The following is a 55,430-nucleotide window of genomic DNA, read 5'->3' as shown; positions in this document are numbered from 1 at the left end:
GCCGGCAGCTCCTTCGAGGATGTGATCGATGTCACGGTGTTTATCGTCAATCCCGAAACCCGCTTCGAAACCATCTGGAAGGTGGTGCCGGAGTTCTGGGGCCAGGCGCCGCACCCGACGCTGACAGCCGTGGGCGTGACCTGGCTCTATGGCTTCGACTTCGAGATCAAGGTCATCGCCAGACTGCCGGAAAGCACCGCCGGCTGACTCACACCCCTCGACCGGGTCACGCCCGTGGCCCGGGATTCCACGGCCGGACCGGCCTCGCGGCTCCCATTCCCACGCCCATTCCCACGCCTGACCCAGCATCACCCATCTGCTGAGCAATGATCTTTTGTCAGCCCCGCGCGGCCGAGCGTTAACTCTCGTCCCGCGAAGTCCTTTGACGGACCCCGTCACAAAATCAATAAGAGGGTTGGCCGATGCAAAGCAATGGCGCGTTGCTGTGGGTGTTGTTAGCCGCGATCGTGATGATCGTGGTGTTGATTGTCAGGTTCAGGGTGCATGCCTTTCTGGCGCTGATCGCCGCCTGCGGCCTGGTCGGGTTGGGCTCGGGAATGCCCTTGAATGCCATGCTCGAATCGTTCCAGAAGGGCCTGGGCGATACCCTGGGGTTTCTCGCCGCGATCATCGGGCTGGGCAGTATCCTCGGCAAGATGCTCGAAGAGTCCGGAGGTGCCGAACGCATCGCCCGGACCTTGCTCGACACCCTGGGCGAGCGGCGCGCCTCCTGGGTGATGATGCTGGTGGGGTTCATCGCCGGCATCCCGGTGTTCTTCGAGGTCGGCTACATCCTGCTGATTCCGCTGGTGTACGTGGTGGCCAAGGCCACCCGCCTCAACCTGCTGCACCTCGGCGTGCCGCTGGCGGTGTCGCTGATGTGCGTGCACTGCATGCTGCCGCCGCACCCGGCGGCCATGGCCATTACCCACTTGCTGGGGGCCGACGTCGGCAAGGTGATCCTCTACGGCCTGATCGTCGGCCTGCCCACCGCCATCGTCGCCGGGCCGCTGTGGATCCGCCTGGTGGCGCGCAGCCAGGCCGAACCCTGGCAGGCGGCCTTCCTCGAGGAGCGCTGCGAGGCCCGTGGCGAACGAGTGCTGCCGGGCTTCTGGCTGACGTTGCTGACCATCCTGCTGCCGCTGCTGCTGATGATCGGCAAGACCTTCGCCAGCGCCCTGCCCGCCGGCTCGACGCTGTCCGGGCTGCTGTCGTTCTTCGGCAACCCGCTGGTGGCGCTGCTGATCGCCGTGGTCTTCGCCTACTGGTCCCTGGGGCTGCGCCGTGGCCTGGGCATGCAAGACCTGCTGGGGCACACCCAGAAAAGCCTGCCGCCGCTGGCCAGCATCCTGCTGATCATCGGTGCCGGTGGTGCCTTCAACGGCATCCTGATCGACAGCGGCGTGGGCAAGGTGCTGGCCGATTCCCTGACCCGGCTGGACATCAACCCCGTAGTCCTGGCTTGGCTGGTGGCGGGCCTGATGCACTTCGCGGTGGGCTCGGCGACCGTGGCCATGATGAGCGCCGCCGCCATCGTGCTGCCGACCCTGGGCGTCGACTCCGGCTACAGCAAGGAGATCATCGTGGTCGCCATCGGCGCCGGGGCCATCGGCTGGACCCACGTCACCGACTCAGCCTTCTGGGTGGTCAAGGAATACCTCGGGGTGTCGCTGGCCGATGCCCTCAAGACCTTCACCAGCGCCACGGTCCTGGCCTCGGTGGTCGCCCTGCTGCTGACCCTGGCCCTCTCTCATTTCGTTTAAACCTTTGCTACAGGAGACTTCCCCATGATCGCAGGCCAGCCACTCGCTACCTGGACCCGCCGCTACCCGCTGCTCGAAGAGCTGATGGCGTTGCGCGAAACCACCTGGTTCACCCCCACCCGCGCGCCCCTGGCCGATGGCCTGGGCGATCTTGCGCTGAGTGCCGCCGACGTGGCCGACGCCAGCGCCCGCCTTGAGCGTTTCGCCGCGTATTTTCGCGTGGCTTTTCCCGAGACCTTGGCCAACAACGGCATTCTCGAATCGCCGATCCAGCCGCTGCCGGCCTTGCAGGCGGCGCTGGCCAGCCGCTATGGGCAAGCCCTGCCCGGAGCGCTGTGGATCAAGCAGGACAGCCACCTGCCGATCTCCGGGTCGATCAAGGCCCGCGGCGGTATCTACGAGGTGCTCAAGCACGCCGAATGCCTGGCCCTGGAGGCCGGCCTGCTGCACCCGGACCAGGACTACAGCGTGCTCGACTCGCCCCAGGCCCGGGCGTTCTTCAGCCACTACCGGATCGCCGTCGGCTCCACCGGCAACCTGGGCCTGTCCATCGGCCTGATGGGCGCCCGGCTGGGCTTCCAGGTCACGGTGCACATGTCCGCCGACGCCCGCCAATGGAAGAAGGACAAGCTGCGCGCCCATGGCGTGAACGTCATGGAATACCAGAGCGACTACAGCATCGCCGTGGCCCAGGGGCGCCAGCAGGCCAGCGCCGATCCGGCCTGCCACTTCGTCGATGACGAAAACTCCACCGACCTGTTCCTCGGCTACGCCGTGGCCGCCGAACGCCTGAGCCGGCAACTGGCGCAGGCCGGGGTCCGGGTCGATGCCGAGCACCCGCTGTTCGTCTACCTGCCCTGCGGCGTCGGCGGTGGCCCCGGCGGCGTGGCGTTCGGCCTGAAGCTGGCGTTCGGCGACGCCGTTCACTGTATATTTGCCGAGCCCACCCATTCGCCGTGCATGCTGCTTGGGGTGCACACCGGGCTGCATGACGAGGTGTCGGTGCAGGACTTCGGCATCGACAACCGCACCGCCGCCGACGGCCTGGCCGTCGGCCGCGCCTCGGGTTTCGTCGGCCGCGCCATGCAGCGGTTGATCGAGGGTTACTACACCGTCAGCGACGACGAGCTGCATGCCCTGGTCTGGCTGATGGCCAAGCACCAACAGCTGCACCTGGAGCCCTCGGCGGTGGCCGGCGTCCCAGGCATCGCCCGGGTGCAGGCCCAACGTGAGCAGTACCTGCAGCGCAGCGGCCTGAGCGCCGCGGCTTACGCCCGGGCCACCCACCTGGTCTGGGCCACGGGCGGCAGCATGGTCCCGGACACCGAGATGCAGGCCTACCTGGCGCAAGGCGCCCGGGTGCTGCAAAGCTCATAACCGACCGACAGGAGAAGCGCCGGCTTGTACAACCTACCGCCCCGACTGGATGCCAAGCTCAACAGCAGCCAGTTCTCGAACCTGTTCACCTTCCAGGCCGCGGCCCGCCACCTGAGTTTCAGCAAGGCCGCCGATGAGTTGTGCCTGACCGCCAGCGCGGTCAGCCATCGCATCGCCCGGCTGGAGGCGGAGCTGTCGATCCAGCTGTTCCGCCGGCTGACCCGGCGGGTCGAGCTGACCGAGGCCGGCGAACGGATTTTCGCGATCCTCCAGCAGACCCTGGGCGAGCTGTCCGAAGTCCTGGCCCAGCCGGTCGACGCCGACCTGGCCGGGCCGCTGACCCTGTACGCCCACCCGTCCATCGCCCATTCCTGGCTGGTGCCGCGCCTGGCCGAGTTCGGCCAGCGTTTTCCCGGGGTCAGGCTCGACCTGCGGGTGGGCAACGACCGCATCGACTTCCGCACCCGGCAGATCGACCTGGCGCTGTACTACGGCAATGGCGAGTTCCATGGGCTGGCGGCGCACAAGCTGATGCAGGAGCGGGTCGCACCGGTGTGCAGCCCGCAATACGCCGAACGCCAAGGATTGACCGGCGCGGTCGAGCAACTGCAACAGTGCACCCTGCTGCATGACTCGCTGGCCTGGGACCACGCCACCTTCGATTCCGAATGGGCGCTGTGGATTCGCCAGCACGGCGCCGGCGTGGCCATGCCAAAACGCGGGGTGACTTTCGATCGCTCGGACCTCTGCGTTACCGCTGCCATCCACCATGCCGGCGTGGCGATCGGGCGCGAGCATCTGGTCAGCGAGGCGATCGGGCAAGGCCGGCTGGTGCTGCCGTTCAGCGGGTTTACCCGCAGCGGCGAATACGACTACTACATCGTCCACCCGGCCCTGGAGGCCCTGCCGCGACGGGTCTCGGCCTGTATCGCCTGGTTGCGCGAGTGTGCGGCGCAAACGCCGGGAACCTGAAGGCCGGCGCTGGAGGCCGGCTGGGGGGAGATCAGCGGCTGGCGCCGCCGCCCTTCTTGCGCAGCGCCTTCAAGCGCTGGCTCGCCCGCTGCACCGCCGCCATCTTTTCCGGGCGCTTCATGCGCTTCCATTGGCGGATGTCGTCCTTGCTGCGCCCGCAACTCAGGCACAGGTCGCCGCTCAACTGGCAAACGGCGATGCAGGGGTTGTCGATTTCCTTGGCCATGCTTCAGCCTGGCTGCCGGTCGTCGCAGGTGCCGCCAACCATCAATGCTGCATCTTGCTGTGGTCGGGCATGTTCAGCGCGCGGGCCTGGGCCTCGACCTTGATCGACTCTTTTTCGCCCTTGGCATTTTCCACCACCAGGGTCAGCGGCACCTTGTCGCCTTCCTTCACCTGGGCGACCAGGTCGATCAGCATCACGTGATAACCGTGGGGGTCCAGGGCCACGGCCTTGCCGGCCGGCAACGCGACGAAGTCCGCCGGGCGCATGCTCATCACATCGTTGTGCATGCTCGACTGGTGAATCTGCACGATCTTGGCCACTGGCGACTCGACGCTGAGCAGCTTGCTGTCGTCGCTGGCGGTCAGGGTCATGAAGGCCCCGGTCGCCTGTTGCCCGGCGACGGTGGCGCGTACCCAGGCGTCGTCGACCTGGGTCTGGGCCGCGGCCTGGCCCGCCAGGCCCAGCAGGGACAGGCCGATCAGGATGCGTTTGGCGCGTTGGGCGATAGCGGTTTTATTCAGGGCCGGGTACATCAGCAGACCTCCATGACGGTCAGTAGATCTTCCGCGCACTCTTGCGCGGTAAGCGATTGGGACAAGCCAAGGCGCAACGTGCCCCGGGAGTCGTAGACAAAACTGGTGGCGGTGTGGGACAGGGTGTAGGTCGAACCGCTGGGGATCTTCTCGTAGAACACGTCGAATTCCTTGGCCGTGGCCGCGGTCTGCTCCAGCGTGCCGTACAGCGCGACGAACGACGGGTCGAAGGCCTTGACGTAGGCGTCGAGGACCTCCGGGGTATCCCGCTCGGGGTCCAGGGTGATGAAGATCACCTGCAGGCGGTCGCCGTCGCGGCCCATCAGTTTCTTGGCCTGGGCCGCGCGCGCCAGCGTCGTGGGGCAGATGGCCGGGCACTGGGTGAAACCGAAGAACACCATCGGCATCAGGCCGCTATAGCTTGAGAGCGTCCTGACGTTGCCCTCGGTGTCCTTCAGCTTGAAGGTACGGCCCATGATCTTGTCGCTCAGGTCCTTGCCATATTTGTACGACAGCTGGCCCCGGGTATCGCAGCCGGCCAGAAGACCGAGACCCAACACCCCCATACCTGCAATCACCTCGCGGCGACTCAACAAAACACTCATTCGTTACCGCCCTTTGAGGAGCCGAAAGTCCAGACGACCCGCCAGGCGGCCCATCCGTAAAAGCCACGCATGGTAGCAAAACGAGGCGCCCCGCTTCCTGCCAAATGGATGACAGGTTGTGTGCGACCTTGGTCGGGTGCGGCGTTTAGCCGCGCTTGCCAGCGGCGCTCAGCCCAGCCGCGCCAGGCGTTGTTGCCAGTTGCCGCCGTTGATGCGCTGGCACTGTTCTTCGCTGTCGTAGCGCACATGGGCCGCCAGCGCCTGCAACTCCACGCCGGCGTCATGCAGCGCCATGGCTGTCAGTTCGAGCATGCGCTCGCCCTGCCCGCAGGCCAGGGCCAGGGACTTGCTGGCCTGGGTGTCGAACACCCATACCACCCTCAGGCTGGCGGGAAACGCCGCGTAATCGACCACATGGGTCAGCCAGGAGAACCCGACGATTTCCGCCTTGGCGGTTTCGCAGGCGTCGGTGAGGCTGGCAGCCAGGCGGCGTTCGAGACGCGCCTGCTCGCGTTTGCTTGATGGCATGGAGGCTCCTTGGCTGCCCGGTATTAAGCGCCGAAGCCGTGCAGTCTTGCCGCGAGCGCCCATCAATACAAGCCCCATGGCTGGCTGGCGCGGCTGTAATTCCGTAACATTCGCCGCCTTTCGACAATCCCCCGCAACCCCGGCCGCCCCTGGCCACCCTCTCAGGTAAACCATGAAACCCGCTCACCTTCGCGCCGACGTCCTGGCCGGGCTCACCACCTCTTTCGCCCTGGTGCCCGAGTGCATCGCCTTCGCCCTGGTCGCCCACCTCAACCCGCTGATGGGCCTGTACGGGGCCTTTATCATCTGCACCCTGACCGCGCTGTTCGGCGGCCGCCCGGGGATGATTTCCGGCGCCGCCGGGTCGATGGCGGTGGTGATCGTCGCGCTGGTGGTGCAGCACGGCGTGCAGTACCTGCTGGCCACGGTGCTGCTCGGTGGCCTGGTCATGATCGCCTTCGGCCTGCTGCGCCTGGGCAAGCTGGTGCGGATCGTGCCGTACCCGGTGATGCTCGGCTTCGTCAATGGCCTGGCGATCATCATTGCCCTGGCCCAGCTGGAGCACTTCAAGGCCGATGAACGCTGGCTCGGCGGCACGCCCCTGTGGCTGATGCTCGGGCTGGTGGCGCTGACCATGGCCATCGTCCATCTGCTGCCACGCTTGAGCCGCGCGGTGCCGCCGGCGCTGGTGGCGATCCTCGGGGTCGGCCTGCTGGTCTACCTGCTGGGCCTGCCGACCCGCACCCTGGGCGACATGGCCCATATCGCCGGCGGCCTGCCGCGCCTGGTGCTGCCGGACATCGCGTGGAACCTGGAGACCCTGGGCATCATCGCCCCCTACGCGTTCCTGATGGCCATGGTCGGGCTGCTGGAAACCCTGCTGACCCTCAACCTCACCGACGAAATCACCGAGAGCCGCAGCTTCCCCGACCGCGAATGCGTGGCCCTGGGCGCGGCCAATATCGCCTCCGGCCTGTTCGGCGGCATGGGCGGTTGCGCAATGATCGGCCAGACCGTGATCAACCTCAGCTCCGGCGGCCGTGGCCGGCTGTCCGGGGTGGTCGCCGGGACGATGATCCTGCTGTTCGTGCTGTTTCTCTCGCCCCTGATCGAGCGCATTCCACTGGCGGCGCTGGTGGGGGTGATGTTCGTGGTGGCCCAGCAGACCTTCGCCTGGGGCTCGCTGCGGGTGCTGCACAAAGTGCCGCTGAACGACATGCTGGTGATAGTCGCGGTGACCATCATCACCGTGTTCACCGACCTCGCCATCGCGGTGCTGTGCGGCATCGTCATCGCCGCCCTCAACTTCGCCTGGCAGCATTCGCGCGAGCTGTACGCCGACAGCCACGAGGAAGCCGACGGCAGCAAGCTGTACCGGGTCCACGGCACCCTGTTCTTTGCCTCGACCACCTCCTTCCTCAACCACTTCGACCCGGCGGGCGACCCGGCCCAGGTGACCCTCGACTGCCGCCACCTGAGCTTCGTCGACTACTCGGCCATCGCCGCCCTGAAAACCCTGCGCGAACGCTACGGCAAGGCCGGCAAGCACCTGCGGGTGACCCACCTGTCCGAGCGCTGCAAGCAGTTGCTGAAACGCGCAGGCATCCAGCACGGCTGAGCCCTCAAGGTGGAGCCCTGCGCTCCACCTCGCCGACGCCACCGATATCACTGTGATATCATCACCACCTTTCCGGCCAGGGCCCGTGCAGCCCCATCCACCCCGGAAGACCTCATAAAAGAAGGCGCCACGATGCGCCTCCCGCCTGTCTTGCCTGCAAGAACCGACGACGCCCCGGAGCCTTTCCGAGCGCGCGCCGCTTTGCTGCGAACCTGCCGGATGCCGCGCAGGTTGTGCCTTTTGCCGCCACAAGGAACACAGTCATGCTTTTACGATCGATGAACATTTCCCGCCGTGCAGGCCTCAGTTTTGCCCTGATCGCGTTGCTCGCGGTTGCGCTCGGGGCGTTCTCCCTGCTGGAAATGCGGCGCATGAACGAGCAGTCGCTCGAGGTCGACAGGAACTGGCTGCCCTCGATCGTCGCGGCCAACGCCGTGGCCCTGACCAGTACCCAGATCCGTACCCTGACCCTGCGCCTGCTGGTCGTACGCGACAGAACCGAAGTCGAGGCCCTGCTGGACCGGGTCAAGCAACTCGACGAGCAACTGTCGGCCCAGCAACTGGCCTACGAAAAGCTCAGTATCGCCCCCGAGGAAAAGGCTGCGTACGCGCGCTACCTGGGGGTCAGGGCGCTGTACCTCAAGGACCAGCAGCGCGTCCTCGACCTGGCGCGCCAGGGGCGCAAGGACGAGGCGATCGCCATCGTCGACGGCGGGCCGTTCCTGACCAATGCCGACGCCATGCTCAAGGAACTGCTGAGCGTGGTCGAGGTGAATACCCACGGCGGCGAAGTGGCCGCCACGCGCAGCAACGAAGTGTTCCAGAGCGCGGTCGGGCTGGTGCTGGCGATCCTGGCCATCGTGCTGGTGCTGACCGTCGGCCTGGCCATCGTGCTCACCCGCAGCATCGTGCGGCCGCTGAGCCAGGCCGTGGCAGTCGCCGAAACCATCGCCAGCGGCGACCTGTGCCATGCCATCAGCGTGACCGGCAACGACGAACCAGCGCGCCTGCTGCACGCCCTGCAACGCATGCAGAACAGCCTGCGCAGCACCCTGCAGAAGATCGCCGATTCCTCCAGCCAGCTGGCGTCGGCCGCCGAGGAACTGCATGCGGTGACCGAGGACTCCAGCAAGACCCTGCACCAGCAGAGCAACGAGCTGGAACAGGCCGCCACCGCGGTCAACGAAATGACCGCGGCGGTGGAAGAAGTGGCACGCAACGCCGTCAGCACCTCCGAAGCATCCCGGGAAACCGACGCCACCGCCCACCACGGCCGGCAGCAGGTGCAACACACCGTCGATTCCATCGGCGACCTGGCCGACGAAGTGACCCGCACCTGCGAGCAGGTCGAGCACCTGGCGGTGGATGTACGCAATATCGGCCAGGTCCTGGAGGTGATCCGCTCGATCGCCGAGCAGACCAACCTGCTGGCCCTCAACGCGGCCATTGAGGCCGCCCGGGCCGGCGATGCCGGACGCGGTTTCGCCGTGGTCGCCGATGAGGTGCGGGCCCTCGCCCATCGCACCCAGCAGTCGACCCAGGAAATCGAAAGCATGATCAACACCATCGAAGAAGGCACCGAAGGCGCGGTCAGCGCCATGCGCCACAGCAACGAACGCGCCCACCTGACCCTGGAAGCCGCCCGCGCTTCGGGCCTGGCCCTGGACCAGATCACCCAGGCCATCACCTCGATCAACGAACGCAACATGGTGATCGCCAGCGCCAGCGAAGAGCAGGCCCAGGTCGCCCGCGAGGTGGACCGCAACCTGGTGAACATCCGCGACCTGGCGACGCAGACCTCGGCCGGGGCCAACCAGAGCAACGCCGCCAGCCAGGACCTGTCGCGTCTGGCGGTGGAACTCAACGGCCTGGTAACCCAGTTCAAGGTCTGACGGCCAACGGGCTCCCGCGCCTTGCCGCGCGGGGCCTTCAGTAGGCGTATTGAGCAATCACCTTGCGCACCCTTTCCAGTGCCACCCGCAGCTGATCCATATCGACCGAGCCCAGGGCCAGGCGAATCGCGTGGGGCACCGGCGCGGCGCTGACAAAGGGCTCGGCGGTGGACACCGAGACATTCTCCCGCAGCAAGGCCATGGCCACCTGATCGGCACGCACCTCCTCGGGCAGCGGCAGCCAGAGAAAATAGGACGCCGGATGCCCGATGTACGCCAGGCCGGCCAACACCTCCCTGGCCAGCGCCTGCCGGGCTTGCGCGTCCTGGCGCTTCTCGGTTTCCAGGCGCGCCACGGTGCCGTCGTCGATCCAGTTGCAGACCAGCGCCGTCATCACCCCGGGGGTGTTCCAGGTGGTCGCGCGGATCACCCGTTCGATCAGCGGCACCCAGGCCGGCGGCGCGACGACAAAACCGACCCGCAACCCGGTGGCGACATTCTTGGAAAAGCCCGACACATACACCGTCAGTTCCGGCGCCAGGGCCGCCAGCGGCGCGGGCGGATCCTCGGCGAGAAAGGCATAGGCGGCGTCCTCGATAATCAGCAGGCGATGCTGCCGGGCTATGTGCACCAGACGCTCGCGCCACGCCAGATCCAGCACCCAACCCATGGGGTTGTGCAGGGTCGGCATGGCGTACACCGCCCGCACCCGTCGGCTGCGACACAGCTGCTCGAAGGCCGCCAGGTCGGGGCCGTGCTCGGTCAGGGCAATCGACACCAGCTCCACGCCGTGGGCGTCGGCCACCACCTTGAACCCCGGGTAGGTCAAGGCATCGGTGGCGACCACATCGCCGGGCTTGAGCAGCGCCATCACCGTGGTCGCCAGGCCATGCTGGGCGCCGTTGACGATCGACACCTGCTCGGCCTCTACCCGCAACCCGCAAGAGACCAGATACCGCGCCACCGCGGCCCGCTCGTGGCTGCGACCACTGTGGGGCTGGTAGCGCAGCAGCGCCTCCAGGTCACCGGCGGCCGCCAGTTGGCGCAGGCCGCCGCGCAACACTTCGGCCTGCCCGGGCAACGCCGGATAGTTGAAATTCAGGTCCAGAGTACCCGCCGCCGTGGCCTGCTGGTCGACGCCCTGGCCCGGCGGCAATGCGGTCTCGCGGACAAAGGTGCCGCGCCCGGTTTCGCCACTGATCAGGCCCATGGCCTCCAGCTCGGCATACACCCGCGAAGCGGTCACCAGGGCCAGCCCTTCCCTGGCGGCCAGCTCGCGGTGAGTCGGCAGGCGGGCGCCGGGCGGCAGGGCGCCGCCACGGATATCGGCGGCAAAAGCATCGACCAGTTGTTTGTAGCGGGCACGGGCCATAGCGGAATGTATCCATGACAATATTTTGATTGTATTGCTTAGCGCTCCTAGGATGGGGCCTGAGCAGCCCAGGCGCAATCTCGCCCTGCAGCGCGGCGCTTACCCTTGAACAGAGCTGAGCCCCTGAATGGAACGGACATCCCCCCTGCCACACCCCACCACGCAAAAGGCCGCGAGCGGCTGGCTCAACGGTTTTATCGGCGTGCTGATTTTCAGCGGCTCGCTGCCGGCCACCCGGGTCGCCGTGCTGGAATTCGACCCGCTGTTCCTGACCGTGGCCCGCGCCAGCATCGCCGGGGTCCTGGCCTTGTGCCTGTTGCTGCTGTTCAAGGAAAAACGCCCGAACAGAAACCAGCTGTGGCCCTTGGCGATAGTCGCCCTAGGCGTGGTGGTGGGCTTTCCCCTGCTGACCGCGTTAGCGCTGCAGTACGTGACCTCGGCCCACTCCATCGTCTTCCTGGGCTTGCTGCCACTGGCCACCGCGGTGTTCGGCGTGCTGCGCGGCGGCGAGCGGCCGCGGCCAGTGTTCTGGCTGTTCTCGGTGCTGGGCAGCCTGCTGGTGGTGGGGTTTGCCCTGTCCCAGGGGCTGAGCGCCGCGCCGGCCGGAGACATCCTCATGCTGCTGGCGATCCTGGTCTGCGGCCTGGGTTACGCCGAAGGCGCCAAGCTCTCCCGCACCCTGGGCGGCTGGCAGGTGATCTCCTGGGCTTTGGTGCTGGCGCTGCCGGTCATGGCCGTGCTGAGCCTGTTGCGTGCCCCGCCTTCATTTAGCGGCATTACCCTGCCCGCCTGGCTGAGCCTGGGGTACGTCGCGTTGTTCAGCATGCTGATCGGCTTTGTCTTCTGGTATCGCGGGCTGGCCCAGGGTGGGATCGCCGCCGTCGGCCAGTTGCAGTTGCTGCAACCGTTCTTTGGCCTGGCCCTGGCGGCCACCCTGCTGCATGAACAGGTCAGCCTGGGCATGCTGGGAGTGACCGTGGCGGTGATTTTGTGCGTGGCCGGGGCGAGGAAGTTTTCCAAATAGCGGTTCGGCCCGCCCCAGAGAGACTGGGCTGAGGTTTCCCCTCAGACCGGAGAGATGGTCGCCAGCAGACCGATCGCGATGGTCAGCGCCAAGAATCCAAACAAGAAAATCGCCATCTTCGCCATAAAGGCCTCCTGAACAATAGGCTTTCGCCAACGCGAAAAGCAGAACGCAGCCTCAGGCTCCAGCCGGCGGACCGGTGCGCCTGAGGGGTGCGTTATTGTCAGGCCAGATCTGATCCCGATACAGACGCAGGTGACGAAGAAAAATACGGATCAGATGGCGGCGGACTCTGTCGGCCCATGGACCAAAGGTCCGGGTACATGAGGCAAAGCCGACATGCCTCGACCCAGGATCGCCGGCGCCCACGCCAGCATGGCAGCCCGGGCAACCGGCAATTGCGCGTGCCTTCCCCGGTTATTTGCGCGCCAGCTTGTAGCGCACGCAATCGTCGTAAAAACTCTGCCGCACCGTCGCCGGCTTGGCCCGCGAGGGGCTGTCGTAGGTCTGTTCGGTAATGCCCAGGGCCAGCATGCGCATCCAGCCCTTGCTGAACTTGTAGGTCTGCAGCTTCTGCCGCGCGGCATACAACGAAACGCCCGACAGTTTCAGTTCCTGCGCCCGCGCCGCCGTCCCCGCGCCCCAACTGCACACATACCGGTCATTGGCCGGCAACTCCTTGCCCTCGGCCGCGACAGCCACGCTGACCAAGGCGAACGAGGTCAGCGTCATCCACACATTGCGCATTTTTCGATCTACCTAACCACCTGAAATTAAAGTGATTTTGGCGGTGATTGAGCGACCGCGGGGCCAGCATCGGACCTTATTGGAGAAGGCAATGTGCCTCTCTTTTACTGGCCACTTGTTCATTACGGGCGCCAGGCTTGGCAACAGCCGCCAGTCCAGGTTCCTGGCGCAGGGCTTCTCGCCCCCTCCGGGCAGAAAATTACCCCTGCAAGCGTCTGGCTGGTATCGTGCGGCCCTGTAAAAACACGCCGTATGACTTGAGGAAATGGACGTTGAGCACTGAAGAAAAACTGACCGGGGATCTGTTCGAAGTCGACAAGCGCCTGGGGCTCAAGCCCGTGGTGGACTTCAACACCTATCTGCGCACGGCCTTCGGCGACGGCAAATGCACCTGCGGTCGTTGTGTCGCCAGCGCGGGCGTCGAGAGCGGTTATGCCTACCAGCACAGCTTCGACTTCGGCGGTAAAGTCACCCACCGCCGCTTCGCCACCACTGCCGGCAGCGACGTGCTGCTGGTGCTGAAGAAGGCCTGGCTGTCCTACACCAAGGCCGAGCTGGAAACCAGCGGCAACCTGGCGCTGGACACCGTCAAGGAATTCGTCGAGCCGCAACTGCACCAGCGCCTGCTGCCCCTGCTGCTGGCCAGCGGGCTGGTCAAGGACATCGACGGCGACCTGCAGATACAGGCACAGGCGGCCTGAGGTTTTCCTTCTCCAACAATAAGAAAGGTAAGACACATGCACCCACTCTCCCTGCAAGACAGCACCGCGCCGGACGGCGTTTGTTTTGGCTGCGGCAGCCGCAACCCCCATGGCCTGCACATCAAGAGCCACTGGCATGAGGATGGGGTGCATGTGATGGCCGAGCACCTGCCGGACAGCCAATACTGCGGCTGGCCCGAGCTTGTATACGGCGGCCTGATCGCCATGCTGGTGGACTGCCACTCGAACTGGACCGCCATGGCCTACCACTACCGCGCTGAAAAACGCGCCCTGGACAGCCAGCCACGAATCAACTGCGTGACCGGCAACCTCGGCATCAAATTCATCAAGCCCACACCGATGGGCGTGCCCCTGACCTTGCGCGCCAGGGTCGAAGGTGAAGTCGGGCGCAAGAGCCGGGTGATCTGCGAGGTCTACGCCGGCGATGTGCTGACGGCGATCGGCGACTCGATTTTCGTGCGGGTCGATACCGAACAACTGGCCGCGGCGGCCCACGGCCGGGAAGCCTGAGCCGGATCAGGCTCGCTCACGATCTTGAAACCTTTGGGAACCACGATCCGAAGCAGGTAAAACCAGCTTACAAGGGGGACGCCTAGTTCTTGCTCGCGACGGCGGTTAACGATAACGCGTGTCGAGTGGATGAACGCGGCGCTCTCAAGTCCATCGCGAGCAAGCTCGCTCCTACACCAGCCCCACTCTCGTCCTTAACGGATCGGCATTAGCCAGAATCGTCCTGCTTGTCAGCCCGTAAAAAATAAAGACTCGCCCTTCAAACCTTTCAGATTCCTCCCAGAGTAATGCCTCGTCCTACCCAATAGGGTTGATGCCATCCCGCCTCCGGCTGGAAAACCGCAACGGATGGACAGGCAGAACCCTCGATGGCGCGCAACAGACTTCCCCCGATCAAGAATCCCCCTTCCGGCGACGGGCACCATGTCAGCTACCGAGACATGACCCCCAGCGAACGGGCGGAACAAGAGGCCAGGCAGAACGCCTATGAACGGATGCTGGTTCGCCAACAAGCCTACGCAGACAGCCTCGCCAGCCCACCCCGCAAGCAACAGGCGATGGCCGGCTGCACATTCACCAAATCCTGCAAGCTGCCCGACGGGGTCATGGACTACCTCAGCCCATCCGGGGCGATTCCCACCGACGCCATCAAGGACTATGGCGAGCTTGTCTTGCTGGGGGGCCGTGGCGCGAACGCGACGGGGAATATCCCGCTCAAGAAAATCAGCGGCACCCTTCCCCCCGTGCTGGGTAGCCTTGCGCTGGGTGGCGAGGCCGTGGCGTCCGCCGGGGCTAGCGTGGCCACCGGCGGGGTCGTCGCCGGTGCCCTGGCTGGCGTGGTGGCCATGCTCTGGCCGTCGAGCCTGGGCGACAGCGCCTTGTACACGCCAGAGCAACTCGACGCGCTGAAAGAAGGCCGCACCCGCGTGCGCCTGCATCTCGAACAACGGTCCGACGGCACGCTCAAGGGCTATGGCTACAACACGCAAAAGCAGCGTGGCTGGGAAATGGTCCCGGTGGTGCGCTTCGCTGCCAAAGGCCAGCAGCAAGTAGCCGACTTCGGCGACGGTGTCACCCTGATCTGGACACCCGCGGTGGACCCGTCCAGCACCTCCGGCATCCCCCCGCTGGAGGCCGCGCCCCAAGCCCCCCACATCTGGATCTTTCCGCCCACCGAACAGGCGGACACCCTCATCGTCAACCCGATCTACCCGCCGGAGTACAAGGACTTCATCCTGGTGTTCCCGCCGGGGTCCGGGGTTCGGCCGCTCTATATCGTGCTGAGCGTGCGCAAGACGCCCGGTACGGTTACGGGTCGGGGGCAGGACGTAGAAGGTCTCTGGCTCGCGGGGGCCGACTCCGGGTTAGGTTCTCCGATACCCACGGAGATTGCTGATCAGTTGCGCGGGAGGGAGTTCAGAAGCTTTGATGCTTTTCGGGAGGAGTTGTGGAGGGCTGTAAGTGATGATCCAGAATTAGCTGCGCAGTTTAACAACAGCAACAAGGCACGAGTGCGAGACGGCATGGCTCCACGCGCAAGAGCCTCTGATACCGTTGGCGGGCGACGCTCCTTTGAACTGCACCACAAGATACCTATTTCAGAAAGCGGTGAGGTTTACGATTTAGATAACCTTGGTGTCGTCACGCCAAGACACCACATCGACTTGCACAGGAACAACAAACGATGATCAAGCTTGCAAGCTCTTTGTCCGAATACACCGAAAGCGATTTTCTTAAACTGCTCGACGAAATATGCAATGCGGTGGGCACCGAGAAATATCAGGATCAGTTGCTAGAGCACTTTATTGAAATGACCGGCAACCCCGCCGCATCTGACTGGATTTACTATCCCGAGAATGGCGAAGACGATTCGCCAAAGGGAATCTTGAAAACCGTCAAAGAGTGGCGCTCGGCCAACGGTTTTCCGGGTTTCAAAGAACCATAAAGCAATGACCTTGAAGCGCCATTCCACTAAACCCATCAAAGCTGAATCAAGGACGATATGAATTTTTTCAGCCGTATCGCCGGTCTTTTTGACCGAACCCCCAAGGAGCAAATTGCGGGCTATTCCCTGTCAGAACTCCGAGCGGTTTTCGACGACCCCCTTAAACACACCACTCCCGCCCTGCCCCTTCCACTACGCGCGGTTTCTTTGGAAGACACAGGCGTGCCGGCTTATTACTGGACCTTGCTGATCGACGGGAGCGACAGGGATTCTTTCCAGGCACTTATCGAATCCAGCTTCACCTTGAGCCACGAGCGAAGCTTCAACGACCTTCCCGTCAGGCAGTATGAAAACCTCCAACACCACCAGCACCTGATCTGTTTTACATCCACCCGGGAATTCAATGCCGTCACGGTGCGCCTGGTAACCAACAGCACTGACTTTCTCGAAGCCATTCAGCGCCAGCGTTTCGCCGTTCCGCCGCCCTGGGTAGCCTTCGAGGGTTACGACCCTGCCTGGTGGGGAACGCAGTTGCAAGGTGCCCAGGGTTACTACAACGACCAGTACTTCCTGCCGTTTTTTACCGGCTTGAGTAAGGCAGAGAAGCTGGCTTATTACGCCCGCTACACTGCCAGCCAAGCGTGGGCTGCCAGCCTGATGTCAATCGGTGATGAGTGAGAGGAGCTGATGCCGCAGGCCGCGACCTCCTCCCCCCAACCACCTGGCCCGCTTGCCGAAAAGCGCAAGACTTCGCGCTGAAAAACCGGATAATGGCCGCCATTTCGTTTTGCTCGTTATTCGGTGTGCCCCATGGAAATCAAGGTCAACTTTCTCGACAACCTCCGACTTGAAGCCAAGTTCGATGACTTCACGGTGGTGGCCGATCAACCCATCCGCTACAAGGGCGATGGCTCGGCACCGGGTCCGTTCGACTATTTCCTGGCGTCATCGGCGTTGTGCGCGGCGTACTTCGTGAAGTTGTACTGCGACACCCGCAATATCCCCACCGATAACATTCGCCTGTCGCAGAACAACATTGTCGATCCGGAAAACCGCTACAACCAGGTCTTCAAGATCCAGGTCGAGTTGCCGGCGGATATCTCCGACAAGGACCGCCAGGGCATCCTGCGCTCCATCGACCGTTGCACCGTCAAGAAAGTGGTACAGGCCGGGCCCGAGTTTGTGATCGAGGAGGTGGAAAACCTCGACGCCGATGCCCAGGCCCTGTTGATGCCGAGCGCCGAGGCGCACACCACCTACATCGCCGGCAAGGACCTGCCGCTGGAACAGACCATCGCCAACATGTCCGGCATCCTGGCGGGCCTGGGCATGAAGATCGAGATCGCTTCGTGGCGCAATATCGTGCCCAACGTGTGGTCGCTGCATATCCGCGACGCGCAGTCGCCGATGTGCTTCACCAACGGCAAGGGCGCGACCAAGGAAGGCGCCCTGGCCTCGGCCCTGGGCGAGTTCATCGAGCGCCTGAACTGCAACTTCTTCTACAACGATCAGTTCTGGGGCGAAGAGATCGCCAACGCACCGTTCGTGCATTACCCGGACGAGCGCTGGTTCCAGCCAGGCCCCAACGACGAGCTGCCGAGCGAAATCCTCGATGCGTACTGCCTGAAAATCTACAACCGCGAAGGCGAACTGCGCGGCTCGCACCTGTTCGACACCAACTCCGGCAATGAAGAGCGCGGCATTGTTTCGCTGCCGTTCGTGCGCCAGTCGGATGGCGAAGTGGTGTATTTCCCGTCGAACCTGATCGAAAACCTCTACCTGAGCAACGGCATGAGCGCCGGCAACACCCTGGCTGAAGCCCAGGTGCAGTGCCTGTCGGAGATCTTCGAGCGCGCCGTCAAACGCGAAATCATCGAAGGCGAATTCGCCCTGCCGGATGTACCGGCAGAAGTCTTGGCCAAATACCCGGGGATTCTCGCCGGCATCCAGGGCCTGGAAGCCCAGGGCTTTCCGGTGCTGGTCAAGGATGCGTCGCTGGGCGGTGAGTTCCCGGTAATGTGCGTGACCTTGATGAACCCGCGTACCGGTGGCGTATTTGCCTCGTTCGGCGCGCACCCAAGCCTGGAAGTGGCGCTGGAGCGCAGCCTCACCGAGCTGCTGCAAGGCCGCAGTTTCGAGGGCTTGAACGATCTGCCGCCGCCGACGTTCGAAGGTCAGGCGGTCACCGAGCCGAACAACTTCGTCGAGCACTTCATCGACTCCAGCGGCGTGGTGTCGTGGCGTTTCTTCAGCGCCCAGTCGGATTACCAATTCGTCGAGTGGGACTTCTCCGGCCAGGGTGAAGACTCCAATGCCCAGGAAGCCGCGACCTTGTTCGGCATTCTCGAAGGCATGGGCAAGGAGTCCTACATGGCCGTGTACGAGCACCTCGGCGCCACCGCCTGCCGCATCCTGGTGCCGGACTACTCGGAAATCTACCCGGTGGAAGACCTGATCTGGGACAACACCAACAAGGCACTGTTCTTCCGCTCCGACATCCTCAACCTGCACAGCCTCGACGAGGAAGAATTGCAGGCGTTGCTCGAGCGCCTGATAGAAAGCGAACTGGACGACTACACCGATATCACCACCCTGATCGGCATCGAGTTCGACGACAACACCGCCTGGGGTCAACTGACCATCCTGGAGTTGAAGCTGCTGATCTTCCTGGCCTTGCAGCAATATGAAGAAGCCAAGGAATGCGTGGAGATGTTCCTGCAGTACAACGACAACACCGCCGAGCGTGGCCTGTTTTACCAGGCGATGAATGCGGTGCTGGAGATGGAACTCGACGACGATCTGGACCTGGCGGATTACGAAACCAACTTCCGTCGCATGTTCGGCAACGAGCGGATGGATGCGGTGATTGGCTCGGTGAATGGCGATGTGCGCTTCTATGGCCTGACGCCGACCAGCATGAAGCTGGAAGGGATCGACCGCCACCTGCGCCTGATCGACAGCTACAAGAAGCTGCACGCGGCGCGGGCCAGGGTGACGGCGCTGTCCAGCTGATGGCCAGGCCGGGGAACAGCGCCCGCCGTTGAATCGACAGGCGCTGGCCCCACAGGCATAGGAAATGGCCCGGGCGATCAGCGGGCCAACCCGCCGGCACCACCCCGCTGCCGGCTCGAACCAGCTACTTCTCAGCGACCCTCCAACCCCTTCCCTGCTAGCCCCCGGCGACACCTTCCTCCCCCGGCGCCGTATTGCCGGCAATGGCAGCCCCCAGGAAATACAGCATCCCGCCCGCGATGATGAACAGCATCAGCATGTAGAAGATGTATTGGGGCGGCTGCACCGCCAAGACCGCCCCGCACAGCACAGGCCCCAATGCCGCGCCCAGGTTGTTCAGGTTCTGCGCCCCGTAATACATGCCCCGCAAATGGCTGGGGGCGATGTTGTCGATGAACATGTATTCGGCGGGAAACACGATAATCTCGCCGAGCGTGAAAATGACCATGGCGCCGACCCAGAACACCAGGGTGGTCGACAGGGCGAAGCCCGCCAGCCCCAGGACAAACATAACCAGCCCGCCGGCGAGCCACAGGCTCAAGTGTTCCTGGGAGATTTTCCTGCCGATGAAGTATTGCAGGCTGATCACCGTCAGCGCATTGGTGGCCACGATGCTGCTGATAATCCGGTAGGCAGTTTCGGCTGTGGTGGTCACCACCAGGTACTGCGAGAGGTAGGCACTGAACTGGCCGAAGACCACGGCGCTGAGCAGCCCGCCCAGGGTAAAGCACACCAGCCGGCGATCGCTCAGCAACAGCTTGCCCACGGCCAGGAATGGCGCGCGGGGCTGGCTTGGTTCAACGCCCGCCAAGCCCCTGTCGCCCCACACGAAGTAGACAAAAAAGAACCCTGCGCCCAGCCCCGCGGACAACAGAAAAGGCAGGCTGATATCCAGCCCGGCCAGCCCCGCGCCGAGAAAGGGGCCGACGGCATAACCGATATTGGTCAGCGTGTATTTGATCGAAAACACCTCGCCCCGGCCAGCGACGGGGAGCAGGTTGCCAAAGCCCGACTTCACGGCGATATCAATGACCGCGTAGGCCAGGTTGATCGACACCAGGCACAGGTAGAACAGCCAGAGATCGCGCGCGACAAAGGTGCCGAGGAAACCCGCGGTGAACACGCCACTGCAGACCAGGATCAGCCTGTAGCTGGACATCCGGTCCACCAGGAACCCGCCATACAGGCTCAACAGCGAGCCAATGATCAGCGTGCTGCCGATGACCAGGCCGACATCGGCGATGCTCAAGTGGAAGTGGCCCGATAAGTAAATGACCAGATAAGGCAGGGTGATCGCGCGAGCGAGGGTCAGGATCAGGGACGCTGAAAGCAGCAGGTTTACCGTGGTCGGATAGTTTCTTAGCGTGGCCAGCATCCTTGCCTCATCGTTATTGCCATTATTTTTGTCGGGTTCGCGCTGTGGCAATCGCAGGAAAGCCGGCGCGGATCAAGCATACTGCTGAACCCAGTTCTCATTGCTGATGGTTTTTACCGGGTGCGTGGAGCCAGATTCACGAATAAGGAATGTCTATGTTTTCCTCCGAACGCTTGAAGGGCATCGATGTATTTGTCTGCGTGGCCGAGTCTGGCAGCTTCACGGCCGCCGCCGAGAAAATGCACCTGACAGGCTCCGCCGTCAGTAAAAGCATCGCGCGCCTGGAGGGCCGGCTGGGCACTCGCCTGCTGCATCGGACCACGCGACGCGTGACGCTGACCGACGCGGGGATGACCTTCTATCGCACCTGTACCGGCGTGCTGGCCGACCTGGAAGACGCCGAGTTTGCACTGAAGGCCGAAGCCAACGAGGCCCGCGGCAGTGTTCGCATCGACCTGCCAGGGGCTTTTGGCCGCGCCCAGGTGCTGCCGATCCTGCTGCGCCTTGCCCAGGATCATCCAGCGCTGACGCCGCATATTTCCTTCTCCGACGGTTTCGTCGACCCGTTCAAGGAAGGCGTGGACATCGTTGTGCGTATTGGCGGCGCGGATGCCTGGCCCGATACGCTGGGGCAGCGTTGCCTGGCCCGCGAACGACACCTCTTCTGTGCCTCCCCCGTCTATCTGGCCAGGCAGGGCATCCCATTGACCGAAAGCGATCTGCAACAGCATCAGTGCATCGCCTATGGCTGGGTGGACGGAAGAATCAACCCCTGGAATTTCGCCGACGACCAGGGCGCCACGACGCGCCGGCAGGTCGCCGCCCAGCTTGTGGTGGGCAATGGCGAAGGCATCGTGATGGCGGCCATGGCCGGTTGCGGTATCGCGCAGTTGCCGTCCTGGCTCGTCCAGCGGCAGCTGGACGAAGGGACCTTGGTGGAGGTGCTTGCCCATCGGGCAAGCGAGGGGATGCCGATCAACCTGGCCTGGGTCAAAAGTCGTGAAACGCTGCCCAAAGTCAGGGTCCTGCTGGAGGCCCTGGTCACAGGGCTGACGCCGATAGACGACGGCGACCTGACCGCCAGCCCTGCCCGGTGACAGGCAACGATCGACCAGCACCTGCCGCCGGCCGATAGCCCCGCCCTGCCCTCAGAACTTCGTCAGCACCCCCACCCGCAACGTCCGCCCCGGCGCCGGCATGAAGCTCTGCGCCAGCGGGTCCAGGTAGTAGCGATCGGTCAGGTTCTGCAGCGAAACATTGAGGTGGGTGTGCTCCTTCAACTTGTAGTTGAGGAACAGATCGAACAGCGCCACCTCGCGGTAGACCAGCTGCGGTGTGGTGGCGCCGGTCTGCCAGTTCTCGTCGGCCTTGACCGTCGGGCCGGAGCTGTAGGTGGCGCGCCCGCCGACGGTCAGGGACTGGTCAAAAAAGCGCAGGCCCGAGGTCAGGTTCGCCGAGAACCGTGGCGGGTTCTGGGTGTTGGAGTACGAGCCCATGAAGCTGCCCGGCGTGCAGTCCGGCGTGTTGCTCAAGTACCGATAGCGATTGCTGCTGGCCCGCAGCCGCGCGGCGAAGGCCGAGTCGCAGGTTTCGGTCTTCAGGTAGTAGGTGGACGAAAAGTCCGCGAACACCCGACCCGCGTCGTAGTGCGATTGCAGCTCCAGGCCGCTGGTCTTGTAGCTGTCGGTATTGCTGAAGCGCATCTGCCCCATCAGGCCCGGGCTCGGGTCGTAGTAGCGGGTGATGTAGTGCTTGATGCTGTTGTTGAAGTAGGCCAGCTTGATCGCCGCCGAGTCGTTGTCCAGCAGCAGGCCCTTGTGCAGCGTGCTGGCGCCGATTTCCCAGCTGCTGGAACGTTCGGGTTTCAGGCCTTTGCCCGGTGTGGTCTGCAACACGCCCTGGCTGGTTTCGAACAGCGAGGGCATGCGCAGGCCCTGGGTGTAGGACGCATAGACGAAGGTGTCTGGCAGCACCTCGACATTGATGCCGAAGGCCGGTGCAAAGGCGCCGCCGCTGTTGCTCTGCTTGCCGGAATAGTCATAACCGCTGACCACCTCGCCCACCTGCGACGGATAGACCGTCGAGTCGGTCGCGCCGAAGTCGTTGTAGCGGATGCCCTCGAACGGAAAGTTGGTGTTGTTGAAGACAATCCCATTGTTCCGCCGCGGGTCCGTGGCGTCGGTGTACTGCCCGTTCGAATCCGGGAACCACAGCATGTTGCCGGAGGTGTCCGCGTTCGAGACCCGCAGGTACCTCAAGTCACGCTCCTCCCAGCGCGCCGTCGCTTGGGCGACGTGGTCCTTGCTGCGGTAATAGGTATAACGACCGCCGCCCCACAGGGTCAGGCTGTCGACCGGTTTGTACTCCAGCTTGCCGTTCAGGCTGAACTCCTGCCGCTCTCCTTCGCGCAGCATGCGGTTGGCGTTGATGTCGTCCTGGGTGGTGACCACGCCCTTTTGCGGGCGCAAGTCTTCGACCTGGAACGAGCCACCCAGATCCAGCTTGAAATCGCCATAGTCGCTCTGCAAATGCGAGGTGTTGGCCAGGTCGCCGCCGATGCGGCGGTCGGCCTGCCGGCTCCATCTGCGGTCCGAACGATAGGCTTGCGAAGCCGGGGCCGCCACCGAGGTCAGTTGGCTGGTCTGCGCGTCGGTCATCCACAGGCTGGCCGTCAGGTCCACCAGCGGATTGCCGTCCGGCAGGTAGTGGTAGCGCGCGGTGTAGGTGTCGATCTTGGTATGGCCCAGGGGGTACTGGTAGATGCCGCCGGTGCCGAAACGGAAAATGTCCGACGGCATGATTTCGCCGATGCGCCCGTCGTAGCGGCGGTAGCCGAGGTCGAAAGTGTGACCGTCCGCCGGGCGCAGGGTGGTCTTGAGCAAGAAGGACTCAGTCTCCGAAGAGGAGTTCAGCACCTCCTCGCCGGCGTTATAGGTGGTGGCCACACTCGTCTCTTCGTCGCCGTAACGGTCATAGGTGCGATAGCGGTCCTGGCCCTTCTTGCCGGCGAAATAGTTGCCCTGGTTGCGGTGGGCGTAGGCCGCCACCACGTCGAAAAACTCATGGCTATAGGCGAACGCGGCACTGCCGGACTCGGCCTTCGAACCGAACAGTCCACCACGGCTACGATGCGGCTCCGAGAACAGCTCCTCGGTCATCGAATGGCTATCGCGCGAGGCGGGAGCGACGCCGTTGTTCCACAGGTCGCCCTTCAAGCGCAGGCCGATGTTCTTGCCGTCCCGCAGGATGTCGTCGACGCCGAGGGTGCGCATCTTCACCGTGCCGCCGATGGCGCTGGAGGTCAGGCTCGGGCCCTTGTCGATGGCGATGTCACTGATCAGGTCCGGGTCGATGTAGCTACGTTGCTGGGTGCCGGCATACCCGCGATAGACATCCAGCGCCTGTTGCGAGCCATCGACCGTCACCGCCACCCGGCTCTGGCCCTGGATGCCGCGGATGTTCACATCCAGGCCGCCGCCGTTGCGGCTGTCGCCGACCTGCACCCCAGGCTGGCCCTTGAGCACGTCGCCGACCGAGATCACGCCAAAGCGCTGCATGTCCTCACCGGAGATATACACCGAGGATCGCGGCGCCGAGTACACCTCCTTCTGCTCGAGGTCTTCGCCGACGACTTTCTGCGACGGCAGCACCATATCCCCGCCCGCCCGATACAACTCGAAGCTGCCGTCAACCTGGCGCTGATAGCCCAGGCCGGTTCCCGCCAGCAACCGCGCCAGGCCCGCCTCGGTGCTGAAATCGCCTTGCAGGCCCTGGCTGCGCTTGCCTTCTGTCAGCGTGGCGCTGCCCGCCATATTGATCCCCGCCTGCACGCCGAAACGCGACAGCGCCTGGTCCAGCGGGCCGGCGTCGATGCTGTAGTGCTGGCGCTCGCCAGCCGCGAACACGGCCGCGCCGCACAGCGGCTGCAGGCTGAGGAAAAGCAGGCCAAAGGTGCGGGCACACAAGGCTCGGGCGGGGAAGATCATGCAAGGCTCCTAGGGGTTGGCACCCACCTGTCCCGGTGGGTCATACCTGAAGGCCAAGCCAGATCGAAAAAACTGCGCCCCGGGGAAAAAATATTTTCAGGCCGGCACCACAGTCACCCAGTAACGGGTTCGTCGCTCGATGCGCACCGGCAGCGTATTGGCCACCAGCGCCAGCGCGGCATCGGTGTCGTCCAGCTGGAAACTGCCGGTCACGCGCAAGGCCGCGACCGCTTCGCTGCAACGCAAAAAGCCCGTGCGGTAACGCGAGAGTTCAGCCAGCAGGGTATCCAAGCGCATGCGTTCGGCCGGCAAGATGCCGCGCAGCCAGGCCTGGGCCATAAACGGATCAACACGGCTCGGCGCCGCGACGCCCTGGCTCTCGACCCGGGTTCGCCAACCGGCCTGCAGCGGCACCGGTAGCCAATGACGCCGCGCACTGACCTGCGCCAGACCGCGCAGCACCGTCACCTGGGTGCCCTGGCGGTCGTGGCGCACCAGCAGATTGGCGCCGCGGCTGTACAGCACCGCGTCCGGGGTCAGCAGTTGCAGCGATGCCGATTCCGCCGGCGTATCCAGTGCCAGCTCGCCCTCGACCAACTGCACACTGCGCCGCTGCGCGTTCAGCTCCAGGTTCACGGCGCTGGCGGTGTTCAGCCACAGCGAGCCACCGTCCGCCAGGGCCCAGCGCCGACGCTCGCCGATACTGGTGCGGTAAGTCGCCAGGGCCGAACGCACCAGGGTGGCATCCGCGCCTTGCCAGGCAACCCCGCCGAACAGTCCCAGGGCGAGCAGGCACTTGAGCACCTGCCGACGCCGCTGCGGATCGGCACCGGCCGACTCCAGTGCCCGCCGCGCCGTGGCATCGGCCAACAGATTGGCCCCAGGCTGCAGCATCAGCGGCAAGCTGCTGACCCGCTGCCAGGCGTATTCATGCTCGGCGCTCGCCTGCCGCCACTGCTGCAAAGCCTGATGCTCGACATCACTCATCAACCCGGACTGCGCGCGGACCATCCAGTCGATGGCGCTGTCGCGCACCCGCGGATCAACCACGGCGCCACTCATTCAAAACGGCTCGCGTAACAGACACTGAACGCCTTGCCCATGGCCCGCTGCACCTGGGCCACGCTCAGGTTCAACCGCGCGGCGATCTGCGGGTAGGTCAAGCCGTCGAGCTGGGACAAAAAGAAAATCTGCCGCACCCGCGACGACAGCCCCACCAACAGCGAATCCAGCTGCAACAGGGTTTCGATCATCAAGTGCCGCTCTTCCAGCGAAGGCTCCTCGGCCACCGGCCGCGCCGCCAGCGCTTCCAGGTAAGCCCGCTCGATCGCCTGGCGCCGCCAGCGATTGATCAGCAAGCCATTGGCAATGGTCGCGAGAAACGCCATGGGCTGGCGCAGCTCGCGCACATCCTCCTGCGAGCGCATCACCCGGACAAAGGTGTCGTGGGCCAGGTCCTCGGCATCGGCACTGTGCCCCAGCCGCCGATGCAACCAGCCGCGAAGCCAGCCGTGATGGTTCGTATACAACCGGGCGACGGGCGAGGCAAAGCTGTCGTCGTGCATGTCAGATCCGCACTAATGATAATGCTTCTCATTTTAGAGTTTGGTGCCAGGCGTTGTACAGCACTGAGGAAGTGGCTCGGGTTTTAGCAGGGCCCTGAAATGCCCTCGGCATAGCACATTTGCCCTATATGCCCCCCTCCAACGCCATGCTGAAATAAATCCCTCTATTGAGTCAGATTTAACAGGGGCCGGCTGTGCCAGATTCCCTGACTCCACGTTTTCTGACGTGCCCCGTTGAGGATCGCTGATAACCAGGGCGAAACACTATTAAGGAAGATATGCCATGAACAAAAACTACCTCTTTGCCCCCGTGTTACTGCTTCTGGCGGGTACCTTGGCCGGTTGCTCGACCAATCCCAATGTCTTGCAAATACACAAAGTCACCGCGGAAACCATCGGCCTGGCCTCCACCGACGAACTCACCATGGGCCCCGTCACCAAAGGCAAGGAAGACTTCCTCGGCGGCTCGGAACTGACCTTCAAAGCCACCACCGCCAAGGGCCGCGTCTTCAACTGCTCGACCTTCATGACCCCGGGGATTCTGCTAGATCCGCCGAAGTATTCGCGGCTTACTTGTACTAACTGAGCTGCTGGCAGCGGCTTGAAGCAAAAGGCCCCGACTTGTCGGGGCCTTTTGCTTTGATTGGTCGGTAGGTTGCCGGGATTTCACATAGCCTGATCTCGGAACCAATTGCGCGGCGACAACCCCGCCAGCCGCGCCGCCAGGGCCTCCATATAAACCCGCTCGGCTCCCCCTCTATAGCGTCTTTTAAGTGCGTAACAAATCGAGGCGATCAGAAGCTTGGCACCGACATAAACAAGCAGGCGTTGATGCTATGATTTGACGGCTAATGGAGGGTTATTCGATGAGCAAAACCGCCGTTTCTGGCGTTGCCAGTGAAGTTCGCAAGCTTGCCAAGGCTCACAAGGTCACCACTGAGCCTGACAGCATGAGTCGCATGGCTGCCACCATCACCCGCCTTGCCGGTGACTCGGTCGAGTTGGATAGCATTGAGCGATTACTGGTCAATCTCAAAAAGAAAGGCGTGCTGAGCAAGAGCCAAACCCTTGAATTTCAGGAGCGCTATCTCCAGGAAAAAAGGCAGGCCAAAAAGAAACTTAGCGCATGAGTTTCGACCCTTTCGGTGATTTCGAAACGGCCGGCTATCTTCGAAATCATCAACGCCTCAAAGACCCTGTCGAAGTCAAAGAATCTGAGCACTTTGTCTTCGAACTGAGTATCGAAGAAGCGCTTTCACACTTGGCTCGAAAGAGGCGACCTGACTACAAAGCCATCCTTAAGGTTCACAAGATCCTGTTTGGCGGGTTTTATCCTTGGGCTGGCAAAGATCGAAATGAGCTAGTCCCGCATCTCGCCATATTCAAAGGCGCATACAACGACCCGCACAGCACCATTTTCGAGCACCCTGACTTCATCAAGAGGTCCGTCGACTATGCGCTCAAGCTGGCGGCAGACAAGAAAAAGTTCCAAGAAAGACCAGGAGAGGTCATGGGCCAGTTGGCATTCGCCCACCCCTTCCTGGATGGCAACGGACGCACCCTCCTACTGGTTTTCATGGAACTCTGCTACCGGGCCAGATTTTCGATCAATTGGTCCAGAACGAACAAAGATGACTACCTGCGAGCACTGAGCGACGAAATTCGAGCGCCTTTCCAAGGGCACCTCGACAACTATCTGAAACCTTTCGTAACTGCCATAACAAGCCGTGACGAGTGGCCACAGATGATCGGTGGCATTCGCGGTCTGGATGGACTCGACAAAGAAGACATTACCTACGAGAGCCTGGATAACCCGGAAGTCCAGCAGCTCTACAAAACCTATCGGGCCCAGCTTCAAGACGCCCCGGCGGTGCCGGGGGCTGATGACTGAACCCGTTGCCCTCAAAACAATTCCGTTCTTCTCTCCTCCGCTTCATGGGTGCTTGCAAAAGCGTTCAGTGAGTCACGCAGCGTCCGAAGGTCACTCTTTGCAACCCTTCGAGGCCGCGGAAAACATCGTGTTACAGACCGTCTAGACTCCAGTATTCCAGGGCCGAAGGTTCCTGGCCCCCAATGGCAGTCATTCCCACCGAGTCGACCCGAGAACACAAAATCATGTGTGAATCATGTGATTCAAACTCCGCTGCAAACACCCACGATCGTCGTCGTTTTCTTCGCTTCGCCGGACTGGGGGCAGGCGCCCTGCTGATAGCCGGCGTACTGCCAGACAGGCTGGTCCATGCCGCCGAAAAAACCGCCGCGCCGCCCAAACCACAAAACGCCATCAGCCCCGACCAGGCACTGCAAAGGCTGATCGAAGGTAATGAGCGTTATGTCAGCGGAAACTCAAAGACCCACGACTTCAAGGACGAGCGCGAAGCCCTGGTTTCGGGGCAGAACCCGTTCGTGGCGGTGCTCAGTTGCTCCGACTCGCGGATCGCTCCCGAATACGCATTCGACACAGCCCGAGGCGATCTTTTCGCCATACGCGTTGCGGGCAACTTCGTAACCGGCGAAGGCCTGGCCAGCCTCGAATACGCCGTCGCGGTACTCGGCGCCCCGCTTATTCTCGTACTGGGGCATGAGAGCTGCGGCGCCATCGAGGCCGGCATAAAAGCCGTAAAAGACCACGCCGTTTTTCCTGGGCATATCCAGAAACTGACCGATGCACTCAAGCCTTCTATCGAGAAAGTGCTCAAGCAACCCGGGGCTCTTATGGAAAATGCCACGGTGCAAAACATCAAGGACTCGGTCGGCAGCCTTAAACAGGCCACGCCGCTGCTCACCGATGCACTCGACAAAGGCAGGTTGAAAATCGTAGGCGGCATCTACCGCCTTGCCACCGGTAAAGTCGAGTTGATTGCCTGAACCGGACAGTGCGCATCGCCTACCGATAAGCCGAGAAAGAGCCCTGCACGCCGGCTGGGCTCTGCTGGTTTTCGCCGCCTGGATAAACGACCGGGCTTGCGCTGCCCGGCCGTTGGTTGTCGAGATTAAGCGTTCAGCGCCTGAGACTTATCGCCCAAGGTACGCAGCAGATCGCAGCCGTCGCTGAGCAGCAGGCCGATGGCAAAACGGATCTGGGCGACATCTTGAGCGCCGGAAGCGCAGTCGAGGATTTCCAGCAGATTGCGGGCAGCGCCGATACGTTGTTGGGCGCAGGTGTAGAGATCGGAGAGTGAGGCGTTGGCGTCCAGGTAGAGGACGGGGTGGTCGGTGTCGTTGCGGGTGAGTGGGACGAGGTTGCAAATTTCTGTGCGGGTCATTGGTGAAGTTCCATGAGTATTTAAGCCCTGCCTCAGTCATCCGACCGAACAGAGAATCGGTTGGTGGATGAGGCGCTATGCACATAGTTTTTGGCCCGCGATGACCAGTCATCAGTCAGCAATGACGAGCTGAACAATAGAAGCAGTATTCGCTTGGGGACAGCCTTTAGGTGAAAGACTGTTTGGTTTATCGTTTCAAAAATATGCTGTGATCAGCTTGTGAATGGCTACTTTCGGCCAGAAGCAGCCTCTCAGGGCGGGGCAGAAACGGACGTCTGACAAAACACCTATTCGTCTTAAATACGATCCCAAATGGCGAACAGCACACCGGTACGATCAGGGGGCTGCGGTGTCTTGCCAAGTACAAGGCACCGGACAGTGCCAACATAATCATCTATCACACAGAGTGAGGAGATTGTGTGCGGCAACCTAGATCGCCCAGCATCGTTTACTGATGGCAATCAGCCGCATATGATGCACCAACTGAAAGAACATCAGCCCCAAGGGCCTTAGCAATGGAAGCTAATCGTGAATATCTGCGCTCACGACATCGCGCTACTCAAGCCCGGCAGCTTGTTGCTATCGCGATCACATCCGAACGCGCCCCTCACCTCACTAAATGCCATGTGTGCCGCCGAACCGTTTGGGGGGGCACGCAACTGCAGCGCTTCTCAACCGTTCAGAATAGCCGGCTCCAATCCGACAAAGAACGCTGAGCGCTATATATGAAACTTCATGAAGTTAAGGCTCGCGAGTTGAACGGTAGAGATACCATTCACCGATTTAAGGCCCAATTCAAAGCCGCAAGCCTAGAATGCTTAGCACTCCTCGAAGACTGCGCCATTGAGCGAGTCTTTTGCGACTACCACGAAGATTACGTGGTCAAGTTTGTGGATGACGGGGAGATTTACTACCGCTTCGTACAGGTCAAAACAAAGACAAAGCAGAACCATCTTTACAATATCCTAGAGATATTTGGTATCAAGAAAACCAAAAAAAACGGCCACGATTTACCCAACAGCTTTGCCGGCAAGATGTTGTTACACGTAGATAACTTCGGTGACACCTGCCACTCTCTCGTCATCTTAACGAACATCAACTTTGACGATGATGTCGAAGGGTTGGTCAACGATGCACAATCCGGCAATGTTGTATCCAAACATACGGCAACGCTCATAACTGAAACTAAAAAGCTTGTACCAAGTCTAGCAGCAAAGACCGACAAAGAAGTTCTCGACTTCCTATCCCACCTAAAGCTAGTGCCTCGCCAGCAAATCTTGAACGAGGACGACGATAACTTCGTTTCAAGCGCACATAGTCAAATTTACAAATACAGTGAAATCAATTTGACTCCGAAGGAGGTTCGGCTTCTGATCATTCAGCTTCTATCACTAATAGAAAGCAAATCATCAGAAGAAATAAAGGACAGCATGACCGAGGATATGCTTAATGATAAAGCGAGTGTGACCCTCGATGACATGCTCGACATCCTTGCCATTTCTCGCCCGGCCTATTATCTCCTCAGAAATGGCGGCGACCCGAACGCTATTAAAAGCGTTTCGATTCTTCAGCGCGTATTAAAGCGAAACAACTATAAAGAAGAAACGCTTAACTCATTTGCAAACTTCAAGTCGCAGTGGGAAACCTGGTATCGAGTTAACAGGCACACAATCCAAGAGTTAAAACTACTTGAGCTAATGGGCGAAATAACAAGTCTGACAGATAGCTTGGCTGTCGGAAGAATAGACATGAAGACAATTACAGGTGCGGTCGTCAAGCTAACAACTAATCTTCGCGCACTATTAGACCGCAATGACCTAACTGAAGAATTAGTTTTTGGAGCCGTACTGTCTGAAATCGTGAAAGGAGAGTCTTCATGAATTTCCGTGAAGCTGTGGCTGCAGCAAGCACTGAGTCCCAAAGTCTTAATTTCTCGTACTCGCCAAGAAACAGGTCTGACGTTTTGGGTAATGAGACTTTATTTCATATCCCGTTAATTGCACTGACCATAATTTTACTCGCACGTAGCCAAGCAAAGCCTAAACGTAACGACATTGGCATGCTAGTTGGGCAGTGTTTTGAACAGAGCATTGCCAGTTTCAAGGGTTCAACGCAAGAACTAGGTTGGTCTGCGAACTTAAGAGTAAGAACAATTAAGGCGCTGACATTCTTGGAAGACGCTGGGATGGTCGCCGTTAACAAACACAACTCTCGGATCGATGCCGCAGAGCCTGGTAAGAAATTCATAGACAAAGTTATGAGCGAAGAAAGCCACCTTTGCGTGGCGCTCTTAACCATCAAAAGATCATATAGAAATATCTGCAAAGAACGAGACATCGAGGCCAAACTAGATGAAATTTGAATCCCTACAGTTCTTTGCAAGCCATGGCGGTGGATGGGTCTCTCAAGAGCTGAGGTTTGGTAAATCTGTTACTCAGCTATTTGCCCTTAATGGAAGTGGGAAAACACCGCTAATCCAATCCATCATGTTTTGTCTCGGATTAGACGTCCAATTTCGTGAAGACATCATTCGGAATACTGGAAAGGTCGTCCTGCGAGTAAACATAAACACTAACTTACTTTCCTTTGAGCGGAAGGTAGGAGAGAAATACGACATTACCGTTAGCAGCGACGGCAGAACTATCAATCGCTTCTATAACGATGAAGACTTTTCCAGGTTCATGCTGGGCATCTTGAACCTAAGATCTGAGCGTCTGACTACCAATAGTGACACCGCTACAATTCCGTTTTTCTCGGCGATACTGCCACTATTTTATCTAGACCAGGACATCGGTTATTCGGACTATTACGTTCCGCCGCGACATAGCTTTATCAAAGCTCAGTATTCCGAAATGATTCGCCTAGCCGTGGGCCTCCCTGCCAGAAGCTCATTCGACGCAGCCAAAAAGACGATCAATCTCAAAAAAGAGCTCGACTACCTGGATAAGACTATCACAGATAGCCGTAAGCTTATGGAGAGGCTACGACAAGATCTCCCAGCCGCTCCACGACTTGAAGCAGATATTGAGCGTGATATTACCTCACTCAAAGCTCGTCTTGATGAGTTGAAGACGACCAAGGACATTAAAAGCGAGACATTAAACAGCTTCGATTTCTTGATTACCGATCTTCGTCGCCAGCACCGAGAGATAGCCTCACAGCATATAACCCTAGAGTCGAGGATTCGCAGCTCGTCTCAAATACGAGATGAGATCGAAAGCGAAATCGAGACCCTGGATTTGAATGAAGAAGCTCGCCGTGCATTCATTTCTTTTAGCGAAATATGCACAACCCCCTCGTGCGGGATGTTTCTCGTCAGCTCTGACTCGTATGGCAAAAGCCTGCTTTATCTCAAAGATCAGCTGAAAGACCTGGAAGCCGTGACCGTCGCGAATATACAGCAGGCTGAAGCTCTGCAGACGAAGATGACTTGGCTAGAAGGACAAATCGCTGATCTTTCCGCAAAGAGAGGGATTGCAGAGCGCGAAGCAGGGATTGAGATGTTCATTGAGGCGATCAGTAGAATTGCCTCCGAACTCTTCGAGTTAGAGCTCGAAAAAGGTCAACAACAGAAATACAAGAGCCAAGAAGGTAAGCACCTCGAACTGCTGAATCGGCGAGAGGCGGTTCAAAACGAGCTAGAGTCTCTCGGAAAAACCAGAGAGCAATCTCCGGATGTAATGCGATTCAAGCTCGCGTTAGCCGAGAAAATGGCCCGTTGGCTCGACATCCTTAACTCCAAGAACATCTCCAGAGAGATCCAGATCGACAGTGATCTGAAGCCAATTCTTGGCTCTGAGAAGCTTGGGATCATCAAAGGTAGCTCTAAGGCTCGTACGGTGCTCGCATTCCACGCTGCGCTATTTGAAATCTGCACCGGCAATCCAACCTCGCCCTTCCGAACATTGATATTCGATACCCCTCGGCAGCAGGAGATTCACTCAGAGGATCTGGATGCGTACATCAAAGAGCTCAAAGTAGTGGCTCTAAAAAATAACGCTCAGGTTATCTTCTCGACTACCAGCTACCGCTTCGAGATCGACCCGGCGACGGATGAAGAATGGCTTCCAAAGTTCGGTGGTTTTGAACAGCCAATGTACCTCGGATATTTCAATAACATTCTGGACTCATAGTCTTTAGTTCTCCGAACTGCTCCAGCAGTACGGCCTATCCCCCCTCACTGTACAAGGTGCTCCATGACAGCTTTGGTTCAGCTTCTCAGCTTTATCGGCCAAGTTGTTCTTTATGAAGACAGTAGTTCAGACGCGACCTGGAATCGCCCGTTAGTTTGTAGACGCTAAATGGCTGCTTTTGGCCGATAGCCGCCACTCATGAGCAGCAGCTATCGGCCAGAAGCGGACAACGGACCAGTGAATCTGTCACCTTTTCTGCGGGTCAGTTCGGCCAACTGCAAAAATGTTGAATATTTTGGGTGTTTGATGGTATTGCGGAAATTAAATAAATAGCGTGAGGAAATAGCATGAGCGAAGAAAAGAATTACATCAGAACAATGCTGGTTAATAGTAAAAATCATAGGTACGTGGCTGAACTGGACAGTATGGGTGTCAGCGAATATATGCAATTGATGATAAAATCACAACAGGGGGCGCCTTCTTTTGTTCTGGACTTCTCTCCATTAGTGGATGTCTTCCATAAAAAGATTGACGAAAACAATAAGTACCACGAGGAAAGTGAGGTTAAGCTCGGGAGATCATCAATCTATAATATCTGGAGGCAGATAAAAGGATCTAGTGACAGTAGCTTTGCGGGAGCACTTGGAGCAAATTTGGTAGCAAAATCAGAAGATCTTCTTAATTTGATTCATTCGAGGCTGCCTGGACTTACGATAGATTATCGCTCAAATTACCAAAATACTCCGCTTGAAGTTTCTAATAAGAGAGCGGCCGCATTCTCTAAATTTATATCTGACATAGAGGCAGCTTTGGAGATACTGCTCTGCAGGGTCTATATATCTGCAAAGTTTGGCTTCGAAACATTGATTGATGATGTTGTGATGACCGGGCACTGCCGAGCCATCAGAAATGTTGTGCTTGCAGAGTTAAAAAATGATGCTTGTTACAATGAGGCTCAAGCCGATTTCTATCATCACAGCCCGCTATATCATGCGTGCATAGAAGATATCGGGATAAATCCAAATGCCTTATGCTACTTGCTAGGTTCGAGTATAACTTCAGAAGACTTTAAGGATAGGCTTATTGCTGAGGGTGATAGTAATCAGGACGGATACGGCCAATTTCAGACTACTTTGCGTTGGACCTGGTGTGATCGTGAGAAGGCAGAGCGAATTCGAGGGCTTTCTAAAATGTTGGTCAGGCTGAACATGTTGCTTGGCATACTAGAAGAGTTGCATGGGACAGAAATCCAGTTCGATAACGAAAATAAGTATCGGGAAGATTTTAAAGATGCGCTGGCCAAGCTTCTGATTTAAACGTTGACGTAGTCGCTTGAGTCGCCCCCGTCTCCATATGCAGTACAGAGCGTCCGCTTTTGGCCGGAAGCGGGCGCTCCTCAACCAAGCAGATATCTACATTACTCGTCAGTATTCAAGAGCCGGGAGATAGCTCAAAAGCGCCCCGTGAAATCACAGCAGTGATAAGCGTTAAGCGGCGATCAATAGCCGCTCATGACAAGAGAGAGTTTCAGAAATTGCCCAACTCAAAAATTCGCAGGCGTATTCGCACTAATAATCTCCGCCTCATCCTGCCCAATATTGCGAAACTTATGCGGCAAGGTGGTCGGAAAATAATACCCATCCCCCGGATTCAACACGCTCACCTGCCCGTCCACCGTCAGTTCCACGGTGCCACGGGTGACAAGGCCGCACTCCTCCCCTTCCGCATGCACGATCGGCTCGTCCCCAGAACTGGCGCCGGGAGCATATTGCTCACGCAAAAAGCGCATCTGGCGGGTTGGCAGGGCGGCGCCGATCAGCAGCAGGCGGGCGCCGTCGCGGCCGAGGTCGGGTTGTTCGTTGGCGCGGAAGACGTATTGGTGTTCGCGCGGGGGCTGGTCGAAGGTGAAGAAGTCGGCCAGGGACATGGGAATGCCTTCGAGCAGCTTTTTCAGGGAGCTGACGGAGGGGCTGACGCGGTTCTGTTCGATCAGGGAGATGGTGGCGTTGGTCACGCCGCTGCGTCGGGCCAGCTCGCGCTGGGACAGTTTGTAGCTTTCGCGAACGAGTTTGAGTCGAGTGCCCGTGTCCATAGCAGCCTTGTGTGAGGTGTACGTGAGGGTGTTGCGCGTTGGAGTGCGGCCGGTGACTTTTAGTTGCGAAGTTCGCCGATCCAGTGGCCCCGGAACCTGAAAGGCGGCTATTAAATCACGTTTGTGGGTGGAGCTGTAGCGGTGGGCGACGCGGGTGACCGGCCTTGCCGTGGGCGGTGCCAGGCGTTGAAAACTGGCGGTGTTTTTTCGGGCGCTGGAAGGGCCTGCGGCCCTTATCGCAGCCTGCGGCAGCGGCTACAGGTGAAGCGGTTGCGGCTGCGAATTTGCTGGAAAAAAGCCCGCGCGAGCGCGGGCAAACGCAGGAACAGGGTCGCGATCAGATACCGAAGCGGTCACGCAGCGCGTAGTACGCGGCGCCCATGGCGGTCAGCGGGGCCTGGAAGGTGCGGCCGCCGATCATCGGCATGTGCGGCAGCGAGGCGAAGGCGTCGAAGCGCTCGGCGTCGCCACGGATCATTTCCGCGATCAGTTTGCCGGCCAGGTGCGAGCAAGTGACGCCGTGGCCACTGTAGCCCTGCATGTAGTAGGCGTTCTTTTCGATGCGGCCGAATTGCGGCATGCGCGACATGGTCAGCAGGAAGTTGCCGGTCCAACGGTAGTCGATCTTCACGTCCTTGAGCTGGGGGAAGGTCTTGAGGATCTTCGGCCGGATCAGTTGCTCGATGTCGTTCGGCTCGCGGGCGCCGTAGACCACGCCGCCGCCGTACAGCAGGCGGTTGTCGGCGGTGAGGCGGTAGTAGTCCAGCAGGTAGTTGCAGTCTTCGACGCAGTAGTTGTTGCGGATCAGGCTGCGGGCCACTTTTTCCGACAGCGGTTCGGTGACCACGATCTGCGAGCCGCACGGCATGCTCTTGCGCGTCACCCGTGGGTCGAGGTCCTGCTGCAGGTAAGCGTTGCCGGCGATCAGCAGGTACTTGGCGCGCACCACGCCCTTGGCGGTGCGCACGATATTCGGTTCGCCGTAGGTGATTTCCAGCGCCGCCGACTGCTCGAAGATCTTGCCGCCCAGGCCGATGATGGCGCTGGCTTCGCCCAGGGCCAGGTTCAGCGGGTGAATGTGCCCGCCCTGCATGTCCAGCAGGCCGCCGACGTAGGCGTCGGAACCGACTTCCCGGGCGATCTGCGCCTGGTCCAGCAGCTTCAGGTTGTTGTTGCCGTAGCGCTCCCAGCTGGCCTTCTGTTCGGCCAGGCCCTTGAGCTGCTTCTTGTTCATGGCGACGAAGATCCCGCCCGGGCGGTAGTCGCACTGGATGTCGTAGTGCTGGATACGCTGGCGAATGATGTCGGCGCCTTCGAAGATCATGCTGCCCAGCACTTCGGCGCTTTTTTCGCCGTAGCGCGACTCGATCACATCGACGTCGCGGCTGTAGGAGTTGACCAGTTGCCCGCCGTTGCGCCCGCTGGCGCCGAAGCCGACCTTGGCCGCTTCGAGCACGGTGACGCTGTAGCCCGCCTCGGCGAGGAACAGCGCCGAGGACAGGCCGGTGTAGCCGGCGCCGATCACGCAGACGTCGCACTCGACCATTTCTTCCAATACAGGAAAGTCGGCGGTCTGGTTGCGGGTCGCGGCGTAGTAGCTGTTTACGTAGGTTTGCATTATCGAATTCCCCAGCAGGTGCGGGTCGTAGCCCGCCCCGCCGTTGTTATAGGTAGTCGTCTTAACGACAACTGTCTGCGCGTCGATCATGCTGCGTTAAAAACAGGCTCGGAATGCTCATGTAGGCCCCTACAGTCGAACGCGACCCCGGCCGTTCCTCGCCTGTTTTTGCCTTGTCTGATCGCCGCTCGACGAGTTTTCGTAAAGCGCCTAGAGCTTGATCCAGGTCGCTTTCAGCTCGGTGTACTTGTCGAAGGCATGCAGCGATTTGTCGCGACCATTGCCCGACTGTTTGAAGCCGCCGAACGGCGCGGTCATGTCGCCGCCGTCGTACTGGTTGACCCACACGCTGCCGGCGCGCAGGCCACGGGCGAAGCGGTGGGCGCGGCTGAGGTTGCTGGTCCAGACCCCGGCGGCGAGGCCGAAGATGCTGTCGTTGGCGATCGTCAGCGCCTCTTCCTCGGTGTCGAAGCTGATCACCGACAGCACCGGGCCGAAGATCTCTTCGCGGGCGATGGTCATGGCGTTGGTCACGCCGTCAAAAATCGTCGGCTCCACATACAGGCCGCCGGTGCTTTCCAGGGTCCGCGCGCCGCCGGCCAGCAGTTGGCCGCCCTGCTCCTTGCCGATGCCGATATAGCGCAGCACGTTGTCCAGTTGACGCTGATCCACCAGCGCGCCGACGCGGGTATCCGGGTCCAAGGCGTGGCCGGGTTTCCAGGCCTTGATAGCCTCCACCAGCAGCGGAATGAATTGCTCGCGGATCGAGCGTTCCACCAACAGGCGCGAACCGGCGGTGCAGACTTCGCCCTGGTTGAAGGCGATGGCGCTGGCCGCCGCTTCTGCCGCGGCGCGCAGGTCTGGCGCGTCGGCGAACACCACGTTGGGGCTCTTGCCGCCCGCCTCCAGCCACACCCGCTTCATGTTGCTCTGGCCGGAATACACCAGCAGTTGCTTGCCCACCGCGGTGGAGCCGGTGAACGCCAGCACGTCCACGTCCATATGCAGGGCCAGGGCCTTGCCCACGGTGTGACCGTAGCCCGGCAGCACGTTGAACACGCCCTTGGGGATGCCGGCATCCAGGGCCAGCTGGGCGATGCGGATCGCGGTCAGCGGCGACTTTTCCGAAGGCTTGAGGATGAACGAGTTGCCCGCCGCCAGGGCCGGGGCGAATTTCCAGCTGGCCATGATCAGCGGGAAGTTCCACGGCACGATGGCCGCCACCACGCCGGAGGCTTCGCGAGTCACCAGGCCTAGTTGATCGTGGGGCGTGGCCGCGACTTCGTCGTAGATCTTGTCGATGGCCTCGGCGTTCCAGCGGATCGCGTTGGCGGTGGCCGGCACGTCGATGCTCAGGGAATCGCCGATGGGCTTGCCCATGTCCAGGGTTTCCAGGAGCGCCAGTTCTTCCTGGTGCTCGAGGATCAAATCGGCGAAGCGGATCAGCACGCGCTTGCGCTCGGCCGGGGCCTTGCGCGACCACACGCCGGACTCGAACGCCTGGCGTGCCACCTGCACCGCCCGGTTGGCGTCGGCCTCGTCGGTGCTGGCAACGTTGGCCAGGAAGCGCCCGTCCACCGGGCTGATGCACTCGAAGGTGGCCGCGCTGGCGGCGTGGCAATACTGGCCGTCGATAAAGGCGCGCCCTTCGAGGGTCAAGGACTGGAAGCGCTGCTCCCAGTCGCTGCGGGATTTAGTCATGGCAAACACTCAACGCAGGATAAGGAACGGCCATCAGACCGTGTGCAGGTACCAGTTGTATTCGAGGTCGGAGATCGAGTTTTCGAACTCGGCCAGCTCGCTTTCCTTACAGGCGACGAACACGTCGATGTACATCGGGTCGATGTACTTGGCCATCACCTCGCTGTCGTCGAGCACGCGCAGGGCGTCGCGCAGGTTGCTCGGCAGGCTCTGTTCGTTCTGCTCGTAGGAGTTGCCTTCCACCGGCGCGCCGGGCTCGATCTGGTTGGTCAGGCCGTGGTGAATACCGGCCAGTACCGAAGCCATCAGCAGATAGGGGTTGGCGTCGGCGCCGGCTACACGATGCTCGATGCGCACCGCATCCGCCGAACCGGTCGGCACGCGCACCGCCACGGTACGGTTGTCGATGCCCCAGCTCGGCGAGTTCGGCACGTAGAACTGCGCGCCGAAGCGGCGGTAGGAGTTGACGTTCGGGCAGAGGAACGCCATCTGCGCCGGCAGGGTTTCCAGCACGCCGCCAATGGCGTGGCGCAGGGCGTCGTTGGTTTCCGGGTCGTCGCTGGCGAAGATGTTGTTGCCTTGCTTGTCGAGAATCGAGATGTGCACGTGCAGGCCGTTGCCGGCCTGGCCCGGGTAAGGCTTGGCCATGAAGGTGGTGTCCATCTCATGGTCGTAGGCGATGTTCTTCACCAGGCGCTTGAGCAGCACCGCGTAGTCGCAGGCTTTGATCGGATCGGAGACGTGGTGCAGGTTGACTTCGAACTGTGCCGGGGCGCTTTCCTTGACGATGGCGTCGGCGGGGATGCCCTGCTCTTTCGCGCCTTCGAGGATGTCTTGCAGGCAGTCGACATATTCGTCGAGGTCGTCGATCAGGTAGACCTGGGTCGACTGCGGACGCTTGCCGGAAATCGGCGAACGCGGCGACTGCGGGCGACCGTTCACGTTGTCCTGGTCGATCAGGTAGAACTCCAGCTCGAAGGCCGCGCAGATGGTGAGGCCCAGCTCGTCGAACTTGGCAACGACCTGGCGCAGCACTTCGCGCGGGTCGGCGAAGAACGGCTGGCCTTCGATTTCGTGCATGGTCATCAGAAGTTGCGCGGTCGGGCGCTTCTGCCAGGGCTCGACGCTGAGGGTGCCGGGGATCGGGTAGCAGATGCGGTCGGCGTCGCCGATGTCCAGGCCCAGGCCGGTGCTTTCCACGGTGGAGCCGTTGATGTCCAGGGCGAACAGCGAGGCCGGCAGGTTGATGCCCTTCTCGTACACCTTGTGCAGGGCGGTACGTTCGATGCGCTTGCCGCGCACCACGCCGTTCATGTCTGCAATCAGCAGGTCGACGTAGAGGATCTCGGGATGGTTCTTCAGGAAGGCGTTGGCTTCGTTGAGCTGAACGGCACGCAGTGGGACCGACATGATGCACCTATGTGTTAATTATTATGTTCAAAGCGGTTTCGTGGCAGCAGTCAATCCGAAAGGAAAAGTGAAGTCAATAGCGAACACAGAGCCCACAGCGTTAAATATTTTGCCCTATATGGCCGCACAAGCAGGCAATAGACGCACAGATATCGAATATCCGACGAGCTGCGTTTAGAATTTTTTACACGGAAGTTGTTAATTAAAATCAACGAGGATAAGCTCTGGAAAAACTCGTTCCAGCGTGAATTTCGAGGTGATAAAAATGGCATTCAAGCCATTGATCGGCGTTACTGCGTGCGTCAAAGAGATCGGGCTGCACCCCTACCACGTCAGCGGCGACAAGTACTTGCGTGCTGTCAGCAGCGCGGCCGAGGGCCTGCCCCTGATCATTCCTTCCCTGGCGGACCTCATCGATACCGAGGCTCTGCTGCAGAACCTGGACGGCCTGCTGTTCACCGGCTCGCCGTCGAATGTGGAGCCCTTCCACTATCAGGGCCCGGACAGCGAACCGGGCACCGCCCACGATCCCCAGCGCGATGCCACCACCCTGCCCCTGCTGCGCGCGGCGATTGCCGCCGGCGTGCCGGTGCTGGGCATCTGCCGCGGCTTCCAGGAAATGAACGTGGCCTTCGGCGGCAGCCTGCACCAGAAGGTGCATGAGTTGCCGGGCTACCTCGATCACCGCGAAGCCGACCACCCGGACCTGGCCGTGCAATATGCCCCCGCCCATGCCGTCAGGGTGCAAGCGGGCGGCGTGTTCCAGGCCCTGGACCTGCCCCGGGAATTCCAGGTCAACTCGATCCACAGCCAGGGCATCGACCGCCTGGCCCCCGGCCTGCGCGCCGAGGCGCTGGCACCGGACGGGCTGATCGAAGCCGTGTCGGTTGAACACAGCACGGCCTTTGCCCTGGGCGTGCAGTGGCATCCGGAATGGCAGGTGCTGTCGAACCCGGTCTACCTGCGGATCTTCCAGGCCTTCGGCGATGCCTGCCGGCAACGGGCGGCGCAGCGCAACGGCCACTGATCAAAAGCTTCACCCACGAAATTGACTGCCACGCCCCCGGCCGGCGGCGGCGCGCCTTTGTGCGCCCGCCCCGGGCCGTGGGGCGGTTCAAGCCACACCCAGCACTACGAGAACCTGCTTTTAACAACAAGAACCAGCGTCAGGCCGCCAGGACGGCAGCGCCGAATAAACCCGCCACCGCGGGTTTGTCATCCATCTATTAAGCCGGGCCGTTTTGGCCCGACGACTGACATCTGTTGGGAGTTCCACATGGCAAACGCCTCCAGCACGTACAGAAAAGCTCTGGAAGGTCACCCGCAACCGCAGAAGGTGCTGGTGAGAGTCGACCGCGTGACCAAGAAGTTCGATGAAACCGTGGCCGTGGACGATGTGTCCCTGGACATTCACCAGGGCGAGATCTTCGCCCTGCTCGGTGGCTCGGGTTCCGGCAAGTCCACCCTGCTGCGCATGCTGGCGGGCTTCGAGCGGCCGACGGAGGGGCGTATCTACCTGGACGGCGTGGACATCACCGACATGCCGCCCTATGAGCGGCCGATCAACATGATGTTCCAGTCCTATGCCTTGTTCCCGCACATGACCGTGGCGCAGAACATCGCCTTCGGCCTCAAGCAGGACCGCCTGCCGGCCAGCGAGATCGACGCGCGGGTGGAAGAGATGCTGCGCCTGGTGCACATGACCCAGTACGCCAGGCGCAAGCCGCACCAGTTGTCCGGCGGCCAGCGCCAGCGCGTGGCCCTGGCCCGCTCTCTGGCCAAGCGGCCGAAGCTGCTGCTGCTCGACGAACCCATGGGCGCCCTGGATAAAAAGCTGCGTTCGCAGATGCAGCTGGAACTGGTGGAGATCATCGAGCGCGTCGGCGTGACCTGCGTGATGGTGACCCACGACCAGGAAGAAGCCATGACCATGGCCCAGCGCATCGCCATCATGCACCTGGGCTGGATCGCCCAGATCGGCAGCCCGATCGACATCTACGAAGCCCCGGTCAGCCGCATGGTCTGCGAGTTCATCGGCAACGTGAACGCCTTCGACGGCACCGTCATCGAAGACCTGGAAGGCCACGCGGTGATCCACTGCCCGGAGCTGGAACAGCAGATCTACGTCGGCCACGGCGTCAGCACCTCGGTGCAGGACAAGTCGGTGACCTACGCCATCCGCCCGGAAAAGATGCTGGTCAGCACCCGCCAACCCGAGCACCGCTACAACTGGTCCCGGGGCAAGGTGCATGACATCGCCTACCTCGGCGGGCATTCGGTGTTCTACGTCGAACTGCCCGGCGGCAAGATCGTCCAGTCGTTCATGGCCAACGCCGAACGCCGTGGCGCGCGGCCGACCTGGGACGACCAGGTGTACGTGTGGTGGGAAGACGACAGCGGCGTGGTACTGCGCGCATGAATACCTCCAGCATGACTCTCAATCAGCGTTTGTCCCGTGTGCTGCCCAGCGGTCGCAAGCTGGTGATCGGCATTCCATTCCTCTGGCTGTTCCTGTTCTTCATGCTGCCGTTTTTCCTGGTGATGAAGATCAGCTTCTCGGAAGCGGCCCTGGCCATTCCGCCCTACTCGGAGATCTACAGCTTCGCCGAACAGAAATTCCAGCTGCTGCTCAATGTCGGCAACTACGCGCTGCTGGTGGGTGACGAGCTGTACATCTCGGCCTACCTCGGCTCGCTGAAAGTCGCCCTGCTCAGCACCCTGATGTGTCTGGTGATCGGCTTCCCCATGGCCTACGCGATCACCAAGGCCAGCAAGGAAACCCAGAACGTCTTGCTGCTGCTGATCATGATGCCGACCTGGACCGCGATCCTGATCCGCGTCTATGCCTGGATGGGCATCCTCAGCAACAACGGTTTGCTCAACGGTTTCCTGATGTGGAGCGGCCTGACCTCGGAGCCGATCGAGATCCTCAACACCAACACCGCGGTCTATATCGGGGTGGTGTACGCGTATTTGCCGTTCATGGTGCTGCCGCTGTACGCCAACCTGGTCAAGCACGACCAGAGCCTGCTGGAAGCGGCGTCGGACCTGGGTTCGAGCAACTTCAACAATTTCTGGAAAATCACCGTGCCCTTGGCCAAGAACGGCATCATTGCCGGTTGCATGCTGGTGTTCATTCCAGTGGTCGGCGAGTTCGTGATTCCCGAGCTGCTGGGCGGCCCGGAGACCCTGATGATCGGCCGCGTGCTGTGGCAGGAGTTCTTCAACAACCGCGACTGGCCGGTGGCCTCCGCCCTGGCGGTGGTGATGCTGGCGATCCTGATTATTCCGATCCTGCTGTTCAACCGCAGCCAGGCCAAAGAGATGGAGGGACGGGCATGAAACGTTTCGGATTTTCCAGCCTGATGCTGGTGCTCGGCCTGGTGTTCATTTACCTGCCGATGCTGATTCTGGTGATCTACTCGTTCAACGCCTCCAAGCTGGTGACGGTCTGGGGCGGCTGGTCGGTGAAGTGGTACGTCGGCCTGCTGGATAACCAGCAGTTGATGGGCTCGGTGGTGCGCTCCCTGGAGATCGCCTGCTACACCGCGATCGCCGCGGTGGCCCTGGGCACCCTGGCGGCCTTCGTGCTGACCCGGGTCACCCGCTTCAAGGGCCGCACCCTGTTCGGCGGCCTGGTCACCGCGCCGCTGGTGATGCCAGAGGTGATCACCGGCCTGTCGCTGTTGCTGCTGTTCGTGGCCATGGCGCAGATGATCGGCTGGCCGCAGGAGCGTGGCATCGTCACCATCTGGATCGCCCACACCACATTCTGCGCCGCCTATGTGGCCGTGGTAGTCTCCGCGCGCTTGCGTGAGCTGGACCTGTCCATCGAAGAGGCGGCCATGGACCTGGGTGCGCGGCCGTGGAAGGTGTTTTTCCTGATCACCATCCCGATGATCGCCCCGTCGCTGGCGGCCGGCGGCATGATGTCCTTTGCCTTGTCCCTGGACGACCTGGTACTGGCGAGCTTCGTCTCCGGCCCGGGTTCCACCACCCTGCCGATGGAAGTGTTCTCGGCGGTGCGCCTCGGCGTGAAGCCGGAGATCAACGCGGTGGCCAGCCTGATCCTGCTGGCGGTGTCGCTGGTGACCTTCCTGGTCTGGTACTTCGGCCGCCGCGCCGAAGCAGCCCGCAAGCGGGCGATCCAGGAAGCCATGGACTACACCGCCAACGAAGCCTGGCAGCCAGCGGCCGCCAGCAAACCTGCTGCACCAGCGCCTGCGACGGCCTAGGCCATCGCGTTCACGACACACGGCAGCGCCTGGATCGCGAGCACGCTCGCTCCTACAGACATGCACCGTCCCTGTAGGAGCCAGCTTGCTGGCGATGGCGCCCACCCTGACACACCGCATTGCGAATGCAGCAATTCTGCACAATAAGAAATGGAGTTGTAGTGATGAAAATGCTTGGCAGGACACTGTTCGCCAAAACCATGCTGACCCTGTCCTTGATGGGCACGATGGTGACCGGCGCTCAAGCCAGCGACAAGGAGCTGCGGGTCTACAACTGGTCGGACTATATCGCCCCGGACACCCTGAAGAAGTTCGAGGCCGAGACCGGCATCCATGTCATCTACGATGTCTTCGACAGCAACGAAACCCTGGAAGCGCGCCTGCTCACCGGCAAGTCCGGCTATGACATCGTGGTCCCGTCCAACAGCTTTATGGCCAAGCAGATCAAGGCCGGGGTCTACCAGGAACTGGACAAGTCGCGACTGCCGAACTGGAAGAACCTCAACCCGGTGCTGCTGCAGAACGTCGCCGCCAGCGACCCGGACAATGCCCACGCCTTCCCGTATATGTGGGGCTCGATCGGCATCGGCTACAACCCGGACAAGGTCAAGGCGGTGCTCGGTAGCGACGCGCCGACCAACTCCTGGGACCTGCTGTTCAAGCCGGAGAACGCCGAGAAGCTCAAGGCTTGCGGCATCAGCTTCCTCGACTCGCCGACGGAAATGCTCCCCGCCGCCCTGCACTACCTGGGCTACCCGGTGACCAGCAAGGACAAGGCGCAGATCCTCGAGGCCGAGGCGCTGTTCATGAAGATCCGTCCTTCGGTGACCTACTTCCATTCCTCCAAGTACATCTCCGACCTGGCCAACGGCAATATCTGCGTGGCCGTGGGTTACTCCGGCGACGTGCTGCAGGCCCGTTCGCGCGCCGCAGAGGCCGGCAACAAGGAAAAGGTCGCCTTCAGCATTCCCAAGGAAGGCGCCGGCAGCTTCTACGACATGATGGCCATGCCCAAGGACGCGGCCAACGTCGACAACGCCTACCTGTTCATGAACTTCCTGATGCGCCCGGACATCATCGCCGAGGTCACCAACAGCCTCGGCTACAGCAACGCCAACGCCGCCGCCACGCCGCTGGTGGACGAAGCCATCCGCAACGACCCGGCCTCGTACCCGCCGCAGGCCGTGCTCGCCACCCTGTACGCGGTGCCCGACCAGCCGATCGCCATCCAGCGCGTGATGAACCGCGGCTGGACGCGGATCAAGCTCGGCAAATGACACCCTCCGCGCCCGCCATCGCGGCGGGCACCGCAGCCCTCTTCCGTTCAGTCGCGCCTTACCACCGCGACACCCCTGCGAACGGGCTCGCCTGGCTCCCTCGGTTCAGGTGACTCCTTGGCGCCCTCCTCGGGCGCCTTTTTTGCTTTTAGCCCCCACACAAAACCCTGTAGCCGCTGCCGCAGGCTGCGATCGGCCCGCAGGGACGCAACGATCTCAAGACCCATGAAGGCCCTGCGGGCCTTATCGCAGCCTCGCCGGCTCGGCAGCGGCTACAGGGCCGCTGCCAGGTTTCATGTAGCCGCTGCCGCAGGCTGCGATCGGCCCGAAGGGACGCAACGATCTCAAGACCCCATGAAGGCCCTGCGGGCCTTGTCGCAGCCTCGCAGGCTCGGCAGCGGCTACAGGGCGCGCCCGGTAATGGGGCGTTTTCCGGGAAGAAACGATTCAGTGGCGTTTTTCCTTCTGTGGGTGCCGCTTTCAACCTTGCCCCTTCGTTCACTCTCTACGATTCTGTAGAGACCCCCTCGGGGCGGCGCCAGGCCGCCTTGGGCAAAACAACAGGAGCGCCCCATGAAGAGCGTCGCTGAAGTACTGAAGTTGAAGGCCAAGCACAACCAGCAAGTGCACACCATCGCGCCCCACCAGATGGTGCTCGAAGCACTGATGCTGATGGCCGAGAAGAACGTCGGCGCCCTGCCCGTGATGCAGAACGGCGAAGTGGTCGGGGTGATCAGCGAACGCGACTACGCGCGCAAACTGGTGCTGCACGGCCGCTCCTCGGTGGGCACGCCGGTCAGCGCGATCATGAGCTCGCCGGTGATCACCGTGGACTCGCACCAGAGCGTGGAGACCTGCATGGGCATCATGACCGACAGCCACCTGCGGCACCTGCCGGTGGTGGAAGACGGCCAGTTGCTGGGCCTGCTGTCGATCGGCGACCTGGTCAAGGAAGCCATCGCCGAACAGGCCGACCTGATCCGCCAGCTGGAACAGTACATTCGCGGCGAGTAAGCCCTCCCCTCACCACTACCATCCCCCCGCAGGAGCCGGCTTGCCGGCGAAGAGGCCCACCGGCCGGCTCCTGCACAGCCAAACCATTGCAGCATCCCGCCGACGCGGTTCGGCACAATCGGGCACCCTAGGATCACCCCTCATCGACTGTGGCAAGGCCAGGTTAGCGGCGTATACTTTGGCAAATTTTGTCAACAGTGGACAAAACCATGAGCACCATGAACATTTCCCTGCCAGAAGCCCTCAAGGCCTTCGTCGACGATCAGGTCAGCCAGCGGGGCTACAGCACCAGCAGCGAGTATGTACGGGAGCTGATCCGCAAGGATCAGGATCGACAGCACCTGCGCGGTCTGCTGCTGGCGGGTGCTGAATCGGCGCCTGGCGCTCCTGTGGATGATCGTTACTTCGACGCCCTTCGCGACAGGGTCCGTAAGGAATGAAGGCACAGCGGGTCATTCCAAGGGCCCTGGCCAATCAGGATGTAGAAGACGCTATCGCTTACTACCTGGCTCAACAGGCCGAGCAGGCGGCCCTGGGCTTCATCGACGACCTGCAAGCCGCCTATGCGCATATCGCCCGGCATCCGGCCTCAGGCCTTTCCCGCTACACCCATGAGCTCGATTTGCCAGGGCTTCTCTACTGGCCATTGAGTCGCTATCCCTATCTGGTGTTCTACACCCGGCACGACGACCACATTGACGTGTGGCGCGTCCTGCACGCCATGCGGGACATTCCCGCCTCGCTGACGCAAAGCCCAGCACACTGAACGACCAGCAGCGTTCAATTGCACCGGCCTTGCCGGCTATCGCGAGCAATCGAGCGTCGACCGGCTGCTCCTACGGAGGCACGCCATGCGTAGCCCCTTACCAGGCGCCGTTTAACCCGCGGTAAAAAACTGCCGCCCATCGCGCTTGAGCAAATCCAAAAGCAACTGGGCCGCCGGCGACAGGTAGCCTTCGGTCCGCACCAGTACCACGATGCTGCGGTGCATGCGGGTTTGCGCCAGCGGCACTTCCCGCAGGTGGGCGATGCCCTTGAAGTCGTCCAGGGTTTCCCGGGCCAGGAAGCTCAGCAGCCCGGTCTTGGCGATCAGCCGCGGCAGCAGGGAGATGGTGTTGGTCTCGATCTGCACCGACGGCAATGGCAGCTGGTGGCTCTGGAACACGTTGTCGATCCAGCGGCGGGCCGAGACCCCGGTTCCCGGCAGTACCCAACGGTAGTCGCACAGGTCTTGCAGGCGCATCGGCGTGTCGAACACCGGATGGTCGCGGCTGGCCACCACCACGGCCTGGTCTTCGAACAGGGTGTGATGGCTCAGGTGCGGGTCACCCTCGGACAGCGGGCAAATCACCATGTCCAGGCGCCCCGAACGCAGGGACTCGCGGAGCACGTCGTCCTGGCCGATCACCAGGTTCAGGGTGATGTCCGGGGCGCGCTCCAGCAGTGTCGCAGTCATCTGCGGCAGCAAGTGCTCGGCCATGCTGGCGGCACAGCCCAGGCGGATGTTGCCGAGCACGCCGCTGGCAAAATCGCGCACCTCGCGATGGGTCTCAGCGATGTTCTGCTGCAACTGCCGAGCGCGCTGTTGCAGCAACTGGCCCACCGCCGTCAGCTTGATCCGCCGCCCGTCACGCTCGAACAGCTTGGTGCCGAAGGACTCCTCCAGGCGCTGGATGCTCTTGGTCAGCGCCGGCTGGCTGCGATTGAGCTTCTGCGCCGCGCGCCCGAGGTGGCCGAGCTCGGCGATGGTTTCGAAATAGGTCAGGTCGCGCAGGTCCATAATCGATAAACCAGAGTTATTGGTTGATCACAATTAGAAACTGGACTTGATCAATTGCGCTATCAATAATTTGCTCCAAAGCGCTGGTAGCAACGGTCCCGCAACAGGAACGGCCAGCGCGCTGGAGAATGCCCTTGCCTCGTCCCTCGCCTTTGTCCCTGTCCGCCTGGCCCCTTGCCCTGCAATGGCTGGCGCTGCTGATCCTCGCCGGCAGCGCCGGGCAGTTGCTGAACCACTTCGAGGTGCCCGCCGGGCAGTTTCTCGGGCCGATGCTGGTGGCCATCGGTTTCGGCGTCAGCGGTGCCAGCATCCGCGTGCCGCGCCAGGCCTTTCGCCTCGGCCAGGGTTCGGTCGGGGTCCTGGCCGCCCACTCCATGACCATGGCCGTGCTGGCCTCGATGGCTCAGTCCTGGCATGTGATGCTGTTCGCCACCGTGCTCACCGTCTGCCTCAGTGCCCTGGTCGGCCTGGCGCTGGTGCGCCTCGGCGGCCTGCCACCCAGCACCGCGGCCTGGGGCACCGCGCCGGGGGCGGCCTCGGCCATGGTCGCGATGGCCGACGACTTCGGCGCCGACTCGCGGGTGGTGGCCACCATGCAGTACGTGCGAGTGGTCTGCGTGGTGATGATCGGCGCCCTGGCCGGCCACTGGATCGGCGTCCCGGCCGGCGGCAGCCAGGCCCACAGCACCGAGGTGGTCCTGCAGACCTTCACCCTGCTCAACCTCGGCCTGACCCTGGGCACCATCGTGCTCGGCGTGCTGCTCGGCTCACGGGTGCCGGCCGGGGCCCTGCTGGTACCGCTGCTGATCGGCGGCGCCTTGCAGATCTCCGGGCTGCTGCACATCACCCTGCCCGGCTGGCTGCTGGCCCTGGCCTATGGCGCCATCGGCTGCTACATCGGCCTGCGCTTCGACCGGCCGACCGTGCGCTACGTCTGGGCCCGCCTGCCGGCGATGATCTTCGGCGCGGTGCTGCTGATCGCCCTCTGCGCGCTGTCGGCCTGGCTGCTGGCGCACTGGCTGGACAAGGATTTCCTCTCGGTCTACCTCGCCACCAGCCCCGGCGGCCTGGACGCCATGACGATCATCGCGGTGGACACCCACTCCGACGTCGGCCTGGTGCTGGCCATGCAGACCCTGCGGCTGTTCGCGGTGATCGTCAGCGGCGCTTTTTTCGCCCGGCTGATCATCAAGTGGTCGCGCTGAACCTGGAGCCGGGCGTCTTTAAATACTCTGAAATAGTAAATCCCAGCGCCATCCCCCCTTCCCCGGCCCTACCGCCAGGCGCCTGAATACGGGCTTCAAGCCACCGTCCTGCAGCACCCCGGGCCGTTTCGCCAGCGACCCGGGAGCTTATTTCCTTCTCGAATAAGAAACGTCTTGCCGCCGGCTGTTGTTACCATGGCGCACATTTGCGTGAAGATTTAATGACTGGCAGGTTTTTCGTGAATTTCATCCGGCGTGTTTTCCATCATCCCCTGGCCCCCCTCGGCGCACTGCTGAGCCTGGTGCTGCTCGTGCCCCTGGTGGCGCGCGCGCTGCTCGGCTGGTCCGATCCCCTGGGCTATCTCTCCGACCTGGGCACCGCGGGCCTGTTGACCCTGCTGCTGTACCGCCGGCCCTGGTGGCTGGCCCTGCCGGTGCTGCTGGTGTGGAGCCTGCTGAGCATCGCCAGCGCCGAGCTGGTCAGCGCCGTGGGCCGCCTGCCCAATGCCTCCGACCTGCATTACCTGTTCGACCCGCAGTTCGTCGGCAACTCCACCGGTGGCGGCCTGGCTCATCCCTGGCTGGCGGCGGCGTTGCTGTCCGGGCTGGCGTTGTGGCTGGGCGTGCAATGGGCGGCCCGCGGCACCCGCGCCCCGCGCTTGCCGCGCCATGCCTGGACCGCCCCGGCGCTGCTGTGGCTGGCCCATGGCGGCGTGCAATACCTGAACCCCAGCGAAGCCGATCAATGGCGCCTGTTCAACCTGCCGCACCAGTTGCTCGCGGCCGCCGCCGGCCAGGGCCAGGTACAGCTGGAGCAATGGCTGGAAGGCGATGTGCCCGAACTGCCGGTGCAGATGGCCGGCCTGACCCAGCTCGACCTCGACGGCGAGCCACTGCTGGCCGCCCCGGGCCAGGCGCGCAACGTGCTGGTGATCGCCCTGGAAGGCATTCCCGGGGCCTATATCAAGACCAACCGCGAGGCCCTGCACAGCCGCTACCAGGACAACCTGATGCCCAAGCTCAGCGCCTGGGCCGAACGCGGCATGAACACCCCGGACTACGTACTGCACAGCCACCAGACCATCCGCGGCCTGTACGCCATGCTCTGCGGCGACTACGACAAGCTCGACAACGGTACGCCCAAGGGCATCGAGCTGCTGACCCAGAGCCAGCGCAACCAGGCCTGCCTGCCGGCGCAGTTGCGCAAGCAGGGTTTCAACACCCATTACCTGCAAGGCGCCGGCCTACGTTTCATGGCCAAAGACAAGATCATGCCGCACATAGGCTTCGACTCGACCCACGGCCTGGAGTGGTTCAGCAACGCCAACTACCTGGACTTCCCCTGGGGCAAGGACGACAAGGCTTTCTTCGAAGGCGCGCTGGACTATGTCGGCCAGCTGAAAAAGCAGAAGCAGCCGTGGATGCTCACCCTGCTGACCGTCGGCACCCACCAGCCCTACTCCGCGCCGGAGGACTACCTCAACCGCTTCGACACGCCCAAGCAGGCCGCGGTGGCCTACCTGGACGATGCCATCGGTGAGTTCATGGACCAGCTGGAGCGCCAGGGCGTGCTCAAGGACACCCTGGTGGTGATCACCTCGGACGAGTCCCACGGCATCGATGGCGTACGCCTGGCCTCGTCCTGGGGCTTCAACCTGATGCTCGCCCCGGAGCAGGCGCAGTTGCCCAGGCTCAAGTCCGGGACCTACGGCCATGTCGACCTGAGCGCCTCGGTGCTCGACTATTTCGGCTTCCAGGTGCCGGACAGCCTCAGCGGTCGCTCGCTATTTCGCGACTACGCCCTGGGCCGGGAGATCATGTCCTACACCAACGGCAAGCTGCGTTATCACGATGGCCAGGGCACCCTGACCGAGTGCGATTTCCAGCAGCGTTGCCGCTACTACTCAAGCACGGGCTTCATCGCCGACAGCGCCACCTTCAAGGGCCAGTACGGCGGCCTGCGGGCGCGCCAGATCAGCGCCCGGGCCGAAGGCCTGGACCGCACCCTGCTGCAATCGCCGCTGAACCTGCGCTACCAGTTCGGCAGCCCGGCGATCATCCCGCTGCAGGCGCAGATCAAGGATGACTGGGCCGACAACCTGATCGGCGCGCAGTACCTGGAAATGCCCAAGGGTTCGCTGACCCGCGTGCGCTTCACCGTGCGCTCGGCCGACCCGCAGCAGAACGCCTACATCCTGCTCAAGGGCAAGGAGCGCGAGCAGGACGTGGCCCTGGGCCTGCCGGAAGAGATGCTGGTCACCCCCGACCAGCCGCTGGAAATGGACTTCAGCTTCGCCAACCCGGAATCGCGCAAGGCCTTCTCCTTCCACCTCCTGGGCTACGGCCTGGGCGCGGTGGAAGTCAGTGACTTCAGCGTGATCACCGAACTGCCGGGGCAAGAGCAAGACAGCGAAGAACCCCAGGACGACAACCCGCACGCCTCCTGAATCGCCTCCCCGGGACGCTGGACGGCAGCACCACCGTCCAGTTCCCGCGCCCTTGTCTAAACTCCTCGTCAGGCACAAGGTATGGCCTCGCTGCGGTCCGCAGCGCCACCGCCGGAGTACGAGGACGCACATGACCGACCCCCTGGACACCCCTCTGGAGCAGCTGCAGCGACTGATGGCCGAGCGCCCCTTCATGGTTCTCACTGGCGCCGGCATAAGCACCCCTTCGGGGATTCCCGACTACCGCGACAACGACGGCGTGCGGCGCGGCCAGCAACCGATGATGTACCAGGAGTTCCTGGCCGAACCCAAGGCCCGGCGCCGCTACTGGGCGCGGGCCATGCTCGGCTGGCCGCGGATCCGCCAGGCCCGGCCGAACGCGGCCCACGAGGCCCTGGCGCATTTACAGGCGCGACAGAAAATCGCCGGTTTGATCACCCAGAACGTCGACACCCTGCACGACCAGGCCGGCAGCCGCGACGTGATCGAGCTGCACGGCAACCTGCACCGGGTGGTCTGCCTGGATTGCAACCAACGCAGCGATCGACAGGCGATCCAGCAATTGCTGGAACTGCACAATCCCTACCTGGCCGGCATCGACGCGGTGCAGGCGCCCGACGGCGACACCCTGCTCGACCCGGTGTTCGAGGAACGTTTCCAGGTGCCCCGCTGCCCTCATTGCGATGGCGAGCGGCTGAAACCGGATGTGGTGTTCTTCGGCGAAAACATGGCCCAGGCCACCGCGGCCAAGGCCATGCACAGCATCGAGCAGGCCGCCGGCCTGCTGGTGGTCGGTTCGTCGCTGATGGCCTATTCGGCCTTTCGCCTGTGCAAGGTCATGGCCGACCAGGGCAAGCCGCTGATCGCCATCAACTTCGGCAAGACCCGCGCCGACGAGCTGCTGGACCTGAAGATCGCCGCCTCCTGCGAGCAACTGTTGCCGCTGCTGGCCGAGCGCCTGACCTCCTAGGCAACCCCCGACAGGCGCTCGGCCAGACCGGCCCCGCGCAGAATGTCGAACAGCGCCTGGGCCGCGCTGGACAGTTCATGCCCGGGGTTGGTCAGCACGCCGATGGCGCGTTCCACCACCGGGTCGCGCAGGGTGATGCAGCGCGCGCCCAGCTCGCGCATCTGTCCGGCGCACAGGGCCGGCACCGCGCTCACACCGAGGCCGCTGGCAACCATGCGCCCCACCGTCGCCAGTTGATGGCTTTCGAATTCCACCGGCAGTTTCATCTCCCGCGCCCGCAGGTGCTCTTCGAGCATCACCCGCACCGTGGACGGCCGTTGCAGGGTAATGAAGGGCTGTTCCAGCAGCGATTGCCAGTCGATGTCCTTCAGGTCGGCCAGGGGCGAATCGCTGGGCACCACGGCGACGAAACGGTCGATGTACAGCGGGGTGAATTGCAGCGACGCGCTTTGCTGCGGCTCGAAGGCCACCCCCAATTCCACCTGGCGGTCGCGGACCATCTCCAGCACCTGCTCGTTGATCACGTCGTTGACCGTGACGTTGACCTGCGGGTAACGCGCGCGAAAGGTCTTGAGAATCGGCGGCAGCAGGTTGCCGGCAAAGGACGGCATGGCCGCCAGGGTCACCCGCCCGCGCTGCAGGGTGAAGCGCTGGCGCAGTTCGTCCTCGGCGTTGTCCCAGTCGGCGATCAGGCGCCGCGCCAGGGGCACCAGCGCCTCGCCTTCCGGGGTCAGGGCGACGTTGCGCGTATTGCGGCTGAACAGGCGCCCGCCGAGGCCGTCCTCCAGGGCCTTGATGGTCAGGCTCAGGGCCGACTGCGACAGGTGCAGGCGTTCGCAGGCCACGGCAAAACTCAGGCTCTGGGCCACGGCCAGAAAGGCGCGGATCTGTTTGACGGTCATTGGAAGCTCCAAGAGAGAGGCAGCTGCAAGCTGCAAGCTGCAAGCTGCAAGCTAGAAGCTAGAAGCGGCTTGTGGCTTGTGGCTTGTGGCTTGTGGCTTGCAGCCAATTATCCTGTTTTATAAATCAATCAACCTTAAAAATAAACTTAACAAATGAATACCTCGGCGCAACACTGCGGCTCACTCTCTTCATACGGCCAGCCAGCCGGCTGGCAACGCAAATACCAATAACAAGAGGATGTGCAGATGGCAGGTTTCGACAAGCGCGTAGCGTCCTATGAGGAAGCCCTCGAAGGTCTCAAGGACGGCATGACCGTGATCTCCGGCGGCTTCGGCCTGTGCGGCATTCCGGAAAACCTGATCGCCGAGATCAAGCGTCGCGGCACCCGCGACCTGACCGTGGTCTCCAACAACTGCGGCGTCGACGGCTTCGGCCTCGGCGTGCTGCTGGAAGACCGGCAGATCAGCAAGGTGGTGGCCTCCTACGTCGGTGAAAACGCCCTGTTCGAGAAGCAGCTGCTGAGCGGCGAAATCGAAGTGGTGCTGACCCCGCAAGGCACCCTGGCCGAGAAAATGCGCGCCGGTGGCGCCGGCATCCCGGCCTTCTTCACCGCCACCGGCGTCGGCACCCCGGTCGCCGACGGCAAGGAAACCCGTGAATTCAATGGCCGCGCCTACCTGATGGAAGAGTCCATCACCGGCGACTTCGCCATCGTCAAAGGCTGGAAAGCCGACCACTTCGGCAACGTGGTCTACCGCCACACCGCGCAGAACTTCAACCCGCTGGCCGCCACCGCCGGCAAGATCACCGTGGTCGAGGTCGAAGAGATCGTCGAGCCGGGCGAGCTGGACCCGACGCAAATCCACACCCCCGGCATCTACGTCGACCGGATCATTTGCGGCACGTTCGAAAAACGCATCGAACAGCGCACCGTGCGCAAGTAATCGCCCGCCCAACGACTGACGGAGAATAAAAAATGGCTCTTACCCGCGAACAAATGGCTCAACGCGTCGCCCGCGAACTGCAGGACGGTTTCTACGTGAACCTCGGCATCGGTATCCCGACCCTGGTGGCCAACTACATCCCCGACGGCATGGAAGTGATGCTGCAATCGGAAAACGGCCTGCTCGGCATGGGCGCCTTCCCCACCGACGACGAAGTCGACGCCGACATGATCAACGCCGGCAAACAGACCGTCACCGCGCGCATCGGCGCGTCGATTTTCTCTTCCGCCGAATCCTTCGCGATGATCCGTGGCGGCCATATCGACCTCACCGTGCTCGGCGCCTTCGAGGTCGACGTGCAGGGCAACATCGCCTCGTGGATGATCCCCGGCAAGCTGGTCAAGGGCATGGGCGGCGCCATGGACCTGGTGGCCGGCGCGGACAACATCATCGTCACCATGACCCACGCCTCGAAAGACGGCGAGTCGAAACTGCTGTCGCGCTGCAGCCTGCCGCTGACCGGCGCCAACTGCATCAAGCGCGTGCTGACCGACCTGGCTTACCTGGAGATCGAGAACGGCGCGTTCATCCTCAAGGAGCGCGCCCCCGGCGTGAGTGTCGAGGAAATCGTCAGCAAGACCGCCGGCAAGCTGATCGTGCCGG

General features: G+C 61.9%; 52 protein-coding genes and 1 pseudogene (2 of these 53 only partly in view). 36 read left to right on the top strand and 17 right to left on the bottom strand.

Features of this window, described 5'->3' with window-relative positions; genetic code table 11:
* From AC3RCP_RS12300 to dsdC, 4 genes are all read left to right on the top strand, one after another.
* Window positions 1–207: the 3' portion of a RidA family protein gene (locus tag AC3RCP_RS12300; protein WP_492571568.1), read on the top strand. The gene continues 198 nt to the left of window position 1, outside the view; 207 of the gene's 405 nt are visible here — the last part of the coding sequence; the start codon falls outside the window, past its left edge; it ends in the stop codon at window positions 205–207.
* Window positions 208–422: 215 nt separating this feature from the next.
* Window positions 423–1,763 (top strand): GntT/GntP/DsdX family permease, encoded by a 1,341-nt coding sequence (locus AC3RCP_RS12295; RefSeq protein ID WP_009043230.1) that lies wholly within the window; start codon window positions 423–425, stop codon window positions 1,761–1,763.
* Between the two features lie 24 nt (window positions 1,764–1,787).
* Entirely contained in the window at window positions 1,788–3,140 is a 1,353-nt protein-coding gene (gene dsdA / locus AC3RCP_RS12290) for a D-serine ammonia-lyase (RefSeq protein ID WP_492571567.1), read from the top strand.
* A gap of 24 nt (window positions 3,141–3,164) precedes the next feature.
* Window positions 3,165–4,112 (top strand): DNA-binding transcriptional regulator DsdC, encoded by a 948-nt coding sequence (gene dsdC, locus AC3RCP_RS12285; RefSeq protein WP_492571566.1) that lies wholly within the window; start codon window positions 3,165–3,167, stop codon window positions 4,110–4,112.
* 31 nt (window positions 4,113–4,143) lie between these two features.
* Here dsdC and AC3RCP_RS12280 read toward each other — a convergent pair whose 3' ends face one another.
* From AC3RCP_RS12280 to AC3RCP_RS12265, 4 genes are all read right to left on the bottom strand, one after another.
* Entirely contained in the window at window positions 4,144–4,338 is a 195-nt protein-coding gene (locus tag AC3RCP_RS12280) for a DUF1289 domain-containing protein (RefSeq protein WP_007924891.1), read from the bottom strand.
* 41 nt (window positions 4,339–4,379) lie between these two features.
* The gene (locus AC3RCP_RS12275; RefSeq protein WP_007924890.1) at window positions 4,380–4,871 is read right to left on the bottom strand and encodes a copper chaperone PCu(A)C; all 492 of its coding nucleotides are present in this window, start codon (window positions 4,869–4,871) and stop codon (window positions 4,380–4,382) included.
* Complete coding sequence (locus AC3RCP_RS12270) at window positions 4,871–5,476, bottom strand: SCO family protein (RefSeq protein WP_007924889.1); 606 nt, start codon at window positions 5,474–5,476, stop codon at window positions 4,871–4,873. Before AC3RCP_RS12270 ends, AC3RCP_RS12275 begins: the two co-directional genes overlap by 1 nt.
* Before the next feature lie 168 nt (window positions 5,477–5,644).
* A complete protein-coding gene (locus AC3RCP_RS12265; protein WP_101337483.1) occupies window positions 5,645–6,004 on the bottom strand; it encodes a hypothetical protein in 360 nt (119 codons plus the stop codon).
* 172 nt (window positions 6,005–6,176) lie between these two features.
* On the opposite strand from AC3RCP_RS12265, the gene AC3RCP_RS12260 reads away from it, so the two are divergent.
* The 3 genes and pseudogenes from AC3RCP_RS12260 to AC3RCP_RS12250 all read left to right on the top strand — a co-directional run bounded on the left by AC3RCP_RS12260 (window position 6,177) and on the right by AC3RCP_RS12250 (window position 9,514).
* Entirely contained in the window at window positions 6,177–7,622 is a 1,446-nt protein-coding gene (locus AC3RCP_RS12260) for a SulP family inorganic anion transporter (protein ID WP_492571565.1), read from the top strand.
* A gap of 263 nt (window positions 7,623–7,885) precedes the next feature.
* A pseudogene (locus AC3RCP_RS12255) lies at window positions 7,886–8,656 on the top strand (MCP four helix bundle domain-containing protein); the annotation flags it as partial.
* Entirely contained in the window at window positions 8,651–9,514 is an 864-nt protein-coding gene (locus AC3RCP_RS12250; RefSeq protein WP_370686802.1) for a methyl-accepting chemotaxis protein, read from the top strand. The pseudogene AC3RCP_RS12255 and the gene AC3RCP_RS12250, both read left to right, overlap by 6 nt.
* Window positions 9,515–9,551: 37 nt before the next feature.
* Here the strand turns inward: AC3RCP_RS12250 and AC3RCP_RS12245 are convergent, their stop codons facing one another.
* The gene (locus tag AC3RCP_RS12245) at window positions 9,552–10,886 is read right to left on the bottom strand and encodes an aminotransferase-like domain-containing protein (protein WP_492571564.1); all 1,335 of its coding nucleotides are present in this window, start codon (window positions 10,884–10,886) and stop codon (window positions 9,552–9,554) included.
* 127 nt (window positions 10,887–11,013) lie between these two features.
* On the opposite strand from AC3RCP_RS12245, the gene AC3RCP_RS12240 reads away from it, so the two are divergent.
* On the top strand, window positions 11,014–11,910 hold the full coding sequence (locus AC3RCP_RS12240) for a DMT family transporter (protein ID WP_053260573.1): 897 nt from the start codon (window positions 11,014–11,016) through the stop codon (window positions 11,908–11,910).
* 417 nt (window positions 11,911–12,327) lie between these two features.
* Here the strand turns inward: AC3RCP_RS12240 and AC3RCP_RS12235 are convergent, their stop codons facing one another.
* Complete coding sequence (locus tag AC3RCP_RS12235; RefSeq protein ID WP_007924875.1) at window positions 12,328–12,657, bottom strand: hypothetical protein; 330 nt, start codon at window positions 12,655–12,657, stop codon at window positions 12,328–12,330.
* Window positions 12,658–12,929: 272 nt separating this feature from the next.
* Between AC3RCP_RS12235 and AC3RCP_RS12230 the strand changes: the two genes are divergently transcribed.
* From AC3RCP_RS12230 to AC3RCP_RS12205, 6 genes are all read left to right on the top strand, one after another.
* On the top strand, window positions 12,930–13,358 hold the full coding sequence (locus AC3RCP_RS12230) for a hypothetical protein (RefSeq protein ID WP_087088203.1): 429 nt from the start codon (window positions 12,930–12,932) through the stop codon (window positions 13,356–13,358).
* 36 nt (window positions 13,359–13,394) lie between these two features.
* Entirely contained in the window at window positions 13,395–13,889 is a 495-nt protein-coding gene (locus AC3RCP_RS12225) for a PaaI family thioesterase (RefSeq protein ID WP_007924872.1), read from the top strand.
* A 368-nt stretch (window positions 13,890–14,257) separates the two neighbouring features.
* Complete coding sequence (locus tag AC3RCP_RS12220) at window positions 14,258–15,577, top strand: pyocin-S2/colicin E7-DNase domain-containing protein (RefSeq protein ID WP_492571563.1); 1,320 nt, start codon at window positions 14,258–14,260, stop codon at window positions 15,575–15,577.
* Complete coding sequence (locus AC3RCP_RS12215) at window positions 15,574–15,834, top strand: bacteriocin immunity protein (RefSeq protein ID WP_492571562.1); 261 nt, start codon at window positions 15,574–15,576, stop codon at window positions 15,832–15,834. Before AC3RCP_RS12220 ends, AC3RCP_RS12215 begins: the two co-directional genes overlap by 4 nt.
* A 57-nt stretch (window positions 15,835–15,891) precedes the next feature.
* Window positions 15,892–16,512, top strand: a complete 621-nt coding sequence (locus AC3RCP_RS12210; protein ID WP_492571561.1) for a hypothetical protein — start codon at window positions 15,892–15,894, stop codon at window positions 16,510–16,512.
* Window positions 16,513–16,644: 132 nt separating this feature from the next.
* Window positions 16,645–18,846, top strand: a complete 2,202-nt coding sequence (locus AC3RCP_RS12205) for an OsmC domain/YcaO domain-containing protein (RefSeq protein ID WP_492571560.1) — start codon at window positions 16,645–16,647, stop codon at window positions 18,844–18,846.
* Between the two features lie 157 nt (window positions 18,847–19,003).
* Here AC3RCP_RS12205 and AC3RCP_RS12200 read toward each other — a convergent pair whose 3' ends face one another.
* Window positions 19,004–20,221: an MFS transporter gene (locus tag AC3RCP_RS12200; RefSeq protein WP_492571559.1), complete on the bottom strand. Its 1,218-nt coding sequence runs from the start codon at window positions 20,219–20,221 to the stop codon at window positions 19,004–19,006.
* Between the two features lie 155 nt (window positions 20,222–20,376).
* Here AC3RCP_RS12200 and AC3RCP_RS12195 point away from each other — a divergent pair, with 155 nt between their 5' ends.
* On the top strand, window positions 20,377–21,318 hold the full coding sequence (locus AC3RCP_RS12195; RefSeq protein ID WP_492571597.1) for a LysR family transcriptional regulator: 942 nt from the start codon (window positions 20,377–20,379) through the stop codon (window positions 21,316–21,318).
* 51 nt (window positions 21,319–21,369) lie between these two features.
* Here the strand turns inward: AC3RCP_RS12195 and AC3RCP_RS12190 are convergent, their stop codons facing one another.
* From AC3RCP_RS12190 to AC3RCP_RS12180, 3 genes are all read right to left on the bottom strand, one after another.
* Window positions 21,370–24,207 carry a TonB-dependent receptor gene (locus AC3RCP_RS12190; protein ID WP_492571558.1) on the bottom strand — a complete coding sequence of 946 codons (2,838 nt, stop codon included), beginning with the start codon at window positions 24,205–24,207 and terminating at the stop codon, window positions 21,370–21,372.
* Between the two features lie 96 nt (window positions 24,208–24,303).
* Window positions 24,304–25,269: a FecR domain-containing protein gene (locus AC3RCP_RS12185; protein ID WP_492571557.1), complete on the bottom strand. Its 966-nt coding sequence runs from the start codon at window positions 25,267–25,269 to the stop codon at window positions 24,304–24,306.
* Entirely contained in the window at window positions 25,266–25,772 is a 507-nt protein-coding gene (locus AC3RCP_RS12180) for a sigma-70 family RNA polymerase sigma factor (RefSeq protein ID WP_492571556.1), read from the bottom strand. Before AC3RCP_RS12180 ends, AC3RCP_RS12185 begins: the two co-directional genes overlap by 4 nt.
* Before the next feature lie 283 nt (window positions 25,773–26,055).
* Here AC3RCP_RS12180 and AC3RCP_RS12175 point away from each other — a divergent pair, with 283 nt between their 5' ends.
* From AC3RCP_RS12175 to AC3RCP_RS12160, 4 genes are all read left to right on the top strand, one after another.
* Window positions 26,056–26,358, top strand: a complete 303-nt coding sequence (locus AC3RCP_RS12175) for a hypothetical protein (protein WP_124373036.1) — start codon at window positions 26,056–26,058, stop codon at window positions 26,356–26,358.
* Between the two features lie 280 nt (window positions 26,359–26,638).
* A complete protein-coding gene (locus AC3RCP_RS12170) occupies window positions 26,639–26,902 on the top strand; it encodes a hypothetical protein (protein ID WP_492571555.1) in 264 nt (87 codons plus the stop codon).
* Entirely contained in the window at window positions 26,899–27,663 is a 765-nt protein-coding gene (locus tag AC3RCP_RS12165; RefSeq protein WP_492571554.1) for a Fic/DOC family protein, read from the top strand. Before AC3RCP_RS12170 ends, AC3RCP_RS12165 begins: the two co-directional genes overlap by 4 nt.
* 224 nt (window positions 27,664–27,887) lie before the next feature.
* Window positions 27,888–28,640, top strand: coding sequence for a carbonic anhydrase (locus AC3RCP_RS12160; RefSeq protein ID WP_492571596.1), 753 nt, complete (start codon window positions 27,888–27,890; stop codon window positions 28,638–28,640).
* 125 nt (window positions 28,641–28,765) lie between these two features.
* Here the strand turns inward: AC3RCP_RS12160 and AC3RCP_RS12155 are convergent, their stop codons facing one another.
* Entirely contained in the window at window positions 28,766–29,038 is a 273-nt protein-coding gene (locus tag AC3RCP_RS12155) for a hypothetical protein (RefSeq protein WP_028682239.1), read from the bottom strand.
* 725 nt (window positions 29,039–29,763) lie between these two features.
* Here AC3RCP_RS12155 and AC3RCP_RS12150 point away from each other — a divergent pair.
* The 4 genes from AC3RCP_RS12150 (at window position 29,764) to AC3RCP_RS12135 (ending at window position 34,487) form a co-directional block, all read left to right on the top strand.
* Window positions 29,764–30,918 carry a dsDNA nuclease domain-containing protein gene (locus AC3RCP_RS12150; RefSeq protein ID WP_492571553.1) on the top strand — a complete coding sequence of 385 codons (1,155 nt, stop codon included), beginning with the start codon at window positions 29,764–29,766 and terminating at the stop codon, window positions 30,916–30,918.
* Window positions 30,915–31,400 (top strand): hypothetical protein, encoded by a 486-nt coding sequence (locus AC3RCP_RS12145; RefSeq protein WP_492571552.1) that lies wholly within the window; start codon window positions 30,915–30,917, stop codon window positions 31,398–31,400. Before AC3RCP_RS12150 ends, AC3RCP_RS12145 begins: the two co-directional genes overlap by 4 nt.
* Entirely contained in the window at window positions 31,390–33,171 is a 1,782-nt protein-coding gene (locus AC3RCP_RS12140) for a hypothetical protein (RefSeq protein ID WP_492571551.1), read from the top strand. The genes AC3RCP_RS12145 and AC3RCP_RS12140 overlap by 11 nt, the downstream gene beginning before the upstream one ends.
* Window positions 33,172–33,518: 347 nt before the next feature.
* The gene (locus AC3RCP_RS12135; RefSeq protein ID WP_492571550.1) at window positions 33,519–34,487 is read left to right on the top strand and encodes a hypothetical protein; all 969 of its coding nucleotides are present in this window, start codon (window positions 33,519–33,521) and stop codon (window positions 34,485–34,487) included.
* A 227-nt stretch (window positions 34,488–34,714) separates the two neighbouring features.
* Here the strand turns inward: AC3RCP_RS12135 and AC3RCP_RS12130 are convergent, their stop codons facing one another.
* The 4 genes from AC3RCP_RS12130 to AC3RCP_RS12115 all read right to left on the bottom strand — a co-directional run bounded on the left by AC3RCP_RS12130 (window position 34,715) and on the right by AC3RCP_RS12115 (window position 39,992).
* Window positions 34,715–35,263: a cupin domain-containing protein gene (locus AC3RCP_RS12130; RefSeq protein ID WP_007922919.1), complete on the bottom strand. Its 549-nt coding sequence runs from the start codon at window positions 35,261–35,263 to the stop codon at window positions 34,715–34,717.
* A 337-nt stretch (window positions 35,264–35,600) separates the two neighbouring features.
* Window positions 35,601–36,881 (bottom strand): NAD(P)/FAD-dependent oxidoreductase, encoded by a 1,281-nt coding sequence (locus tag AC3RCP_RS12125; protein WP_492571549.1) that lies wholly within the window; start codon window positions 36,879–36,881, stop codon window positions 35,601–35,603.
* Between the two features lie 210 nt (window positions 36,882–37,091).
* Window positions 37,092–38,582 carry an aldehyde dehydrogenase gene (locus AC3RCP_RS12120; RefSeq protein WP_492571548.1) on the bottom strand — a complete coding sequence of 497 codons (1,491 nt, stop codon included), beginning with the start codon at window positions 38,580–38,582 and terminating at the stop codon, window positions 37,092–37,094.
* Window positions 38,583–38,615: 33 nt separating this feature from the next.
* Window positions 38,616–39,992, bottom strand: coding sequence for a glutamine synthetase family protein (locus AC3RCP_RS12115; RefSeq protein ID WP_492571547.1), 1,377 nt, complete (start codon window positions 39,990–39,992; stop codon window positions 38,616–38,618).
* 265 nt (window positions 39,993–40,257) lie between these two features.
* Here AC3RCP_RS12115 and AC3RCP_RS12110 point away from each other — a divergent pair, with 265 nt between their 5' ends.
* The 8 genes from AC3RCP_RS12110 to AC3RCP_RS12075 all read left to right on the top strand — a co-directional run bounded on the left by AC3RCP_RS12110 (window position 40,258) and on the right by AC3RCP_RS12075 (window position 47,284).
* A complete protein-coding gene (locus AC3RCP_RS12110; RefSeq protein WP_101337463.1) occupies window positions 40,258–41,019 on the top strand; it encodes a gamma-glutamyl-gamma-aminobutyrate hydrolase family protein in 762 nt (253 codons plus the stop codon).
* Between the two features lie 249 nt (window positions 41,020–41,268).
* On the top strand, window positions 41,269–42,411 hold the full coding sequence (locus AC3RCP_RS12105) for an ABC transporter ATP-binding protein (protein ID WP_007922906.1): 1,143 nt from the start codon (window positions 41,269–41,271) through the stop codon (window positions 42,409–42,411).
* A 41-nt stretch (window positions 42,412–42,452) separates the two neighbouring features.
* On the top strand, window positions 42,453–43,334 hold the full coding sequence (locus tag AC3RCP_RS12100) for an ABC transporter permease subunit (RefSeq protein ID WP_162235127.1): 882 nt from the start codon (window positions 42,453–42,455) through the stop codon (window positions 43,332–43,334).
* Window positions 43,331–44,227: an ABC transporter permease subunit gene (locus AC3RCP_RS12095; protein WP_277588391.1), complete on the top strand. Its 897-nt coding sequence runs from the start codon at window positions 43,331–43,333 to the stop codon at window positions 44,225–44,227. The genes AC3RCP_RS12100 and AC3RCP_RS12095 overlap by 4 nt, the downstream gene beginning before the upstream one ends.
* Before the next feature lie 170 nt (window positions 44,228–44,397).
* Window positions 44,398–45,504, top strand: a complete 1,107-nt coding sequence (locus AC3RCP_RS12090; RefSeq protein ID WP_404940520.1) for a polyamine ABC transporter substrate-binding protein — start codon at window positions 44,398–44,400, stop codon at window positions 45,502–45,504.
* Window positions 45,505–46,077: 573 nt separating this feature from the next.
* Window positions 46,078–46,518, top strand: a complete 441-nt coding sequence (locus tag AC3RCP_RS12085; protein WP_007930897.1) for a CBS domain-containing protein — start codon at window positions 46,078–46,080, stop codon at window positions 46,516–46,518.
* Between the two features lie 209 nt (window positions 46,519–46,727).
* The gene (locus AC3RCP_RS12080; protein ID WP_007930895.1) at window positions 46,728–46,958 is read left to right on the top strand and encodes a type II toxin-antitoxin system ParD family antitoxin; all 231 of its coding nucleotides are present in this window, start codon (window positions 46,728–46,730) and stop codon (window positions 46,956–46,958) included.
* A complete protein-coding gene (locus tag AC3RCP_RS12075) occupies window positions 46,955–47,284 on the top strand; it encodes a type II toxin-antitoxin system RelE/ParE family toxin (RefSeq protein ID WP_492571546.1) in 330 nt (109 codons plus the stop codon). Before AC3RCP_RS12080 ends, AC3RCP_RS12075 begins: the two co-directional genes overlap by 4 nt.
* Window positions 47,285–47,395: 111 nt before the next feature.
* Here AC3RCP_RS12075 and AC3RCP_RS12070 read toward each other — a convergent pair whose 3' ends face one another.
* Window positions 47,396–48,298, bottom strand: a complete 903-nt coding sequence (locus AC3RCP_RS12070; protein ID WP_007930891.1) for a LysR family transcriptional regulator — start codon at window positions 48,296–48,298, stop codon at window positions 47,396–47,398.
* 128 nt (window positions 48,299–48,426) lie between these two features.
* On the opposite strand from AC3RCP_RS12070, the gene AC3RCP_RS12065 reads away from it, so the two are divergent.
* The 3 genes from AC3RCP_RS12065 to AC3RCP_RS12055 all read left to right on the top strand — a co-directional run bounded on the left by AC3RCP_RS12065 (window position 48,427) and on the right by AC3RCP_RS12055 (window position 52,920).
* Window positions 48,427–49,503, top strand: a complete 1,077-nt coding sequence (locus AC3RCP_RS12065) for an AbrB family transcriptional regulator (protein WP_101337458.1) — start codon at window positions 48,427–48,429, stop codon at window positions 49,501–49,503.
* Window positions 49,504–49,724: 221 nt separating this feature from the next.
* On the top strand, window positions 49,725–51,950 hold the full coding sequence (locus AC3RCP_RS12060) for an LTA synthase family protein (protein ID WP_492571545.1): 2,226 nt from the start codon (window positions 49,725–49,727) through the stop codon (window positions 51,948–51,950).
* A 130-nt stretch (window positions 51,951–52,080) separates the two neighbouring features.
* On the top strand, window positions 52,081–52,920 hold the full coding sequence (locus tag AC3RCP_RS12055; RefSeq protein ID WP_492571544.1) for an NAD-dependent protein deacetylase: 840 nt from the start codon (window positions 52,081–52,083) through the stop codon (window positions 52,918–52,920).
* Here AC3RCP_RS12055 and AC3RCP_RS12050 read toward each other — a convergent pair.
* Window positions 52,917–53,822 carry a LysR family transcriptional regulator gene (locus tag AC3RCP_RS12050; RefSeq protein WP_101337456.1) on the bottom strand — a complete coding sequence of 302 codons (906 nt, stop codon included), beginning with the start codon at window positions 53,820–53,822 and terminating at the stop codon, window positions 52,917–52,919. The two genes, AC3RCP_RS12055 and AC3RCP_RS12050, sit on opposite strands and share 4 nt — an antisense overlap.
* 246 nt (window positions 53,823–54,068) lie before the next feature.
* Here AC3RCP_RS12050 and AC3RCP_RS12045 point away from each other — a divergent pair, with 246 nt between their 5' ends.
* On the top strand, window positions 54,069–54,767 hold the full coding sequence (locus AC3RCP_RS12045) for a CoA transferase subunit A (protein WP_007920583.1): 699 nt from the start codon (window positions 54,069–54,071) through the stop codon (window positions 54,765–54,767).
* A gap of 32 nt (window positions 54,768–54,799) precedes the next feature.
* On the top strand, window positions 54,800–55,430 hold the 5' portion of the coding sequence (locus tag AC3RCP_RS12040) for a CoA transferase subunit B (protein ID WP_007920581.1). It continues 29 nt past the right edge of the window; only the first 631 of its 660 coding nucleotides appear in the window; it begins with the start codon at window positions 54,800–54,802; its stop codon lies off the right edge, out of view.

It is taken from the genome of Pseudomonas sp. GW822-FHT05A08 (genome assembly GCF_058800485.1).
The sequence above is the reverse complement of the archived record's forward strand: the minus strand, read 5'-3'. Positions and strand labels throughout refer to the sequence as shown.

What these genes read in the sequence shown, in the direction of transcription:
- AC3RCP_RS12085 (WP_007930897.1), top strand. Translation starts at nt 46,078, where the DNA reads ATGAAGAGCGTCGCTGAAGTACTGAAGTTGAAGGCCAAGCACAACCAG.
- AC3RCP_RS12115 (WP_492571547.1), bottom strand. Translation starts at nt 39,992, where the DNA reads ATGTCGGTCCCACTGCGTGCCGTTCAGCTCAACGAAGCCAACGCCTTC.
- AC3RCP_RS12190 (WP_492571558.1), bottom strand. Translation starts at nt 24,207, where the DNA reads ATGATCTTCCCCGCCCGAGCCTTGTGTGCCCGCACCTTTGGCCTGCTT.
- AC3RCP_RS12205 (WP_492571560.1), top strand. Translation starts at nt 16,645, where the DNA reads ATGGAAATCAAGGTCAACTTTCTCGACAACCTCCGACTTGAAGCCAAG.
- AC3RCP_RS12240 (WP_053260573.1), top strand. Translation starts at nt 11,014, where the DNA reads ATGGAACGGACATCCCCCCTGCCACACCCCACCACGCAAAAGGCCGCG.
- AC3RCP_RS12225 (WP_007924872.1), top strand. Translation starts at nt 13,395, where the DNA reads ATGCACCCACTCTCCCTGCAAGACAGCACCGCGCCGGACGGCGTTTGT.
- AC3RCP_RS12265 (WP_101337483.1), bottom strand. Translation starts at nt 6,004, where the DNA reads ATGCCATCAAGCAAACGCGAGCAGGCGCGTCTCGAACGCCGCCTGGCT.
- AC3RCP_RS12160 (WP_492571596.1), top strand. Translation starts at nt 27,888, where the DNA reads ATGTGTGAATCATGTGATTCAAACTCCGCTGCAAACACCCACGATCGT.
- AC3RCP_RS12090 (WP_404940520.1), top strand. Translation starts at nt 44,398, where the DNA reads ATGCTTGGCAGGACACTGTTCGCCAAAACCATGCTGACCCTGTCCTTG.
- AC3RCP_RS12075 (WP_492571546.1), top strand. Translation starts at nt 46,955, where the DNA reads ATGAAGGCACAGCGGGTCATTCCAAGGGCCCTGGCCAATCAGGATGTA.
- AC3RCP_RS12220 (WP_492571563.1), top strand. Translation starts at nt 14,258, where the DNA reads ATGGCGCGCAACAGACTTCCCCCGATCAAGAATCCCCCTTCCGGCGAC.
- AC3RCP_RS12110 (WP_101337463.1), top strand. Translation starts at nt 40,258, where the DNA reads ATGGCATTCAAGCCATTGATCGGCGTTACTGCGTGCGTCAAAGAGATC.
- AC3RCP_RS12180 (WP_492571556.1), bottom strand. Translation starts at nt 25,772, where the DNA reads ATGCACGACGACAGCTTTGCCTCGCCCGTCGCCCGGTTGTATACGAAC.
- AC3RCP_RS12140 (WP_492571551.1), top strand. Translation starts at nt 31,390, where the DNA reads ATGAAATTTGAATCCCTACAGTTCTTTGCAAGCCATGGCGGTGGATGG.
- AC3RCP_RS12065 (WP_101337458.1), top strand. Translation starts at nt 48,427, where the DNA reads ATGCCCTTGCCTCGTCCCTCGCCTTTGTCCCTGTCCGCCTGGCCCCTT.
- AC3RCP_RS12080 (WP_007930895.1), top strand. Translation starts at nt 46,728, where the DNA reads ATGAGCACCATGAACATTTCCCTGCCAGAAGCCCTCAAGGCCTTCGTC.
- AC3RCP_RS12185 (WP_492571557.1), bottom strand. Translation starts at nt 25,269, where the DNA reads ATGAGTGGCGCCGTGGTTGATCCGCGGGTGCGCGACAGCGCCATCGAC.
- AC3RCP_RS12135 (WP_492571550.1), top strand. Translation starts at nt 33,519, where the DNA reads ATGAGCGAAGAAAAGAATTACATCAGAACAATGCTGGTTAATAGTAAA.
- AC3RCP_RS12050 (WP_101337456.1), bottom strand. Translation starts at nt 53,822, where the DNA reads ATGACCGTCAAACAGATCCGCGCCTTTCTGGCCGTGGCCCAGAGCCTG.
- AC3RCP_RS12210 (WP_492571561.1), top strand. Translation starts at nt 15,892, where the DNA reads ATGAATTTTTTCAGCCGTATCGCCGGTCTTTTTGACCGAACCCCCAAG.
- AC3RCP_RS12060 (WP_492571545.1), top strand. Translation starts at nt 49,725, where the DNA reads ATGACTGGCAGGTTTTTCGTGAATTTCATCCGGCGTGTTTTCCATCAT.
- AC3RCP_RS12215 (WP_492571562.1), top strand. Translation starts at nt 15,574, where the DNA reads ATGATCAAGCTTGCAAGCTCTTTGTCCGAATACACCGAAAGCGATTTT.
- AC3RCP_RS12095 (WP_277588391.1), top strand. Translation starts at nt 43,331, where the DNA reads ATGAAACGTTTCGGATTTTCCAGCCTGATGCTGGTGCTCGGCCTGGTG.
- AC3RCP_RS12155 (WP_028682239.1), bottom strand. Translation starts at nt 29,038, where the DNA reads ATGACCCGCACAGAAATTTGCAACCTCGTCCCACTCACCCGCAACGAC.
- dsdA (WP_492571567.1), top strand. Translation starts at nt 1,788, where the DNA reads ATGATCGCAGGCCAGCCACTCGCTACCTGGACCCGCCGCTACCCGCTG.
- AC3RCP_RS12235 (WP_007924875.1), bottom strand. Translation starts at nt 12,657, where the DNA reads ATGCGCAATGTGTGGATGACGCTGACCTCGTTCGCCTTGGTCAGCGTG.
- AC3RCP_RS12195 (WP_492571597.1), top strand. Translation starts at nt 20,377, where the DNA reads ATGTTTTCCTCCGAACGCTTGAAGGGCATCGATGTATTTGTCTGCGTG.
- AC3RCP_RS12145 (WP_492571552.1), top strand. Translation starts at nt 30,915, where the DNA reads ATGAATTTCCGTGAAGCTGTGGCTGCAGCAAGCACTGAGTCCCAAAGT.
- AC3RCP_RS12165 (WP_492571554.1), top strand. Translation starts at nt 26,899, where the DNA reads ATGAGTTTCGACCCTTTCGGTGATTTCGAAACGGCCGGCTATCTTCGA.
- AC3RCP_RS12200 (WP_492571559.1), bottom strand. Translation starts at nt 20,221, where the DNA reads ATGCTGGCCACGCTAAGAAACTATCCGACCACGGTAAACCTGCTGCTT.
- AC3RCP_RS12105 (WP_007922906.1), top strand. Translation starts at nt 41,269, where the DNA reads ATGGCAAACGCCTCCAGCACGTACAGAAAAGCTCTGGAAGGTCACCCG.
- AC3RCP_RS12245 (WP_492571564.1), bottom strand. Translation starts at nt 10,886, where the DNA reads ATGGCCCGTGCCCGCTACAAACAACTGGTCGATGCTTTTGCCGCCGAT.
- AC3RCP_RS12070 (WP_007930891.1), bottom strand. Translation starts at nt 48,298, where the DNA reads ATGGACCTGCGCGACCTGACCTATTTCGAAACCATCGCCGAGCTCGGC.
- AC3RCP_RS12270 (WP_007924889.1), bottom strand. Translation starts at nt 5,476, where the DNA reads ATGAGTGTTTTGTTGAGTCGCCGCGAGGTGATTGCAGGTATGGGGGTG.
- AC3RCP_RS12260 (WP_492571565.1), top strand. Translation starts at nt 6,177, where the DNA reads ATGAAACCCGCTCACCTTCGCGCCGACGTCCTGGCCGGGCTCACCACC.
- AC3RCP_RS12275 (WP_007924890.1), bottom strand. Translation starts at nt 4,871, where the DNA reads ATGTACCCGGCCCTGAATAAAACCGCTATCGCCCAACGCGCCAAACGC.
- AC3RCP_RS12280 (WP_007924891.1), bottom strand. Translation starts at nt 4,338, where the DNA reads ATGGCCAAGGAAATCGACAACCCCTGCATCGCCGTTTGCCAGTTGAGC.
- AC3RCP_RS12295 (WP_009043230.1), top strand. Translation starts at nt 423, where the DNA reads ATGCAAAGCAATGGCGCGTTGCTGTGGGTGTTGTTAGCCGCGATCGTG.
- AC3RCP_RS12120 (WP_492571548.1), bottom strand. Translation starts at nt 38,582, where the DNA reads ATGACTAAATCCCGCAGCGACTGGGAGCAGCGCTTCCAGTCCTTGACC.
- AC3RCP_RS12055 (WP_492571544.1), top strand. Translation starts at nt 52,081, where the DNA reads ATGACCGACCCCCTGGACACCCCTCTGGAGCAGCTGCAGCGACTGATG.
- AC3RCP_RS12150 (WP_492571553.1), top strand. Translation starts at nt 29,764, where the DNA reads ATGAAACTTCATGAAGTTAAGGCTCGCGAGTTGAACGGTAGAGATACC.
- AC3RCP_RS12170 (WP_492571555.1), top strand. Translation starts at nt 26,639, where the DNA reads ATGAGCAAAACCGCCGTTTCTGGCGTTGCCAGTGAAGTTCGCAAGCTT.
- AC3RCP_RS12250 (WP_370686802.1), top strand. Translation starts at nt 8,651, where the DNA reads ATGCAGAACAGCCTGCGCAGCACCCTGCAGAAGATCGCCGATTCCTCC.
- AC3RCP_RS12125 (WP_492571549.1), bottom strand. Translation starts at nt 36,881, where the DNA reads ATGCAAACCTACGTAAACAGCTACTACGCCGCGACCCGCAACCAGACC.
- AC3RCP_RS12175 (WP_124373036.1), top strand. Translation starts at nt 26,056, where the DNA reads ATGAACAAAAACTACCTCTTTGCCCCCGTGTTACTGCTTCTGGCGGGT.
- AC3RCP_RS12130 (WP_007922919.1), bottom strand. Translation starts at nt 35,263, where the DNA reads ATGGACACGGGCACTCGACTCAAACTCGTTCGCGAAAGCTACAAACTG.
- AC3RCP_RS12045 (WP_007920583.1), top strand. Translation starts at nt 54,069, where the DNA reads ATGGCAGGTTTCGACAAGCGCGTAGCGTCCTATGAGGAAGCCCTCGAA.